The sequence below is a fragment of the Streptomyces sp. E-08 genome, assembly GCF_049913095.1.
Taxonomy (GTDB): domain Bacteria; phylum Actinomycetota; class Actinomycetes; order Streptomycetales; family Streptomycetaceae; genus Streptomyces.
Genome location: NZ_CP183971.1, coordinates 5,548,473 through 5,605,623, shown reverse-complemented (window position 1 = coordinate 5,605,623; position 57,151 = coordinate 5,548,473). Strand labels below are relative to the sequence as shown.

Annotated in this window: 48 protein-coding genes and 2 tRNA genes (2 of these 50 only partly in view); 13 read left to right on the top strand and 37 right to left on the bottom strand. The window is 73.1% G+C overall.

What is annotated here, in order from left to right; genetic code table 11:
- On the bottom strand, positions 1-1,448 hold the 5' portion of the coding sequence (locus ACN9MM_RS26010; RefSeq protein WP_426366025.1) for a catalase. 22 nt of this gene lie to the left of the window's left edge; the window shows 1,448 of its 1,470 coding nt (coding positions 1-1,448); it begins with the start codon at positions 1,446-1,448; its stop codon lies beyond the left edge, outside the window.
- 151 nt (positions 1,449-1,599) lie between these two features.
- Here ACN9MM_RS26010 and ACN9MM_RS26005 point away from each other — a divergent pair, with 151 nt between their 5' ends.
- The gene (locus tag ACN9MM_RS26005; RefSeq protein ID WP_382867180.1) at positions 1,600-2,019 is read left to right on the top strand and encodes a Fur family transcriptional regulator; all 420 of its coding nucleotides are present in this window, start codon (positions 1,600-1,602) and stop codon (positions 2,017-2,019) included.
- A 119-nt stretch (positions 2,020-2,138) separates the two neighbouring features.
- Here ACN9MM_RS26005 and ACN9MM_RS26000 read toward each other — a convergent pair.
- The 4 genes from ACN9MM_RS26000 to ACN9MM_RS25985 all read right to left on the bottom strand — a co-directional run bounded on the left by ACN9MM_RS26000 (position 2,139) and on the right by ACN9MM_RS25985 (position 7,472).
- A tRNA-Met gene (locus tag ACN9MM_RS26000) sits at positions 2,139-2,212 on the bottom strand.
- A gap of 65 nt (positions 2,213-2,277) precedes the next feature.
- A complete protein-coding gene (locus tag ACN9MM_RS25995; RefSeq protein WP_426366024.1) occupies positions 2,278-4,245 on the bottom strand; it encodes a tetratricopeptide repeat protein in 1,968 nt (655 codons plus the stop codon).
- Positions 4,246-4,449: 204 nt separating this feature from the next.
- Positions 4,450-4,523: transfer RNA gene (locus ACN9MM_RS25990), tRNA-Met, on the bottom strand.
- Positions 4,524-4,568: 45 nt separating this feature from the next.
- Entirely contained in the window at positions 4,569-7,472 is a 2,904-nt protein-coding gene (locus tag ACN9MM_RS25985; RefSeq protein WP_426366023.1) for a UPF0182 family protein, read from the bottom strand.
- Between the two features lie 135 nt (positions 7,473-7,607).
- Here ACN9MM_RS25985 and ACN9MM_RS25980 point away from each other — a divergent pair, with 135 nt between their 5' ends.
- A complete protein-coding gene (locus tag ACN9MM_RS25980) occupies positions 7,608-8,159 on the top strand; it encodes a PPA1309 family protein (RefSeq protein ID WP_426366022.1) in 552 nt (183 codons plus the stop codon).
- Between the two features lie 102 nt (positions 8,160-8,261).
- Here the strand turns inward: ACN9MM_RS25980 and ACN9MM_RS25975 are convergent, their stop codons facing one another.
- The 4 genes from ACN9MM_RS25975 to ACN9MM_RS25960 form a co-directional block, all read right to left on the bottom strand.
- Complete coding sequence (locus tag ACN9MM_RS25975) at positions 8,262-9,350, bottom strand: YlbL family protein (RefSeq protein ID WP_426366020.1); 1,089 nt, start codon at positions 9,348-9,350, stop codon at positions 8,262-8,264.
- Positions 9,351-9,415: 65 nt separating this feature from the next.
- A complete protein-coding gene (locus ACN9MM_RS25970) occupies positions 9,416-9,550 on the bottom strand; it encodes a hypothetical protein (protein ID WP_426368968.1) in 135 nt (44 codons plus the stop codon).
- Between the two features lie 294 nt (positions 9,551-9,844).
- Positions 9,845-10,306: a molybdenum cofactor biosynthesis protein MoaE gene (locus ACN9MM_RS25965; protein ID WP_361735710.1), complete on the bottom strand. Its 462-nt coding sequence runs from the start codon at positions 10,304-10,306 to the stop codon at positions 9,845-9,847.
- Positions 10,307-10,391: 85 nt separating this feature from the next.
- The gene (locus ACN9MM_RS25960; protein ID WP_426366019.1) at positions 10,392-11,501 is read right to left on the bottom strand and encodes an SDR family oxidoreductase; all 1,110 of its coding nucleotides are present in this window, start codon (positions 11,499-11,501) and stop codon (positions 10,392-10,394) included.
- A gap of 214 nt (positions 11,502-11,715) precedes the next feature.
- Here ACN9MM_RS25960 and ACN9MM_RS25955 point away from each other — a divergent pair, with 214 nt between their 5' ends.
- Together ACN9MM_RS25955 and ACN9MM_RS25950 are read left to right on the top strand one after the other, a co-directional pair.
- A complete protein-coding gene (locus ACN9MM_RS25955; protein WP_426366017.1) occupies positions 11,716-13,137 on the top strand; it encodes a zinc-dependent metalloprotease in 1,422 nt (473 codons plus the stop codon).
- Positions 13,134-13,661, top strand: a complete 528-nt coding sequence (locus ACN9MM_RS25950) for an NUDIX hydrolase (RefSeq protein WP_426366016.1) — start codon at positions 13,134-13,136, stop codon at positions 13,659-13,661. Before ACN9MM_RS25955 ends, ACN9MM_RS25950 begins: the two co-directional genes overlap by 4 nt.
- A 63-nt stretch (positions 13,662-13,724) precedes the next feature.
- Here the strand turns inward: ACN9MM_RS25950 and ACN9MM_RS25945 are convergent, their stop codons facing one another.
- From ACN9MM_RS25945 to ACN9MM_RS25930, 4 genes are all read right to left on the bottom strand, one after another.
- The gene (locus ACN9MM_RS25945; RefSeq protein ID WP_426366015.1) at positions 13,725-14,480 is read right to left on the bottom strand and encodes an AIM24 family protein; all 756 of its coding nucleotides are present in this window, start codon (positions 14,478-14,480) and stop codon (positions 13,725-13,727) included.
- A 19-nt stretch (positions 14,481-14,499) separates the two neighbouring features.
- Positions 14,500-15,180, bottom strand: a complete 681-nt coding sequence (locus tag ACN9MM_RS25940) for an AIM24 family protein (RefSeq protein WP_382867154.1) — start codon at positions 15,178-15,180, stop codon at positions 14,500-14,502.
- 11 nt (positions 15,181-15,191) lie between these two features.
- Positions 15,192-16,823 (bottom strand): TerD family protein, encoded by a 1,632-nt coding sequence (locus tag ACN9MM_RS25935; protein WP_426366013.1) that lies wholly within the window; start codon positions 16,821-16,823, stop codon positions 15,192-15,194.
- A gap of 132 nt (positions 16,824-16,955) precedes the next feature.
- Positions 16,956-17,531, bottom strand: coding sequence for a M48 family metallopeptidase (locus tag ACN9MM_RS25930; RefSeq protein ID WP_426366012.1), 576 nt, complete (start codon positions 17,529-17,531; stop codon positions 16,956-16,958).
- 216 nt (positions 17,532-17,747) lie between these two features.
- Here ACN9MM_RS25930 and ACN9MM_RS25925 point away from each other — a divergent pair, with 216 nt between their 5' ends.
- Positions 17,748-18,899 (top strand): ThiF family adenylyltransferase, encoded by a 1,152-nt coding sequence (locus ACN9MM_RS25925; RefSeq protein ID WP_426366011.1) that lies wholly within the window; start codon positions 17,748-17,750, stop codon positions 18,897-18,899.
- A gap of 41 nt (positions 18,900-18,940) precedes the next feature.
- Positions 18,941-20,290, top strand: a complete 1,350-nt coding sequence (locus ACN9MM_RS25920; RefSeq protein WP_426366010.1) for an ABC1 kinase family protein — start codon at positions 18,941-18,943, stop codon at positions 20,288-20,290.
- Here ACN9MM_RS25920 and ACN9MM_RS25915 read toward each other — a convergent pair.
- From ACN9MM_RS25915 to ACN9MM_RS25890, 6 genes are all read right to left on the bottom strand, one after another.
- Positions 20,287-20,955, bottom strand: coding sequence for a class I SAM-dependent methyltransferase (locus tag ACN9MM_RS25915; protein WP_426366009.1), 669 nt, complete (start codon positions 20,953-20,955; stop codon positions 20,287-20,289). The two genes, ACN9MM_RS25920 and ACN9MM_RS25915, sit on opposite strands and share 4 nt — an antisense overlap.
- A gap of 28 nt (positions 20,956-20,983) precedes the next feature.
- Positions 20,984-21,166, bottom strand: coding sequence for a hypothetical protein (locus ACN9MM_RS25910; RefSeq protein ID WP_382872891.1), 183 nt, complete (start codon positions 21,164-21,166; stop codon positions 20,984-20,986).
- A gap of 122 nt (positions 21,167-21,288) precedes the next feature.
- Positions 21,289-21,612, bottom strand: a complete 324-nt coding sequence (locus ACN9MM_RS25905; protein WP_426366008.1) for a hypothetical protein — start codon at positions 21,610-21,612, stop codon at positions 21,289-21,291.
- Positions 21,609-21,980, bottom strand: a complete 372-nt coding sequence (locus ACN9MM_RS25900; protein WP_383796975.1) for a WhiB family transcriptional regulator — start codon at positions 21,978-21,980, stop codon at positions 21,609-21,611. Before ACN9MM_RS25900 ends, ACN9MM_RS25905 begins: the two co-directional genes overlap by 4 nt.
- Positions 21,981-22,153: 173 nt before the next feature.
- Entirely contained in the window at positions 22,154-22,510 is a 357-nt protein-coding gene (locus tag ACN9MM_RS25895) for a hypothetical protein (protein ID WP_383796974.1), read from the bottom strand.
- A gap of 171 nt (positions 22,511-22,681) precedes the next feature.
- Entirely contained in the window at positions 22,682-24,859 is a 2,178-nt protein-coding gene (locus ACN9MM_RS25890) for an ATP-dependent DNA helicase UvrD2 (RefSeq protein ID WP_426366006.1), read from the bottom strand.
- A gap of 146 nt (positions 24,860-25,005) precedes the next feature.
- Between ACN9MM_RS25890 and ACN9MM_RS25885 the strand changes: the two genes are divergently transcribed.
- The gene (locus ACN9MM_RS25885) at positions 25,006-25,248 is read left to right on the top strand and encodes a mycoredoxin (RefSeq protein ID WP_382872906.1); all 243 of its coding nucleotides are present in this window, start codon (positions 25,006-25,008) and stop codon (positions 25,246-25,248) included.
- 64 nt (positions 25,249-25,312) lie between these two features.
- On the opposite strand, the gene nudC is transcribed toward ACN9MM_RS25885, so the two are convergent.
- From nudC to ACN9MM_RS25855, 6 genes are all read right to left on the bottom strand, one after another.
- Positions 25,313-26,260 (bottom strand): NAD(+) diphosphatase, encoded by a 948-nt coding sequence (gene nudC / locus ACN9MM_RS25880; protein WP_426366004.1) that lies wholly within the window; start codon positions 26,258-26,260, stop codon positions 25,313-25,315.
- A 35-nt stretch (positions 26,261-26,295) separates the two neighbouring features.
- On the bottom strand, positions 26,296-27,714 hold the full coding sequence (locus ACN9MM_RS25875) for a dipeptidase (RefSeq protein WP_426366003.1): 1,419 nt from the start codon (positions 27,712-27,714) through the stop codon (positions 26,296-26,298).
- Positions 27,715-27,723: 9 nt separating this feature from the next.
- Positions 27,724-31,128, bottom strand: coding sequence for a UvrD-helicase domain-containing protein (locus tag ACN9MM_RS25870; protein WP_426366002.1), 3,405 nt, complete (start codon positions 31,126-31,128; stop codon positions 27,724-27,726).
- 60 nt (positions 31,129-31,188) lie between these two features.
- Positions 31,189-32,004 (bottom strand): hypothetical protein, encoded by an 816-nt coding sequence (locus tag ACN9MM_RS25865; protein WP_426366001.1) that lies wholly within the window; start codon positions 32,002-32,004, stop codon positions 31,189-31,191.
- A 105-nt stretch (positions 32,005-32,109) separates the two neighbouring features.
- On the bottom strand, positions 32,110-35,559 hold the full coding sequence (locus ACN9MM_RS25860; protein ID WP_426366000.1) for an ATP-dependent helicase: 3,450 nt from the start codon (positions 35,557-35,559) through the stop codon (positions 32,110-32,112).
- A 176-nt stretch (positions 35,560-35,735) separates the two neighbouring features.
- A complete protein-coding gene (locus ACN9MM_RS25855; RefSeq protein ID WP_426365999.1) occupies positions 35,736-36,101 on the bottom strand; it encodes an MGMT family protein in 366 nt (121 codons plus the stop codon).
- Positions 36,102-36,284: 183 nt separating this feature from the next.
- Here ACN9MM_RS25855 and ACN9MM_RS25850 point away from each other — a divergent pair, with 183 nt between their 5' ends.
- Positions 36,285-38,930, top strand: a complete 2,646-nt coding sequence (locus ACN9MM_RS25850) for a lysylphosphatidylglycerol synthase domain-containing protein (protein ID WP_426365997.1) — start codon at positions 36,285-36,287, stop codon at positions 38,928-38,930.
- A 96-nt stretch (positions 38,931-39,026) separates the two neighbouring features.
- A complete protein-coding gene (locus ACN9MM_RS25845) occupies positions 39,027-40,604 on the top strand; it encodes an alpha/beta hydrolase (protein ID WP_426365996.1) in 1,578 nt (525 codons plus the stop codon).
- 60 nt (positions 40,605-40,664) lie between these two features.
- Here the strand turns inward: ACN9MM_RS25845 and moeZ are convergent, their stop codons facing one another.
- The 12 genes from moeZ to ACN9MM_RS25785 all read right to left on the bottom strand — a co-directional run bounded on the left by moeZ (position 40,665) and on the right by ACN9MM_RS25785 (position 55,328).
- A complete protein-coding gene (gene moeZ / locus ACN9MM_RS25840; RefSeq protein ID WP_015036014.1) occupies positions 40,665-41,843 on the bottom strand; it encodes an adenylyltransferase/sulfurtransferase MoeZ in 1,179 nt (392 codons plus the stop codon).
- A gap of 63 nt (positions 41,844-41,906) precedes the next feature.
- Entirely contained in the window at positions 41,907-42,653 is a 747-nt protein-coding gene (locus ACN9MM_RS25835; RefSeq protein ID WP_426365994.1) for a spherulation-specific family 4 protein, read from the bottom strand.
- Positions 42,641-43,612 carry an NAD-dependent epimerase/dehydratase family protein gene (locus ACN9MM_RS25830; protein ID WP_426365993.1) on the bottom strand — a complete coding sequence of 324 codons (972 nt, stop codon included), beginning with the start codon at positions 43,610-43,612 and terminating at the stop codon, positions 42,641-42,643. The genes ACN9MM_RS25835 and ACN9MM_RS25830 overlap by 13 nt, the downstream gene beginning before the upstream one ends.
- A gap of 177 nt (positions 43,613-43,789) precedes the next feature.
- Entirely contained in the window at positions 43,790-45,292 is a 1,503-nt protein-coding gene (locus ACN9MM_RS25825) for a hypothetical protein (RefSeq protein ID WP_426365991.1), read from the bottom strand.
- Positions 45,293-45,305: 13 nt separating this feature from the next.
- Positions 45,306-46,943 carry a glycosyltransferase gene (locus tag ACN9MM_RS25820; protein ID WP_426365990.1) on the bottom strand — a complete coding sequence of 546 codons (1,638 nt, stop codon included), beginning with the start codon at positions 46,941-46,943 and terminating at the stop codon, positions 45,306-45,308.
- A gap of 190 nt (positions 46,944-47,133) precedes the next feature.
- Positions 47,134-48,807: a dipeptide ABC transporter ATP-binding protein gene (locus ACN9MM_RS25815; protein WP_426365989.1), complete on the bottom strand. Its 1,674-nt coding sequence runs from the start codon at positions 48,805-48,807 to the stop codon at positions 47,134-47,136.
- Positions 48,804-49,793, bottom strand: a complete 990-nt coding sequence (locus ACN9MM_RS25810; protein ID WP_426365988.1) for an ABC transporter permease — start codon at positions 49,791-49,793, stop codon at positions 48,804-48,806. Before ACN9MM_RS25810 ends, ACN9MM_RS25815 begins: the two co-directional genes overlap by 4 nt.
- Complete coding sequence (locus tag ACN9MM_RS25805) at positions 49,790-50,767, bottom strand: ABC transporter permease (RefSeq protein WP_426365987.1); 978 nt, start codon at positions 50,765-50,767, stop codon at positions 49,790-49,792. The genes ACN9MM_RS25810 and ACN9MM_RS25805 overlap by 4 nt, the downstream gene beginning before the upstream one ends.
- Positions 50,764-52,506 carry an ABC transporter substrate-binding protein gene (locus tag ACN9MM_RS25800; RefSeq protein WP_426365986.1) on the bottom strand — a complete coding sequence of 581 codons (1,743 nt, stop codon included), beginning with the start codon at positions 52,504-52,506 and terminating at the stop codon, positions 50,764-50,766. The genes ACN9MM_RS25805 and ACN9MM_RS25800 overlap by 4 nt, the downstream gene beginning before the upstream one ends.
- Before the next feature lie 154 nt (positions 52,507-52,660).
- A complete protein-coding gene (locus tag ACN9MM_RS25795) occupies positions 52,661-52,756 on the bottom strand; it encodes an Ms4533A family Cys-rich leader peptide (RefSeq protein WP_312883206.1) in 96 nt (31 codons plus the stop codon).
- 101 nt (positions 52,757-52,857) lie between these two features.
- Positions 52,858-54,354: a DUF3152 domain-containing protein gene (locus tag ACN9MM_RS25790; protein ID WP_426365985.1), complete on the bottom strand. Its 1,497-nt coding sequence runs from the start codon at positions 54,352-54,354 to the stop codon at positions 52,858-52,860.
- Between the two features lie 8 nt (positions 54,355-54,362).
- Complete coding sequence (locus ACN9MM_RS25785; protein ID WP_426365984.1) at positions 54,363-55,328, bottom strand: alpha/beta fold hydrolase; 966 nt, start codon at positions 55,326-55,328, stop codon at positions 54,363-54,365.
- A 140-nt stretch (positions 55,329-55,468) separates the two neighbouring features.
- On the opposite strand from ACN9MM_RS25785, the gene ACN9MM_RS25780 reads away from it, so the two are divergent.
- From ACN9MM_RS25780 to ACN9MM_RS25765, 4 genes are all read left to right on the top strand, one after another.
- The gene (locus ACN9MM_RS25780; protein WP_426365983.1) at positions 55,469-55,684 is read left to right on the top strand and encodes a hypothetical protein; all 216 of its coding nucleotides are present in this window, start codon (positions 55,469-55,471) and stop codon (positions 55,682-55,684) included.
- A 164-nt stretch (positions 55,685-55,848) separates the two neighbouring features.
- Positions 55,849-56,508, top strand: a complete 660-nt coding sequence (locus tag ACN9MM_RS25775) for a TetR/AcrR family transcriptional regulator (RefSeq protein ID WP_041131117.1) — start codon at positions 55,849-55,851, stop codon at positions 56,506-56,508.
- A gap of 135 nt (positions 56,509-56,643) precedes the next feature.
- On the top strand, positions 56,644-56,871 hold the full coding sequence (locus ACN9MM_RS25770) for a DUF3107 domain-containing protein (RefSeq protein WP_015036001.1): 228 nt from the start codon (positions 56,644-56,646) through the stop codon (positions 56,869-56,871).
- 168 nt (positions 56,872-57,039) lie between these two features.
- On the top strand, positions 57,040-57,151 hold the 5' portion of the coding sequence (locus ACN9MM_RS25765) for a hypothetical protein (RefSeq protein ID WP_426365982.1). The gene runs 158 nt beyond the window's last position; the window shows 112 of its 270 coding nt (coding positions 1-112); it begins with the start codon at positions 57,040-57,042; its stop codon lies off the right edge, out of view.

Below are 57,151 nucleotides of genomic sequence, written 5' to 3'. Positions count from 1 at the left end.
GCGGCCTCCAGCCGCTTGCCGAAGTCGCCGTCCGCCTGGCGGAAGTTGTCGATCGCCCGCTCGGCGATGTCGTCGCGCGAGACCTTGGCGATGAAGCCGGCCAGGTTCTCGACGAGCCGGCCCTTCTCGGCCTCGGACATCAGTCGGTAGAGATCACCCGCCTGCGTGAAGTCGCTGTCCTCGGCGTGCGAGGGGGCGGCGTGGTCGCCGGTCGCGCCGGTGACCGCCGAGCCGACCCAGAGCGGCCGGTCCGTCTGGTGCGGGCCGCCGAAGCTGTTCGGCTCGTAGTTCTTCGCGCCCTTGTGGCGGCCGTCGTAGAGGAAGCCGTCCCGCGCGTGGGTGCGCGCCTCGGTGGCGTGCGGGCGGTTCACCGGCAGGTGGTCGGCGTTGATGCCGACGCGGTAGCGGTGGGCGTCGCCGTACGCGAAGAGGCGGCCCTGGAGCATCTTGTCCGGGGAGGGGCCGATGCCCGGCACGAAGTGCGCGGGGCTGAAGATCGACTGCTCGACCTCGGCGAAGATGTTCTCCGGGTTCCGGTTGAGCTCCAGCCGGCCGATCTCGATCGGCGGGTAGTCCTCGTGCGGCCACACCTTGGTGAGGTCGAACGGGTTGAAGCGGTAGGTCGCCGCGTCGGCCGCGGGCATGATCTGGACCTGCACGGTCCAGGTCGGGAAGTCGCCGCGCTCGATGGCCTCGCGCAGGTCGCGCTGATGCGAGTCCGGGTCCTCGCCGGCGAGGCGGTTGGCCTCGTCCTGGGTGAGGTTCTTGATGCCCTGGTCGGTCTTGAAGTGGTACTTGACCCAGAAGACCTCGCCGGCCTCGTTGTTCCACTGGAAGGTGTGCGAGCCGTAGCCGTTCATGTGGCGGTACGAGGCGGGGATGCCGCGGTCGCCGAAGAGCCACGTGACCTGGTGGGTCGACTCCGGAGAGAGGCCCCAGAAGTCCCAGACGTTGTCCGCCTCCTGCGAGCCCGTGTAGGGGTCGCGCTTCTGGGTGTGGATGAAGTCGGGGAACTTGATGGCGTCCTTGATGAAGAACACCGGGGTGTTGTTGCCGACGAGGTCGTAGTTGCCCTCTTCGGTGTAGAACTTCAGCGCCCAGCCGCGGGGGTCGCGCACCGCGTCCGCCGCGCCGAGGTTGCCCGCGACGGTGGAGAAGCGCAGGAAGGTCTCGGTCTCCTTGCCGACCTCGGAGAGGAACGCGGCGCGCGTCCACCGCGAGACGTCACGGGTCACCGTGAACGTGCCGTAGGCGCCCGCACCGCGCGCGTGGACGACGCGCTCCGGGATGCGCTCACGGTTGAAGTGGGCGAGCTTCTCCAGGAGGAGCTGGTCCTGGACGAGGACCGGACCGCCGACGCCCGCGGTCTCGCTGTTCTGGTTGTCGGCGACCGGAGCTCCGGCCTCCGTGGTGAGCGGTCCCTGCGTCACGTGCGCCTCCTGCGTCATGTCCTGCGTGTCCTGTCCCTCTGCCTAGGCCCTTCACGGAGCCTTGGCCAGTGCCGATTCCGATCCTACAATGGACAATGTCTAAGTCAAGTGAACATCTAAAGTCACACCGGTTCGGGAGCCCGCTCCCCCGACTGTTAGGCTGGCCCCCATGAGTGACCTGTTGGAACGACTGCGCGGACGCGGCTGGCGTATGACCGCACAGCGGCGCGTCGTGGCCGAGGTCCTCGACGGGGACCATGTGCACCTGACCGCCGACGAGGTCCACGCGCGCGCCGTGACGAGGCTGCCCGAGATCTCGCGCGCCACCGTGTACAACACGCTGGGCGAGATGGTCACCCTCGGCGAGGTCATCGAGGTCGCGACCGACGGCCGCGCCAAGCGGTACGACCCCAACGCCCATCGGCCCCACCAGCACCTGGTCTGCGGCCGCTGCGGCGCGATCCGCGACGTGCACCCGGCCGGCGACCCGCTGGCGGACCTGCCGGACGCCGAGCGCTTCGGCTTCACCATCTCGAACGTCGAGGTCACCTACCGGGGCATCTGCCCGAGCTGCGCCACGACGGCCTGACGACCACGAGAAAGCCCCCGCTCCGGCGGGGGCTTTCTCGTGCGGTGCACCCGCACACGCAAACACACGACGAAGGCCCGGATCCAGTGAATGGATCCGGGCCTTCGTTTGCTACTGAGTAGCGGGGACAGGATTTGAACCTGCGACCTCTGGGTTATGAGCCCAGCGAGCTACCGAGCTGCTCCACCCCGCGTCGGTAAACACGACTCTACGGGACGTCCGTCACCAGCGCAAATCCGTTAACGCGCCGCACCAGCGCTACGCCGTGAGCTCCTGGTGCAGCGCCTCGCTCAGGCGGGCCGCCCGCTCGGCGACCTCCGCCGGACCCAGCTCCACCGCGCGGTCGCACCAGCGGCGCCCCTCGGTGAGCTCGCCCCGGCGCGCCGCGAGCAGCGCGAGCCGGAGCGCGGCACGGCCGTGGCCGGCCCGGGCCGCCCGGGTCCACCAGAGCGCGGCCTCCCGCTCGCTGCCCTCACGCGCGAGGAGCAGCCCGAGGTTGAAGGCGCCGTTGCGGCTGCCCGCCTCGGCGGCCTCGCGGTACCAGCGGTCGGCCTCGGCGAGGTCGCCGCGCCCGGCGGCGAGCATCCCGACCCGCACCTGGGCGCGCCGGTGCCCCTGCTGGGCGGCCCGCTCGTACCACTCCTCGCACTCGGACTTCTCCTCGCGGGGCGCGCCGAGCACGGCGGGGCCGGGCTCGGGGCGGCGCGCGTCGAGCACCGAGGCGAGCCGGAAGGCGGCCTCGGCGCTGCCGCCGCCGGCCGCGCACCGCAGGTGCCGCTCGGCGGTCTGCTCGTCGCCGTCCCGCAGGGCGGCGATGCCGACCTGGAGGGCGGCCTCGGTGTGCCCGGCGGCCGCGGCCCGCTCGTACCAGACCAGGGCCGTGCGGTCGTCGTCGCGGCCTGCGTGCAGGATGCCCAGGTTGAAGGCGGCGTCGACGCTGCCGGCCTCGGCGGCCTTGGAGAACCAGGGCTCGGCGCCGTTGGCGTCGCCGGCCTGGAGGAGCAGTACGGCGAGCGCGTTGGCGGCCTCGCGGTGGCCCGCGTAGGCGGCCCGCCGGTACCACTGCTCGGCCTGCGGGATGCGGTCCTGGGCGGCGCAGAGCAGCCCGAGGTTGTAGGCGCCGTTCACGTCGCCGGCGTCCATGGCGGCCCGGTACCAGCGCTCGGCGGTCTGCTGCTCGCCCCGGGCGGCGTGCAGGGCGCCGAGGGCGTTGGCGGCGTTGCCGTCGCCGTCCTGGGCGGCTCGCAGCCACCACACGGCGGCGCTCTCCTCGTCGCCCGCGTCGCGGAGCAGGAAGCCGAGCGCGCAGGCGGCCTTCGCCTCGCCCTCCTTGGCGGAGCTGAGGTACCAGCGGCCGGCCTCCTTGAGCTCGCCCCGGTGCTCCAGGATCGCGCCCAGGTGGAGCGCGGCCCGCCGGTGGCCGCGCGCGGCGGCCTGCCGGAACCACTGCTCGGCCTCGGCGGTCTCGCCCGCGCACTCGCCGGCCGGCTGCCCGGGGACGGCGGCGCCGGTGCCGGTCGCGGGCGCGCCGGCGGGCACGGCCGCCCGGGCGCCCGGGGTCCGGAGCCGGGTGCCGGTCTCGTGCGGTCCGCGGGTGGTCTCGGTGGCTCGGCGCTCCAGGGCGAGGGCGAGGCGGTAGGCGGCCTCGCGGTGGCCCTGTTCGGCGGCGGCGCGCAGCCAGCGCTCGGCGCCGACGTCGCTACGGTGCTCCAGGAGGTCGGCGAGGGCGTAGGCGCCGAGGGCGTGGCCCTGCTCGGCGGCCTGGCGCAGCCAGTACTCGGCGGCCGGCTCGTCGCCGCGCTCGCGGTGGTGGCGGCCGAGGGCGTGTGCGGCGGGCGCGGAACCGGCGACGGCGGCGACCCGCCACCAGCCGGCGGCCTCTTCGGCGTATCCGCGCTGGTGGAGCAGGACGCCCAGGTTGTTGGCGGCGGCCCGGTCCCCCTCGGCCGTGGCGCCGCGCAGGTACGGCTCGGCGCCGTCGAGGTCACCGCGGCGCAGCAGCAGCGCGCCGAGGGCGCTCATCGAGGCGAGGTCGCCGTGCTCGGCGGCGCGCCGGTGACGGGCCTCGGTCTCGGTCTCGTTCTCGGCGTCGGTCTCGGCGGTGGTGTCGACGGCCGCATCGACGGCCCCTACTGCCTCGATGATCTCGTCTGCGGCGTTTCTGGCGTGCCGCTGCACAAACCGCCCTGTCTCCAACAGAGTTGCCCTGTCCCCCATAAATACCATCGTCGCACCACCCGCAACCCGAGCACACCTGGTATACCGCAGCCAGTGAGGTCACTCAGCGTTTTGTCGACATGCCCACAGAGAGACAAGTCAAACACGACTCACGCCAACTCGCCCCTTCCCTACCGCTCTTCGGCACCCCCCGGCACGCCGACACACGACAAGGGCCCGGATCCTTATGGATCCGGGCCCTTGTCCTCTGAGTAGCGGGGACAGGATTTGAACCTGCGACCTCTGGGTTATGAGCCCAGCGAGCTACCGAGCTGCTCCACCCCGCGTCGGTGAAACCACAGTATCACGACGCGGGGGTGGAAAACCTCAGGTCAGCCGCCTGACCCGGGGGTCTTCAGCTTCGCGCCGGCCTGGGCGGCCCGCTCGAGCGCCGCCTGGAGATCCTCCTGGGCCTTGCCGTACGCGGTCCAGTCGCCCTTCTGCAGCGCGGCCTCGCCCGCGTCGTACGCCTTCTGGGCGTCGGCGATCGCCTGCTGCAGCGCGGCGTCGTTCGACGCCGGCGGCTGGGTCGTGCCGGGCGGCTGCGTGGTCCCCGGCGGGGTCGTCGGCGCGGTGGGCGCCTCCACCCCGAAGACCGCGTTGAGCGCCTTGGTGAGGTTGTCCTCGAACACCGTGGTGTCCTTCGTCGTGTCACCGTCCGGCTGGTCCGCGTCCACGTACGACACCGCGACCTTCTTCAGGAGCGGGTAGAGCGCGTTGCGTCCCTGGGCGTACACCGGCTCCACGTACAGGAACCCGCCGTCGAGCGGCACGGTGAGCAGGTTGCCGTACTGGATGTCCGAGTCGGCGCCCTTCATGTCCCGGACGAAGGTGGCCACGGAGGGCAGGCCGTTGAGCTTGCTCTGCACCTGGGCCGGGCCCGGGACGTCCTCGGTGACCCGCAGCAGTCTCAGCCGGCCGTACTCCTTGCTGGTGGCGTCGGCGTCGACCGCCATGAAGGCGCCCAGGTTGGGCCGCCCGTTCGGCGTGAACGTCGTCGTCAGCGAGAAGCGCTGCGCCGTGTCCCCGGGCATCTTCATGCTCAGGTAGTACGGCGGGACCGCGTTGCCGTCCTTGTTGGTCGGGTCGTCCGGCACCTGCCAGGCGTCCGAGCCGCTGTAGAACTGCGCGGGGTCGGTGACGTGGTAGCGGGTCAGCAGCTCGCGCTGGACCTTGAACATGTCCTGCGGGTAGCGCAGGTGTGCGAGCAGGTCGCCCTTGATCTCGGACTTCGGCTGGACCGTGCCGGGGAAGGCCTTCATCCAGGTCTTGAGGACCGGGTCCTGGGTGTCCCACTCGTAGAGCTTCACCGTGCCGTCGTAGGCGTCGACGGTGGCCTTGACCGAGTTGCGGATGTAGTTGACCTGGTTCTGCTGGGCGACGACCGTGCGCTGCTGGTTGCCGACGGTCAGCGAGTCGGCCGTGGTGTCGCCGAGCGTGGTGCGCGAGGCGTACGGGTAGCCGTTGGTCGTCGTGTAGGCGTCGACGATCCACTGGATCCGGCCGTCGACGACCGCCGGGTAGGCGTCGCCGTCGATGGTCAGCCAGGGCGCGACGGCCTCGACGCGCTCCTTGGGCGTGCGGTTGTACAGGATCCGCGAGCCGTCGCCGATGGCTCCCGAGTAGAGGATCTGCGGCTCGCTGAAGGCCACCGCGTACGCGGCGCGGTTGAAGGTGTTGGAGAGGCTGACGCCGCTCTTCTCCTTGTAGCTGGTGGTCTTCTCGCCGTTCTCCTCGTAGTCCAGCTCCTTCTGCGGGCCGCCCACGATCGAGTACTGGTCGGTCTTCTCGCCGTAGTAGATCCGCTGCTGGTACGTGCCCAGCGAGCCGGTCGTCGGCAGTCCGGACTCGGTGAAGACCGGGGAGCCGTTGGCGTCCGTCGACGTGCCCGACGCCATGATCGCGCCGTAGCCGTGGGTGTAGGTGAAGTGGTCGTTGATCCAGTTCCGCTTCGGGATGCCCTTGATGTTGAGCTCACGCAGGCCGACGACGGTGTCCTTGCCGGCGTAGCGGTCCACGTCCAGGGTCGTCGGGAACTGGTAGTACTTCCGCTTCTGCTCCAGCTGCTGGAACGTCGGCGACACGATGTTCGGGTCGAGGACGCGGTAGCTGGCCGCCGTGTCGGCGTCCGCCCGCAGCTTGTCCTTGGACTTGACCGTCGACTTGCCCGAGTAGTTCTCCAGCTTCGTCCCGTCGATCGCGTACGCCTTGCGGGTCGCGTCGATGTTCTTCTGGATGTACTGCGCTTCCTTGGCCTGCTCGTTCGGCTGGACCTGGAACTTCTGCACGATGGCCGGGTACAGGCCGCCGATCAGGATCGCGGAGAGCACCATCAGACCGAAGCCGATCACCGGCAGCTGCCAGGTGCGGCGCCACAGCGTCGCGAAGAACAGCAGCGCGCAGATGATGGCGATGCAGAACAGGATGGTCTTCGCCGGCAGGTACGCGTTGGCGTCGACGTACCGCAGCCCCGTCCAGTTGCCGGTGGCCTTGAAGTCACTGGACTTCACCGCCAGGCCGTACCGGTCGAGCCAGTACGCGACGGCCTTGAGCGCGACGAAGAGGCCGAGCAGCACCGAGAGGTGCCCGGTGGCGGCGGCGGTGGCACGCGCGCCCGGACTGGTGATCCGCAGCCCGCCGTACAGGTAGTGCGTGAGCGCGGCGGCGATCAGCGACAGCACGGCGGCGGCGAAGCCGAACGCCAGCAGGAAGCGGTACCAGGGCAGGTCGAAGGCGTAGAACGACACGTCGAGGTCGAACTGCGGGTCCTTCTGGCCGAACTTCACCCCGTTGACCCACATGAGCCAGGTGCGCCACTGGCCCGACGCGGACGCGCCGGCGATCAGGGCCACCAGGGCGGTGACCGCGAGGAGCACCCACTTCTTGAACGGGGCCAGACCCATCCGGTACCGGTCGAGGCTCTGCTGCTCCAGCGACATCGCGCTGAGCGGCGGCCGCAGCCGGTACGCCAGCCAGATGTTGAAGCCGACGGCGATCCCCATCAGCAGGCCGAAGACCGCGAAGAGGCCGATCTTGGTCCACAGGGTGGTGGTGAACACGGACGAGTACTCGACCGAGCGGTACCACAGCCAGTCCGTCCAGAACCCGGCGAACATCACGAACGCCATGGCCAGGACGGCCAGCACCCCGAGTGTCATGAGCAGGGTGCGGGCCCGCCGGGACGGCCGGCCGACTCTCACCCTCGGCCCGGACGGGCCTTGGCCACGGTCCGGCATCTGGAAAGCCAACGTGCGCCCCTCGATGTTGATGCGTCTGAAAGCAGGCCCCGCGATCGTAGAGCCCACTGGTGCAACTTACTGAGGCTTTACCTAGTTCCCGTCTTCAGGGGAAGAGGAGGCAGGATATTGGTCATGTCCAACCTTTCCCCCTCCGGCCCGGCCATGGCCGCGAGCCCCCTCACCCGCGCCGTGCTCGAGATCGACGAGTACGCGTCGGGCCTCGGCTGGGACCAGCCCGCCCGCCTGTTCGCCCTGGTCGACACCGCACGGCTGCGCGCCCAGGAGCCCAAGCTCGCCTCCCAGCTCGGCCTGGGCGACGACGCCACCGCCTACACCCCGATCGAGCAGGACAAGCTGCCGCGCGGCAAGGCCCTCGACGAGTTCCTCGGCACCATCGCCTGGCCCGCCGGGGTGGCCGGCTGCGCCCTGACCGTGGAGCGGCTCATGCTGCCCCCGTCGGCCGAGGCCCAGGTCCCCCAGGGCCTGAACGAGAAGCAGCTCGCCAAGTGGGTCGCCGCGCACCCGGACCGCCAGGAGGTCCGGATGACCGTGGCGGTGCTGCGGAGCGGCGCCCGCGAGGCGGCGATCCGGCTCCGCGAGAAGGACTCCGCGACCGAGGTCCTCACCGGCCCCGACCTGGTGCCGGGCCTCGCCGAGGCGCTGGCGGCCACCTTCGAGAGCTGAGCCGCTCCCGTACGAGGAACACGCGGAACACGCGGAACACACGGAAGACGAGGAAGGGGCGCCCGGTCGGCCGACCGGGCGCCCCTTCGCGTACGTCCTGACTCAGCTCCTGGAGCAGCTCGGCAGCGACGCCGTGTCGCCCTTGCGGAGCTTCTCCAGGGACTTCGTGGCGTCGTCGATGGTGTCGACCCTGATCAGGGTCAGCCCGTCCGGGGTGTCCGCGGCAGCGGCCTCGCAGTTGTCGGCAGGGGTGAGGAAGTACTGGGCGCCCGCGTCGCGCGCGCCGACCAGCTTCATCTCGATGCCGCCGATCGGGCCGACCTCGCCCTTGTCGTCGATGGTGCCGGTGCCCGCGATGAACCGGCCGCCGGTGAGGCTCTCCGGGGTCAGCTTGTCGACGATGCCGAGGGCGAACATCAGACCGGCGCTGGGGCCGCCGACGTCGGCGAGGTTGATGTCGATCGTGAACGGGAAGACGTGGTCGGTGCCGGCCTGGATGCCGACGACGGCCCGGTCGCCCTCCTCCGACGTCGTGGTCCTGATGACCACCTTCTGCGTGACCTTGGGCTCCTTGCGGGCCTTCTCGGCCGCGGCGGCCTCCTTGGCGGGGACGATCGTGAACTCGACGTCCTGGCCGGGCTTCCGCTTCGTGACCTGCTTGGCGACGTCGCCCTGGTCCTTGACCGGCACGCCGTCGACGGCCTTGATCACGTCCCCGGCGTGCAGTTTGCCCTCGGCCGGGGCGCCCTTGACGACCGTCGCGACGACGACCCGGGCGACCACCGGGATGCCCAGCTCCCCGAGGGCCGCCACCTTGGCGCTCTCCTGGGACTGGCTGAACTCCTCGGCGTTCTCCTGGCTCGACTCCTCCTCGGTCTTGCCGTCCGGGTAGAGGGTGTCGTGCGGCACGACCACGTTGTCGTGGGCGAGCCATCCGTAGACGGCCTCGACGGCGTTCATCTTGTAGTCCGCGCTGGTGACGCGGACCGTCGTCATGTTGAGGTGACCGTCGGTCGGGTAGGTCTTGCGTCCCGAGATCTGCAGGACCGGTTCTCCCCTGGCATCGCCGAGGGTGTTGACCGTGGGGCCGGGGCTCATCTCCGCGTACGGCACCGGGATCAGAACGCCCGCGATGAGCAGACAGATCAGGACCAGGGTGGAGGCGAGCATCGTCGCGGTGCGGCGTGGCATGGAACGACAGTACGGGACTCGACTGTGGGTGCACCCCTGGGGCGGTCCGTACGGGGCGGCCCGCGTCAGCCCGAGGGCGAGGTGGTGACGGCGGAGGCCGTCGCGGCCGGTTCGCGCTCCTCACGAGCGGAATCGGCGGTCGTGGTGTGGGACCGCTCCATGGCGTCCCGGAAGCGTGCGTAGCCGGCGAGTTCCGCCACGTCACCTATGGTCTTGCTCCTCGAAGCCCAGCTTCCCCATATCGCCGCGCCGACGACTGCGAAAAGCGGAATCAGCAACCAGGCCAGCGCTGCCATCCCGACCTCCCATCCCCAGTGAGTTGATCAGCAGACTGTGTCATCTGTGGGATCAACGCTCGCGCCTGGGGGGCGGTTACGCAAATCGGGCGTTCGGCTACGCCCCGTCGGCGCGCCGCCTTGCCCCGCCCGGCAGGCCCCGACCCTCACCCCGGCCGTCGGCCGGGGCGCCCGTGGCCGGGGGCCCCGGGCGAAGGCTCAGCAGGAGCCGACCCACTCTTCCGTCCCGTCGGAGAACGTCTGGTGCTTCCAGATCGGGACCTCGTGCTTGAGGTCGTCGATCAGCTTCCGGCAGGCCTCGAAGGCCTCGGCGCGGTGCGGGCAGGAGACGGCGACGACGACCGCGATGTCCCCCACGCGCAGGTCGCCGACGCGGTGGACGGCCGCCAGGGCGCGGACCGGATAGTTCGCGACGACCTTCTCGGCGACCCGGCGGAGCTCCGCGTCGGCGGTCGGGTGGCAGGAGTAGCCCAGGGCGTCCACGTCCGCGCCGCCGTCGTGGTTGCGCACGGTGCCGACGAAGAGGGTGGTGCCGCCGGAGGCGTCGTCTCCGACGGCCCGGAAGACCTCGTCGACCGAGAGCGGGGTGTCACGGATCGCGAGCAGCTTGATCGGGTCGTCCGCTGCCTGCTCGCCGGGGTGGTCGTGCGTCTGCGCCATGCGCCCATGGTGCCGCACGGCTCCGACATCCGGTAAGGGACCTTTCGACCTGTGGACGGAACCCTCCGTAGGAGGGTCCTACAAACTACAGGCCCCGCCGCTTCCGCATCTGCCTGACCAGGGCCGCCGTGCCGAGCAGCGCCACCGTCGCACCGGCCGCGCCGGCCGCCGTCGCGTCCTTGCGGCCCAGGCGGCGGCCGGCGACGGTGTGGCGGCCCTCGGCCTCCTCCAGGAGCGCGGCGAGCACCTCCTCGTTCGTCCACTTCGGACGCCAGCCGGCGTCGTGCAGCCGTCCGACGCTCACCACCCAGGGGTGCATGGTGTAGGCGAGGTCGCCCGCCGGGGACGGGGTGAGCCCGATCCGGTGCAGGCGGGCCGCCGTGCCGAGGGCGACCGCGGAGGGCAGCTCCATGCGCCGGATCCCGGAGAGCTCCTCGACCTCCTCCTGTTCGAGCCAGCCCTCGCAGCCGACGGCGAACTCCCCGTCGACCTTCTCCAGGGCCGCGTACTCCAGGGCGCTGACCAGGTCCTCGACGTGGCAGAACTGCCAGGTGGGCCGGGATCCGGCGACGACGAGCAGCCGGGGCGACTCGAAGTAGCGGGTGAGCGCCGTGTCCGTACCGCCGACGAGGACGGCGGGGCGGACGACCGTGACGTGGAGGCCGGGGTGGGCGCGGGGGGCGCGGCGGCCGAGGCGCTCGATCTCCAGCATGTCGCCGACGCCGGTGGCCTCGGCCGTCGCCCTGAGCTCGGCGTCCTCGGAGAGCGGGATGTCGTTGTCGGGCAGGGCGCCGTAGACCATCGCGGAGGTGCAGAGCACCACCCGGTGCACCCCGGCCGCGGCGGCGGCGGTCAGGACGGTCTGGGTGCCCCGCACGTTGTAGGCCGTCCGGGCGGCGGGGTCGGTCTCCAGGTCGAGGTCGACGGCGAGGTGCACGACGACGTCCGCGCCGCGCAGCTTCTCGGCGATGGCCGGGTCGCGCACGTCGAGGATGTGCCACTGCGCCTCGGCGACCTCGCCCCGGCGCTCGTCGATGGCGACGACCCGCTTGATCTCGCCGGAGGCGGCGAGACGCCTGGTCAGCAGGTCACCGACGCCGGAAGCGGCGCCGGTGACCGCGACGACGGGGCCGCGCACGGCGGACCGGGTTGAGGGGTTTCGCGCTCCGCGAACCTGTGGATCTGGGGAACTCACCGGGCGTCTCCAGCGGTTGTCTTCAGTACGTACGCGCATGACGCGTGCGGACCAGGTGGCGTCCATCCTGCCGCAGGGCACGGCCCGGCGGAGCACCGAGCCCATTTCCGGCCCGGATGTCTACGCTGGTGGTGTGCGGGGCCTGTCTGGACAGGCCCTGGTCGGGCAGTCGCCGTCGGCAGGAGGCCGGCGGCCCTACGAGCCGAGGAAACCTGTGAGTGACACCCCATTCGGATTCGGCCTTCCGCCGGAGGAGCCGGAGAACGGCGACGAGGGCAAGAAGAAGGACCCCGCCGGAGGTGGCCAGGGGTCCGGCGGCAACCCGTTCGGTGCGAACCCGTTCGGCTTCGGCGGGCTGCCCGGCATGGGCGGTCCCGGGGGCGCGGACAATCCGTTCGCCGCGATGTTCGGCTCCCTGAACCCCAACGACCTGGGCTCGGCCTTCCAGCAGCTCGGGCAGATGCTGAGCTACGAGGGCGGCCCCGTCAACTGGGACATGGCCAAGCAGATCGCGCGCCAGGTGGTGGCCCAGGGCACCGCCGACGGCACCAAGGACGCGAGCGTGGGCCCGGCCGAGAAGTCGGCGGTCGAGGAGGCCGTGCGCCTGGCCGACCTGTGGCTGGACGGCGTGACCTCGCTGCCCTCGGGCGCGAGCACGGCCGTGGCGTGGAGCCGCGCGGAGTGGGTCGAGGCGACCCTGCCGGCGTGGCAGCAGCTCGTGGACCCGGTCGCCGAGCGGGTCGGCACGGCGATGGGCGACGTCCTGCCGCAGGAGATGCAGGCCATGGCCGGCCCGCTGATCGGCATGATGCGCTCCATGGGCGGCGCCATGTTCGGCCAGCAGATCGGGCAGGCCGTGGGCGCGCTCGCCGGTGAGGTCGTCGGCTCGACCGACGTCGGTCTGCCGCTGGGCCCGGCCGGGCGTGCCGCGCTGCTGCCGCTGAACATCGAGGCCTTCGGCAAGGACCTGGGCGTGCCCTCGGACGAGGTGCGGCTCTACCTGGCCCTGCGCGAGGCCGCGCACCAGCGCCTCTTCGCGCACGTGCCGTGGCTGCGGGCGCACCTGTTCGGTGCGGTCGAGGGGTACGCGCGCGGGATCAAGGTCGACACCTCGAAGCTGGAGGAGGCCGTCGGTCAGCTCGACCCGACGCATCCGGAGCAGCTCCAGGAGGCGCTCCAGCAGGGCATGTTCCAGCCGGAGGACACCCCGGAGCAGAAGGCCGCCCTGGCCCGTCTGGAGACGGCGCTCGCGCTGGTCGAGGGCTGGGTGGACGCGGTGGTCCACGAGGCCGCGAAGTCCCGGCTGACCTCGGCGGACGCGCTGCGCGAGACGCTGCGGCGGCGCCGGGCCTCGGGCGGTCCGGCCGAGCAGACCTTCGCGACGCTGATCGGTCTGGAGCTGCGTCCGCGCCGGCTGCGGGACGCGGCCCGCCTGTGGGCCTCGCTCACGGACGCGCGCGGGGTCGACGGCCGGGACGGGCTGTGGGAGCACCCGGACATGCTGCCGACGGCGACCGACCTGGACGACCCGGACGGCTTCGTGCACCGCGAGCACCTGGACTTCTCCGAGCTGGACAAGATGCTCGGCGAGGCGGCCAAGGGCGAGAACCCGGAGAGCGGGGACGGCGAGAAGTGAGCCTGTACGACGACGCGGTCCTCGTCCTGAAGGGGTACGAGGGCCAGCCGGAGCTGCGGGATGTCTACCTGGACCATCTCGCCGGGCATCCGGACGGCATGTACAAGCCCTGCGGGGCCGGTCATCTGACGTCCAGCGCGCTGGTGATCGACCCTTCCCGCGGGCGTGTGCTGCTGACCCTGCACAAGAAGCTGGGCATGTGGCTGCAGATGGGCGGTCACTGCGAGGAGGGTGACCCGACGCTGGAGGCGGCGGCGCTGCGCGAGGCGGCCGAGGAGTCCGGCATCACCACGGGTCTCACCCTGCTGCCGGGCGGTCCGGTGCGGCTGGACCGGCATCCGATCCCGGCGCCCTGCCACTGGCACCTGGACGTGCAGTACGCGGCGCTGGCCCCGGCGGACGCGGTGGCGGAGATCAGCGAGGAGTCGCTGGACCTGCGCTGGTTCGCGTACGAGGACGTGGCGGGCGTGGCCGACACGTCGGTGGTCGAACTGCTGAAGGGCACGCTGGCGCGGCTGGCGTGAGCACGGGCGAGGGCATGACCGAGGGGCGGCCTCCGGTGGAGGCCGCCCCTCGGTCGTGGCTGCTCAGTTCCAGGCGTTGTTCTGGTTCTGGGCGTGGGAGCCGTGCTGGCCGGCGCCGAACTGGGCGGCGATGCCCTGTCCGATGGCGGCGTTCTGCGGGGGCATGACCTCGCTCGGCTGGACGAGCGCGAAGCCCTGTCCGAGGAAGCTGAGCTCCCAGCCCTCGCCGGTGTTTCCCCGGCGGTGGCGGACGCTGGAGTTCGTCGTCTGCGCCTGCATCTGGACGCGGAGTCCGGTGGACCAGGCGACGATGGCGTCGGCGTCGACGCTGACGTACTTGTCGGGCGTGACCTGCATCATCAGCGGCTGACCGGAGGTCATCAGGGCGACCTTGCCGCGGCCGGAGATGTTGAGCTGGTACTTGCCGGTGCCGGAGACCCCGTACTGGCTGTCGACGGCGATGACCTCGGTGTGGAGGGTCGAGTCGAGCGCGAGGACGTAGGCGCTGTCGACCGTGAGGCCCTCCTGCTCGACCTCCACGATGTGGACGTGCTGGGCGAGGTTGGCGAAGTAGACCGTGCCCTGGCCGGAGCAGCGCATCAGGTCCAGGCCCTCACCGGTGCGGGCCTGGGCCCGCCGCTGGTTGGGGGTCTTGTACTCGCCGTCGAAGTCGACGAGTCCCTGGTAGGCGACCATGGCGCCCTTGCGGGCGAGGACGTCGTCCTGCCCGGTGAGGGAGACCCGCAGGAGCTGCGGGTTCTGGATGACGTACCGCTCCTGGCTCTGCTGTTCGGCGTGGTTGAAAAGCGGGCTCTGCATGGTGTGTTCTCGCTCCCCCTCAGCCCCGGACCCGCAGGCGGTCGGTGCTGTCCTCGCTCGGCTGTACGACGACGATGCCCTGGCCCGAGAAGGCCATCTGGTATGCCTCGCCGCTGCCCCGCCCGATGAGGGAGGACGCCTTGAAGCTGCGCTTGCCCTTGACCTTGAGCGCGGGCGACCAGGCGACGAGCGCGTCGGGGTCGACGTACGTCTCGTCCTCGCCGCGGCCGCAGTCGACGACGATCGGCGTGCCGCGCGAGGTGAGCGCGACCCAGCCGGTGCCGGCGATCTCCACGTTGAACAGGCCCTGGCCGGCGAACTTGGCGAGGCCCTTGACCCGCTCGACGCCCCACTGGAGGTGGGCGTCGAAGGCGAGCAGGTTGGTGCCGTTGACGGAGAGCGAGTCGTTCTGGAGGTTGATGACGACGACGTCGGCACCGTAGTCGGCGAGGTAGAGCAGTCCGTCGCCGGTGCACTTCATGACGGGCGCGCCCTCGCCGGTCATCCACTGCTGGGCGACCTGGCGAACGGCGGGCGGGTTGGGCTCGTAGCTGATGAAGCCCTCGTAGGCGACCATCGAGCCGCTCCGGGCGTACAGGTCCTGGCCGGAGGCCATGGCGACCTTGAGCATGGTCCGGCCGTGGTTCTCCATCCGGGCCGCGACGGGGGTCGGGGCGTAGCCCGCGAGTTGCTGGTTCATGACGGGCTCCCTCAGACCTCGTAGGGCTGGACGACGATGAAGTTGCCGGGGGCTCCCCGGAACTGGAGGTTCACGGTCTCCCCGCTGTGGCCCGGGTAGGCGTTGCGGCGGAGCCGCACCTGGCTGGAGAGGATGACCTGGGACGCGGACGACCAGGCGACGACGGCGTTGCAGTCGGCGAACGTCGTCGGCGTGACGGGCAGGACGACGGGGACGCCGTGGGTCTTCACGACGACGGTGCCGGTGCCCTGGAACTGCATGGTGAACAGGGCGCCGCCGGGGATGCCGTGGCCCTCGATGCGGCGGACCTCGTACTGCAGGGACTCGTCGAACGCGAGGACGTTCTCCGCAGAGACGCAGATGCCGTCGCCCTGGAGCTCGATCGGGTGCAGGTGGGCGCCCTGCTCGGCGAGGAAGACCTGGCCGCGGCCGGAGCAGCGCATCAGCTGCATCTCCTGGCCGGTGGCGTTGCCGACGATCCGGCCGGCGAAGCCCGCGCCCTTGTAGCCGAAGTCGACCTTGCCCTGGTACATGACCATGGAGCCCTGCCGGGCGAGGACGGGGACGCCGCCCATGGCGAGGTCGACCCGCATGAGCTGCTGGTTCTGCGGGGTCCAGCGGGCGCCGGTGGCGGTCTCCTTGTACGGCGCGAGCGCGGCGGCGAGCCCCGCTCCCGCGGCCGGGACGCCCTGCGGGACGCCGGGCTGCTGCCCGTACGGGGCGGGCTGCCCGTAGGGGGCCTGCGGCGGCTGTCCCTGACCGGGGTACGGAGTGGGTGCCTGGCCCGGGATCTGCCCCGGGTACTGGCCGGGAGGCTGTCCCGGGACCTGGCCGTACTGCGGCTGCTGCGGCGGCTGCCCGTACGGGGCGGGGGCCGGCGCGGGCGGCGGTACGGGGCCCGGCGGGGCCAGCGGGGCGACCATCGTGGGCGCCGTGTGGACCGGCTGAACGGGCGCGGGCGGGACCGGCGCGGGCGGGCCCGGAGGCGCGCCGAACGCGGGCGCGGGGGCCGGGGCGGGCGCTGCGGGCGCACCGAACGCCGGGGGTGCCGCCGCCTGCGGCGGAGGGGCGAAGCCGGGGGCCGCGGCCTGCTGCTGCGGGGCGGCGGGCTCCTCCTCGGCGACCTCGCCGCCGAAGTTCCGCAGGAGCGCCTCCAGGCCTCCGTCGAAGCCCTGGCCGACGGCGGCGAACCGCCAGACGTCCTTGAGGTAGAAGTCGCCGAGCATCACCGCGCGCTCGGTGGAGAACTCGGCGCCCGTGAACGCGTAGCGCGCGACCTCCTCGCCGCCCGCCACGATCCGCAGGTGGCCGGGACCGACCTGGGACATCTGGCCGGCGCCGTCGATGGTCGCGGTGAACGACAGCTTGTGGATGTTCGCGGGGATGCGGTCGAGGGTGATGCGGAAGGACTCGGTGTCGCCGGACTGCGCACCGAGCAGCTGGATGGACTCCTCGGGCGACTTCGGCTGGTTGAAGAAGACGAAGTAGCGGTCGTCGGAGAGCCGCTCCTCGGCGTCGAGTCCGAAGCAGCTGATGTCGAAAGTGAGTCCGGGCGCCGCGATCTGCACACCGACGTACAGATCGGTTCCCGCGGTCAGATCACTGATCTTGGCCTTGTGGCCGCGTTGGAATTCCCTGGCCATGCGTAACGACCGTCCCCCATCCCGAATGGCGAATGCTCGCGCCAGGCTAACCGGTGGGCACGACATTGAGACAGGCCAGGTCGTTTTCGGTACGGAATCGGGAAACCGGTACGCGCGCGCGGGGCGGCGCCGTCACTCCTCGGGGGCCGCCGGAAGGTGCGGCAGGCGCCCGGCGGCGACCACGCCCTCCAGGTAGCCGCGCGCCCGCTCGGTGCGGGGGTAGGCCTCCAGGAGCTGCCAGAACCGTGGGCCGTGCCCGGGGACGAGGAGGTGGGCCAGTTCGTGCAGGAGGACGTAGTCGACGACGTACTCGGGCATGCCCTGGAGCCGGTGGGAGAGGCGGATGCTGCCCTCGGAGGGGGTGCAGGAGCCCCAGCGGGTGTTCTGGTTGGTCACCCAGCGCACGGAGCCGGGGCGGGCCCGGCCGCCGAAGTACTGCTCCGAGAGGCGCAGCGCCCGCTCGGTGAGCTCCCGGTCGCCGAGGACGCTCCGGCTCTCCTGGGCGGCGAGCTTGTCGAGCATGACGCCGACCCAGCGGCGCTCCTCCGCCTCCGACATGCGGGCCGGGATGAGCACGATGGTCCGGTCGCCCTCGCGGTAGGCCGAGACGGTTCTCCTGCGCCGTGGGCTTCTGCGGACCTCGACCGCACTCGTTCCCGCCCCGCGGGGCGGTTCGCTGGTCACGCTGCGCTGTGGGTCGGCGGGCACGGCCCCGACGTTACCCGCTGCCGGCGCGGGAAGTCCCGCCTCCCGAGTGGTTTCGGGAACGATCCGACCCCACCGCGCACCATTTGAATGACTAATTCCCTGCCCTGTGGACAACTTTCGGCGGCCGTCGTGACGGCCGGGCATTCTCATCCCGGGGCGACGGAATGCCGTTGTCGATCATGAAATGCGGTGCGGAGGACGGACGGGGGCGGGGAAATGCATCCGATGGTGAAACCGGCGCTGCGGCGGGCCTGGCGGAGTCTGCGGTGCGTCCAGTTCGGCGTCGCCCCCGCGCACGCGGTGGTGCTCGGCCCGGTCGACCAGGCGACGGGGGCGGTGCTCGGACTGCTCGACGGCACGCGCGGGACCGCGCTGCTGCGGGCCGAAGCGCGGGCGCTCGGTCTTCCGGACGGACGGCTGGACGCGCTCCTCGGCAGGCTGGAGTCGGCCGGACTCCTCACGGACGCCGCGACAGGGCGGCCGGGGAAGGCGGGTCCGGCCGCGGGCGCGGTGGACGTGGCACTCGATCCGCTCCGCGCGGACCTGGCCTCCCTCTCCGTGGTCCACCCCGGGCCGGAGCGGGCGGCGCGGACCCTGGCGGCCCGGAGGGCCCTGCGCGTCCAGGTCCGGGGCGCGGGACGGGTCGGCTCGACGGTGGCGGCGCTGCTCGCGGCGGCCGGAGTGGGCTCGGTGGAGGTCCTCGACGCGGGCCGGGTCGAGCCCTGGGAGACGGCCCCGGGCGGACTCCCCGCCGAGTCCGTGGGCGAGCGCCGGGCGACGGCGGCCCGGCGCCTGGTCGGCCGCTGGGCCCGGGAGCCCGGCCGCGCCCGGCGCCCGGGCGGACCGGGTGAAGGTCCGGGCGGGGCAGGGCTGTCACTCGTCGTGGTGACACCGCGGGACGGTCTCGGCGCGTACGTCCCCGATCCGGTGCCCGCCGAGCCGTGGCTCTCCACGGGCACCCCCCATCTGTACGCGGGCGTCCTGGAGGCGACCGGGGTCGTCGGCCCGCTCGTGCTGCCCGGCGCCACGGCCTGCGCCCGGTGCCTCCAGGAGGAGCGGACGGACCGGGACCCGGTGACGCCCCGGATGCTGGCCCAGTGGCGGTCCGGTGCCCCGCATCCGCTGCCCGCCTGCGACGTGGGGCTGGCCACGGCGGTGGCCGGGCTGGCCGCCGCGCACGCGCTGGCCTTCCTGGACGGGGACCTCCCGGCGAGCGCGGGCACCCGGTGGGAGGCGTCCCTGCCGCTCCTCGAGTGGCGGGCGGAGCCGCTGAGACCGCACCTGGCCTGCCCTTGCGGCGCGGCGCGCGGCGAAGAAGGGGAGCGCACCTCGGCGGCCGGGGACGCACACGACACAATGGCGGGGTAACGGCCCTGCGCGGCAGTGCAGTCTGGGTTTTGGAGGGGCGCATGTCTGATCTTCCCCGGAAGGCGGTCACCCGGACCGCCAAGTTGGCCGCGTTGCCGTTGGGCTTCGCGGGCCGGGCCACCTGGGGCCTGGGCAAGCGGATCGGCGGCAGATCGGCGGAGCTCGTCGCCCGCGAGCTCCAGCAGCGCACGGCCGAGCAGCTGTTCAAGGTCCTCGGTGAGCTCAAGGGCGGGGCCATGAAGTTCGGACAGGCGCTGTCCGTCTTCGAGTCGGCCCTTCCGGAGGAGGTCGCCGGGCCCTATCGGGCGGCGCTGACGAAGCTTCAGGACGCGGCCCCGCCGATGCCGACGCGCACGGTCCACGCGGTCCTGGAGGAGGGGCTCGGCCCCGACTGGCGTGAGCTGTTCCTGGAGTTCGAGGAGAAGCCGGCGGCGGCCGCCTCGATCGGGCAGGTGCACCGGGCCGTGTGGCACGACGGGCGCGAGGTCGCGGTGAAGGTGCAGTACCCGGGCGCCGGGGAGGCACTGCTCTCGGACCTGACGCAGCTGAGCCGCTTCGCCCGGCTCCTCGGTCCGCTCATCCCGGGCATGGACATCAAGCCGCTGATCGCCGAGATGCGGGACCGGGTCTCGGAGGAGCTGGACTACGCCCTGGAGGCGGAGGCGCAGCGGATCCACGCGGAGGAGTTCGCGGACGATCCCGATGTGGTGGTGCCCGCGGTGGTGCACCAGTCGGAGCAGATCCTCGTGACCGAGTGGATGGACGGGGTCCCGCTCGCGGAGGTGATCGCGGACGGCACCGAGGCCCAGCGGGACCGGGCCGGACAGCTGCTCGCCCGCTTCCTCTTCTCCGGGCCGGCGCGCACGGGTCTGCTGCACGCCGATCCGCACCCGGGGAACTTCCGGCTGCTGCCCGGCGCGGACGAGGAGGAGGGTCCGGAGGGCTGGCGGCTCGGTGTCCTCGACTTCGGCACCGTGGACCGGCTGCCCGGCGGGCTGCCCGAGACGATCGGCACCTGTCTGCGGATGACCGTCGCCGGCGAGGCCGAGACGGTCTACGAACTGCTGTGCGCGGAGGGCTTCGTCAAGGACTCCGTCGCTCTGGACCCGGACGCGGTCCTGGAGTACCTGCTGCCGATCATCGAGCCGGCCGAGGCGGAGGAGTTCGTCTTCACGCGCGGCTGGATGCGCACCCAGGCGGCCCGGATCGCGGACCCCCGCTCCCCCGCCCACCAGCTGGGCAAGCAGTTGAACCTGCCGCCCTCGTACCTGCTGATACACCGTGTGACGCTGAGCACGATCGGGGTGCTGTGCCAGTTGAACGCGACGGTACGGCTGCGGGACGAGCTCGCCGAGTGGCTGCCCGGCTTCGAGGAGCCGGATCCCGTCTAGACCGTGGCCGGCTTGCGCCAGACGAGGGTGTAGCGCCAGAAGAGGCGGCGGCGGATCCGGGCACCGGGAAGGATCCGCCCGGCGACGAGGGCGATCTCGGCCAGGGTCTCCTCGGCGTCGCGGGTCGGGGCGGTCATCGCCACGGGCCGGGGCGCCGGGCGGCCCCGGTTCCTGAGCCAGCCGGTGGCGGCGTTGAGGGGGATCGAGAGCAGGCCGAGGAGGTGGTCGGCCGGGGTGTCGGGGCGGGACAGGCCGAGCACGACGAGGGTCCCGCCGGGCGCCAGCCGCTCCCGGAACCGTTCGAGGGCCGGGGCGAGCGGCAGATGGTGGAGCGTCGCGAGGCAGGTGACGGCGCTGTGGGCGCCGTCGTCCGCGGTGTCCGCGAGGGCGTCCTCGACGGCGAAGGTCACCCGGGCGGCCGGGGCGGTCAGTTCCCGGGCGCGGGCGACGATCGCCGGGTCGGCGTCGACGGCGCGGACGGCCGTGGCGCGGGTGGCGAGCAGCCGGGCGAGGTCGCCGCTGCCGCAGCCGACGTCCAGGGCCCGGTCGAGGCGGCGCGGGAGCTGCCGCAGGATCCACCGGTGGTAGTGGGCGTTGTGGTCCCAGGGGTGGGCGGTGTTGAACCGTTCGAGGGCGCGCAGGACGCGATCCGTGGGGGCTGCCATCGGGGCAGTCCATCACGGGCGGTGCGGCTCACCACCAGGAGGAGTCGAGGCGTCCTTCGATGGCCCGGATGTTGGCGCGGGCGCACTCCTCGCAGAAGTACTCCCGGCGGCCGTTCTCGACGGAGCAGGTCCAGGTCATCGGGAGCGGGTCGGCGGTCCTGCCGCAGCGGGCGCAGGAGACGGGCTCCTCGGGGGCGCGGGCTTCGTTCACCCTCGTGACGATAACCCGGCGCGGGGTCGCGGTGGGGGCAACGCACCGCGGGGGCCGGTCCGTTCCGACCGGCCCCCGCGAGGCCCTGTCCGGGGGACAGGGCCGGGGCATCACGAGGATGCTCAGTGCATGACGGCCATGGCGAGCGCGCGGCGGGCGCGCAGCGAGACGCGCTCGGCGCGGCGCTGCATGCGCCGGGCGGCGACCAGGCGCACGGCCTGGCGTTCCGCGTCGGCCTCACGGTGTCGCTCGTGCATATGGGCACGGGCCAGGGCTTCTGGGATGAGTTGCATTTCACGGGTCCTGTTCTGACGCGCGGTGTACGCGGCGGCGGGGGAGAAGACTGGGGTCGCGGAGCCTGCGGGCTCGCTGGCGGAAGAGGTCATCGGGGCCTGCTTCTGGGGATCGTGCGTGAGGGGGCGGTCGATGGTTCCGGTGGCGCTCATGCCGCGACGACCGGGTTCTTGCGCGGACGGCCACGGGGCCGCTTGCGGGCGACGACCACGCCCTGGACGAAGAGCTCGCCACCCCAGACGCCCCAGGGCTCGCGGCGCTCCTTGGCGCCGGCGAGGCAGGCGGCCATGAGCGGGCAGGTCCGGCAGAGGGACTTCGCGTACTCGACGTCGGCCGGGGACTCCGCGAAGAAGACCTCGGGGTCGTAGGCGCGACAGGGGACGGGGACGCCGAGGTTCTCGATGGCGTCGTCGAGCGCGGTGAGCGCGGTGAGGGGGGTCAAAGCGGGGTCCTCCGTGAGGCCGGGCAGGGGAAGCGATTCGGAATGCGGTACGGACGGGGCGTGCGCTTCGAGTTGCACGGTGGTCTTTCCTCGTCTGGTCGTTCCGGCCTGTTGGCCGGGGTTTCGGCTGGTACCGGGTGGTGTCTTTCCCGAGGCCCCTTCGCGCCGTCGTCCCCGTTCGGGGACAAACAGAAGGGCCGCGGATCCCGGGTGGGGTTCCGCGGCCCTGAAGGCGCCGGTCTGATCATGGATCAGACTGGATCACTCCAGGGTTCGAGCCCACGGAAGGCCCACATCATGTGGTCGTGCGTCGTCGTCTGCTGCTGGGTTCCGGCACCGGTCGCCGCAAAGTCATAGGCCTTGGCCTTGCCTGCTGCTCCTGCTTCCAGTGCCTTGGTCGGTCGCTCATTGCGCCGGACCACGGCGACCGCACCGAGACCGGAAAGACCGGTGACGGGCAGGCCGGCGACGGGCAGACCGGTGCCAATGAGGGCCGAGGCGGAGAGGCCGAGCGAGCAGGCGGAGACGGCCGAGCGATCGGTCATTTTGGCGCTGCTGACGAAGCTGGCGGTGCTGACGGTGCTGGTCTGGATGGTGTAGCTGATCACTGGAATCGCCTCCTCTCGGCGTCTCGGAGGGCTCGGGTGCGAGCCGGACCCTCATGTTTATTTGGACAAGTACAGCACGAAGACAGGGCTTCGAAGAAGCGCTGTTTCCGTGGTTAAGAACCTATGGGGCTTGACGGGGCAGGCGCAAACTATTTTTCCGACGAGTTTTTCTCAGGTCTCGTCGCCGCCCGTCCCGCCCTCCTCACCTGCGCAGATGGCCAGGACCTCGGCTCCGAAGCGGTCGAGCTTGCGGGCGCCGACACCGGCGATCGAGGAGAGCTCGCCGTCGGTGGCGGGGACACGCTCCGCGATCGCCATGAGCGTCTTGTCGGTGAACACGCAATACGCCGGCTGGCCGAGCTCCCTGGCCTGTTCCGATCGCCAGTCCCGGAGCCGCTCGTACAGGGCCTCGTCCATGTCCGAGGGGCAGTCCTCGCAGCGCATCAGCTTCATCGCGCCCGCCTCGGTGAGGGTGGCGCCGCAGACCCGGCACAGGATCGGGCCGCGCGGCCTGCGCCGGACGGGGCCGCTCCCCCGCTCGACGGAGCCGCCGCCGGAGGAGCCCGCGGTGCCGAGGGAGCCGGAGCCGGGCCGCAGCCCCTTGAGGAAGCGGCTGGGGCGCCGGTTGGCGCGGCCCCCCGGGGAGCGGGACAGCGCCCAGGAGAGCGTGAGGTGGAACCGGGCCCGGGTGACGCCCACGTACAGCAGGCGGCGCTCCTCCTCGACCTGTTCGTCGGTCTTGGCGTAGGTGATCGGCATCATGCCCTCGGTGAGGCCGACCAGGAAGACGGCGTCCCATTCGAGGCCCTTGGCCGCGTGCAGCGAGGCCAGGGTGACGCCCTGGACGGTCGGGGCGTGCTGGGCGGCGGCCCGCTCGTCGATCTCGGCGACCAGGTCGGAGAGGGTCGCTCCGGGCTTGGCGCGGGCGAAGTCCTCGGCGAGCCTGACGAGAGCGGCGAGGGACTCCCAGCGGTCGCGGACGGCGCCGGATCCGGCGGGGGCCTGGCTGGTCCAGCCCTTGGTGGAGAGGACGGCCCTGACCTGCGCGGGGAGGTCCTCGACGTCGTCGAGGAGCGAGTCGTTGCCCCCGGCGCGGGCGGCGCCGCGCAGGGCGATGCCCGCCTCCCGCACCTCCTGGCGCTCGAAGAAGCGCTCGGCGCCGCGGAGCTGGTAGGGCACTCCGGCGTCGGCGAGCGCCTGCTCGTAGACCTCGGACTGGGCGTTGATCCGGTAGAGGACGGCGATCTCCCCGGCCGGGACGCCGGCGGCGATGAGGTCGCGGATGCGGCGGGCGGTGCCCTCGGCCTCGGCGGGCTCGTCGGCGTACTCCGTGTAGACCGGCTCGGGGCCGGGGTCGCGCTGGGAGATCAGCTCCAGGCGGTGCTCGGCGGCCCGGCCGCGGGCCTGGCTGAGCAGCCCGTTCGCCAGGTGGACGACCTGCGGGGTGGAGCGGTAGTCGCGGACCAGCTTGACGACCGTGGCGCCCGGGTGCCGGGTGCGGAAGTTCAGGAGGTGGTCGGGGGTGGCGCCGGTGAACGAGTAGATCGTCTGGCTGGCGTCGCCGACGACGCAGAGGTTGTCCCGGTCGCCGAGCCACAGGTCGAGCAGCCGCTGCTGGAGCGGGGAGACGTCCTGGTACTCGTCCACGACGAAGTGCTGGTACTGGCGGCGGATCTGGTCGGCGATGTCGTGCCGGTCCTGGAGGATGCCGACCGTGAGCAGCAGCACGTCCTCGAAGTCGATCACCGAGCGGTCGCGCTTCAGCTGCTCGTACATGGCATAGATCTGGCCGATCTCGGCCGGGTCGCGGGGGGCGTCCCTGACGGACTTGGCGACGGCCGCCGGGTAGTCGGCGGGGACGGTCTGGGTGACCTTGGCCCACTCGATCTCGCTGGTCACGTCCCTGAGCTCGTTGCGGTCGAGCCGGATCCGGCAGCGGCCCGCGGCCTCGGCGACGAGCTGGATCTTCCGCTCCAGGAGCCGGGGCAGGTCGCCACCGACTGCTTTCGGCCAGAAGAACTGGAGCTGGCGGAGGGCCGCGGAGTGGAACGTACGGGCCTGGACGCCGCCCGCGCCGAGCTGCCGGAGCCGGCCGCGCATCTCGCCCGCGGCGCGGTTCGTGAACGTGACGGCCAGCACGCTCGCGGGCTGCAGGATGCTCGCCCGCACCCCGTACGCGATGCGGTGGGTGATGGCGCGCGTCTTGCCCGTCCCGGCTCCCGCGAGGACGCACACCGGACCGTTCAGGGCGAGGGCGACCTCGCGCTGCTCGGGGTCGAGCCCGTCGAGCACCGCGTCGGCCGTCTCCGGGACCTGCGGGAAGAGAGTGGAGTGCGTTGCTGCTGTCACCCCGCCATGCTGCCAGGTCGCCGGGACCGGTGCGGCGGCTCGTCCACAGGCGGGAGACGCCGGTCATACGAATTCCGGGAATGGGGCGGGGAAGGCGTACGTTCTTGCTCTCGGCACCCGTCCGCGAACAAGAGGAGCGCCTGGCCATGCAGGGCACTGTGACGATGTACAGCACCACGTGGTGCGGCTACTGCCGTCGGCTGAAGAGCCAGATGGAGCGCGAGGGCATCGCGTACACGGAGATCAACATCGAGCAGGACCCGGACTCGGCCGCGTTCGTCGAGAAGGCCAACGGCGGCAACCAGACGGTGCCGACCGTCCTCTTCCCGGACGGTTCGACCCTGACGAACCCGAGCCTCGCGCAGGTCAAGCAGAAGATCGGCGTCTGAGCCTTCGCCGCGTGAGACACGAGAGAAGCCCCCGACCACCGGTCGGGGGTTTCTCACATGTGGCTCACACCACGTCGCCCGGCTTCGGCAGCGGCTTGCCGTACCAGCGCTCGATCAGGCGGGACGCGATCGAGATGCCGTACGGGGGCAGCACCTCGCCCGACTCGAATCCGGCGGCCAGGTCCTCCCGGGAGAACCAGCGCGCCTCGTGTATCTCCTCGCCGTCGACGTGTATCTCCGAGGACGTGGCGCGGGCGAAGAAGCCCAGCATCAGGCTGGACGGGAACGGCCACGGCTGGCTCGCGACGTACTCGACCTCGCCGACCGTGACGCCGGCCTCCTCGAAGACCTCGCGGGCCACCGACGCCTCGATGGACTCGCCCGGCTCCACGAAGCCCGCGAGGGTCGAGAAGCGGCCCTCCGGCCAGTGCACCTGGCGGCCGAGCAGCGCCCGGTCCTGGTCGTCGGTGACCAGCATGATGACCGCGGGGTCGGTGCGCGGGTAGTGCTCGGCACCGCAGGCCTGGCAGCGACGGACGTGACCGGCGGCCGCGACGACCGTGCGCTCGCCGCAGCGCGAGCAGAACCGGTGGAGGCGCTGCCAGTTCTCCAGGGCCACCGCGTGCACCATGAGGCCCGCGTCGCGGTCGGAGAGCAGCAGACCGGCCTCGCGCAGCCCGGCGGGGCGGGCGGACTGGTCCATGCGGCCGGGCAGGGAGTCCTTCTGGAGCGCGAAGTACGAGACGCCGTCGGCGTCCGTGCCCAGGAAGTAGCGGTGGGTCTCGGTGACCGGGGCCTCGAAGGCCGGGGTCATCACGAGCCCGGTGGTGCCGTCGGGGAGGTCGTCGATGAGCACCTGGCCCCCGGAGACCACGAAGACCCGGGTGGTGGGGTGGCTCCAGGCCGCCGCCAGCCAGGCCTCGTCGAGGCGGTGGTGCGCGGCGCGGTCGATGCCGCTCGGGGCGGTGAGCGAGATCGGGCGGTCCGCTGACGCGTTCTTCAAGGTGCTCACAGGTGCTTCCAACTCCCCCGGTTCGGTGTGTGGGTTCAGCGGGCGCTGGTGTGGAGGGCGGCGGGCAGGTCGCCCCACAGGTGCGCGGTCGTCTCGACGCCCTTCATGAGGAGATCGAGCTCGATCTTCTCGTTGGGGGCGTGCCAGCCGTCGGACGGTACGGAGATGCCGAGGAACAGCACGGGTGCCTCCAGGACGTCCTGGAGGTCGGCGGCCGGTCCGGAGCCGCCCTCGCGGGTGTACCGGACCTTGGCGCCGTCGAAGGCCCGGCTCATGGCCCCGGCCACCGCCTTGAGGGCGGGGTGGTCGAGGGGGGTGAGGCAGGGGCGGGTCGGGGCGCCGAAGACGATCTCGTACCGGATGCCGGCGGGCACGAGTCCGGCCAGCCAGTCCCGTACCGCGAGCTCGATCTTGGCGGGGTCCTGGCCGGCGACCAGCCGGAACGACAGCTTGAGCTGCGCGGACGCGGGGACGATCGTCTTGCCGCCGGGGCCCTGGTAGCCGCCGCCGATGCCGTTGACCTCGGCGGTGGGCCGGGCCCAGACCCGCTCCAGGGTCGTGAAGCCGGCCTCGCCGAGGGTGCCGTGGGACTTGGCGGTCCGCAGCCAGGCGTCCTCGTCGAAGGGCAGCTCGGCGACGAGGGCGCGCTCGGCGTCGGTGAGTTCCGTCACCCCGTCGTAGAAGCCGGGGATCGCGACGTGCTCGTGCTCGTCGTGGAGGGCGGCGACGATGCGCCCCGCGACGGTGGCCGGGTTGGGCACGGCGCCGCCGAAGGAGCCGGAGTGGATGTCCTGGTCGGGGCCGTACAGCTCGATCTCGCAGTCGGCGACCCCGCGCATGCCGGTGCAGACGGTGGGGGTCGTCTCGGACCACATGCCCGTGTCGGAGACGATCACGGCGTCGGTGGCGAGCCGCCCGGCACGGTCCTCGACCAGCGCGCGGAAGTGCGGGGAGCCGGACTCCTCCTCGCCCTCGACGATCAGCTTGAGGTTCACGGCGGGCGCGGTGCGGCCCGTCGCGGCGAGGTGGGCGCGGACGCCGAGGGTGTGGAAGAACACCTGCCCCTTGTCGTCGGCCGCCCCGCGCGCGTACATCCGGCCGTCGACCACCGTCGGCTCGAACGGGTCCGTGTGCCAGCCGTCCTCGCGGGCCGCGGGCTGCACGTCGTGGTGACCGTAGACGAGGACGGTCGGGGCGTCCGGGTCCCCGGAGGGCCACTCGGCGAAGACGGCGGGGGCGCCGTCGGTCTCCCAGACCTCGACCGTGGGGAAGCCGGTCTCCGTGAGCTTGGCGGCGAGCCACTCGGCGCTGCGCCGTACGTCCCCGGCCCGGTCCGGCCGGGCCGACACGGAGGGGATGCGCAGCCACTCGGCCAGGTCGCCGAGGAAGGCGTCGCGGTGCTGCTCGACGTACGTGCGTACGGTGTGGACGGCGCTGTCCGGGGTCTCGCTCATGCCCCGAGCCTATCCGGCGCCCGGGGGTGCCCCGCCCAGCAGGATCGCCTCCAGACCGGCCCGGCCGGGCAGGCGGGAGGGCCGCGCGACCTCACCCGTCCGGACGTACACGAAGGCCGCGGCCACCTCCTCCGGTTCGAGGCCGTGCTGCTCGGCCCAGGCGAGCCGGTAGATCGCCAGCTGCAGCGGGTCCGCGGAGCGCTCGCGGCTGGTCTTCCAGTCGACGATCTCGTACGCGCCGGTCTCCGGGTCCCGGTAGACGGCGTCGATCCTGCCCCGGACGACCCGGCCCGCGAGGGAGAGGTGCACGGGGACCTCGACGCGGTACGGGGTGCGGTGGGCGTACGGGGTGCGGGCGAAGGCCTCCTTGAGCTCGTCGAGGTCCCGCTCGTCGAGGATCTCCGGCTCCCCCGCGAAGTCCTCGCCGCCGGGCAGCTCCTCCGGGCCGAGGAACGGCAGCGGGAGCTCCTCGAAACGGGACTCCACCCACGCGTGGAAGCGGGTGCCCCGGCGGGCGGCGGGCTGCGGCGCCTTGGGCATGGGCCGGGCCAGCTCCTGGGCGAAGCCGTCGGGGTCGGCGGCGAGGCGCAGGACCTGGGAGGCGGAGAGGTACGCGGGCAGCACGACGTCACGGGTGGTCGCGCGGGCGCGGCGGAGCTCGGTGGTGAGGGCGGTGAGGTCGCGGTCCCAGGAGGCGATGGTCCTCGTGTCCTCGGGGGTGAGTTCCCCGTACGGCTCCGGGGGCCGGGCCTCTTCCCGGGGGGCCGGGACCGCGTCCTTGTGGGTGTCCTCGGGGAGGGTCTCCTCGTCCCAGACCGGCTCCTCCTCGTCCGGCCAGAGGTCCTCGGGGGCGGGGTCCGGGAGGCCGGGCGCCGCACCGGCGGGGTGGGGCTCCTCCGTTCCGTCCTGCGGCGCGTGTGCCCACAACCGGTCCTTGACCAGTTGCGCCGCCTTCCTCCTGCGGGTCAGGGCCTCGTCGTCCAACGGGAGCGGCCACGCCCGGTCCGCGTCTCCGGGGGCGAGCGACGGGTTCTCCGCGTCCTTCTCCGGTTCGTCCGCCCAGGCCTCGATGTCGCCGTGGCCGGCGGCGCAGTGGTCGTACAGCGCGCGGAGGAAGTCCGAGGGGCCCCGGGGCTTCTTCTGCGCCGGGCCCCACCAGTGGGCGGAGCCCAGGAGGAGGGAGCGGGGGCGGGTGAAGGTCACGTAGCCGAGGCGGAGCTCCTCGGTGTGCTGGTGGTCCCGCATCTCGTTCTTGAAGGACGCGAGGGCCTTGGCGTCCCAGGCGTCGATGCCCGGCAGGGTGGCCGCGTCGCCGCGCAGGGCGTGCGGGAGCACCTGGGGCTGCGAGGTCCAGGACTCGCGGGCCCGGGCGCTCGGGAACTGCCCGGTGACCAGGCCGGGGACGGCGACGACGTCCCATTCGAGGCCCTTGGACTTGTGGGCGGTGAGGACCTTCACCGTGTTCTCGCCGCCGGGCAGTGCGCTGTCGAGGCCCTTCTCGAACTGGACGGCCGTCCGCAGGAAGCCGAGGAAGGCGAGGAGGCTGGCCTCGCCGTCGAGGGAGGCGAAGCCGGCGGCGATGTCGAGGAAGTGGCCGAGGGTCTCGCGGCGGCGGGCCGCGAGCGCGTGCGGGGAGGCGGAGAGCTCGACCTCCAGGCCGGTCGCGCCGAGGACCCGGTGCAGCACGTCCATGAGGGGGTCGGCGAGCGAGGTGCGCAGGGCGCGCAGCTCGGTGGCGAGGCGCGCGAAGCGGACGCGGGCCTCGGCGGAGAAGGCCAGGCCGTCGTCGGCGCCGCCGGAGTCGAGGAAGGTGTCGAGCGCGTCGGCGAGGGAGACGACCTCGGCCGGGTCGACGCCCTCGACGGCGGCGGCGAGCCGCTGGTCGGGGTCCGCCTCCTCGCCGCCCCGGTGGACCAGGAGGCGGGCGCGCCGGCCGAGGAGGGCGAGGTCGCGGGCGCCGATGCGCCAGCGGGGGCCGGTCAGGAGGCGGACGAGGGAGGCGTTGGCCCCCGGGTCCTGGAGGACCTCGCAGACGGCGACGAGGTCGGCGATCTCGGGCAGGTGGAGGAGGCCGGAGAGGCCGACGACCTCGACGGGCACGTCACGGGCGACGAGGGCCGCGTGGATGGCGGGGAAGTCGGTGGCGGTCCGGCACAGGACGGCGATCTCGCCGGGCTCCCGGCCGGTCCGTACGAGGTGGGCGAGGGAGTCGGCGAGCCAGTCGATCTCCTCCGCGTGGGTGGGCAGGAGCGCGATCCGTACGGTGCCGTCGGCCTCGGCCCCGGGCGCGGGGCGCAGCGCCTCCACGCCCGCGTGCATGGCGCGCAGGGGGGCGGCGAGGCCGTTGGCGAGGTCCAGGAGGCGGCCGCCGCTGCGCCGGTTCTCGGAGAGGGAGTAGCGGCTCGCGGGGCTGCCGTCGGCGTGCGGGAAGTGCTCGGGGAAGTCGTCCAGGTTCGCGACGGAGGCGCCGCGCCAGCCGTAGATGGCCTGGCAGGGGTCGCCGACGGCGGTCACGGCGTGTCCGGTGGCGCCGCCGGACGGGCCCTGGCCGAAGAGACCGGACAGCAGCAGCCGCTGGGCGACGGAGGTGTCCTGGTACTCGTCGAGGAGGACGACCCGGAACTCCTCGCGGAGGATCGCGCCGACCTCGGGGCGGGTGGTGGCGAGCTCGGCGGAGCGGGCGATCTGGTCGCCGAAGTCGAGCAGGTCGCGGGAGCGCTTGGCGGCGCGGTAGCGGACGACGAGGCCGAGGAGCTCGCGGCGGGCGGCGGCGGCCTCGGGGACCTTGCGCAGCTCGGCGTTGCTGAGCCGGGCGCCGGCGAGGGCGTCGAGGAGCTCGGAGTCGTACGCGTGGAGCCGCTCGGGCGGCACGAGGTGCTCGGCGAGCTCGGCGTCGAGGGCGAGCAGGTCGGTGATGAGCGTCGGGAACGACCGGGTGAGCGCGGGGTACGGGCCGGGGGCCTCGCGCAGCACGCGCGCGGCGAGCTGGTAGCGGGTGGCGTCGGCGAGGAGCCGTGAGGTGGGCTCCAGGCCGATGCGGAGGCCGTGGTCGGTCAGGAGCTGCCCGGCGAAGGCGTGGTACGTGGAGATGCGGGGCTCGCCGGGGGGATCGTCCGGGTCGATGACGTCGGGGTCGGTGACGCCGGCGCGGACGAGGGCGGTGCGGACGCGCTCGGCGAGCTCGCCGGCCGCCTTGTTGGTGAAGGTGAGACCGAGGACCTGCTCGGGGGCGACCTGGCCCGTGCCGACCAGCCACACCACCCGGGCGGCCATCACCGTCGTCTTGCCGGAGCCGGCTCCGGCCACGACGACCTGCGGGGCGAGCGGCGCGGTGATGCAGGCCGTCTGCTCCGGCGTGAACGGGATGCCGAGGAGCTCCTTGAGCTGCTCGGGGTCGGTGAGGTGTGCGGTCACCAGAAAGAGGCTAACGGGGCGGACCGACATTCCCACCCCGTACGCCTCTGACCTGCGACGTTACGCGGGGACTCCGCCGTCCAGCCTGGAGAGGTCCACCGTCTCGTCGGCCGGTGGGGCCTTCACCACGACCGGCTTGTCGTAGTCGCGGAAGAGCATCGTGCCGGGCTCGTCGCCACCGGCCTTCACCAGCTTCAGGATGTACGGCTTGCCCTGCTCGGAGACGGACACCGTGGTCGTCTCGCCGCCGGCCCTCTTCTTCACCAGCGTCGCGACGGGCGTGCCGGCCACCGTGCCGTCCGGGCCGCGGGTCAGTCCGCTGCGCTGCTCCTCGTCCTTGCCCAGGTCGGCGAGGAGCGACTTCAGGTCGCAGACGCCGCCGAGGGCCTCGCTGCCCGCCTGCCCCTGGGCGATCTTCAGCCAGCGGCCCTTGATCAGTTCGAGGGTGGCCGTGATCTGCGGCTCCGGTACGCCCTGGGAGGTCATGGAGACCCGCCAGAAGGCCTCGTCGCCCTTCATGTAGGTGACGTCGTCGACCCGGCGGAGTTCGGCGGTGCCGCCCTTGATCCTCATCAGGCCGGTGCACTCGTCGTGGTCGTTGACGGCGAAGTCGATGTCGAGCGGCTGTCCCTCGCTGACGACCCGGCCGGTCATGCGCAGGGACGTCGCGGACTGCGTGGCCGTCACGGCGCGCTCGCCGATCTCGTCGGCGGTGAGGTGGGCGAAGGGGTCCGGGGAGGGGGCGGGGGCCGCGGCGCCGGGTGGGGCGGCTGCCGGGCCGGCGGTCGCCGCCCAGGCGGCGACCGGCGCGGGCCCGGTGGCGACGACGGCGGCACAGACGACCGCCGCGGCGCGGAGCTTTCGGTGGGACGCCATGCGAGCCTCCTCGCGTTCCCGGACACCACCCCTGTCCACCAGGGTCGCCCCGCGCGCGCGTGCCCGCTACTCCGCGCGGGTGAGGCCAGGGAGCGGTGCTGCGGGTCAGTCGACGACCTGGCGGCCCTCCGGCCGGGCGCTGCAGGAGGCCCGGAAGGAGCAGGTCGTGCAGTGCTGGCCGGTGCTCGGGGTGAACCGCTCGTCGAGGACCCGGCCCGCCGCTGCGGCGAGCAGCTCGCCGACCCACTCCCCTGTCAGGGGCTCCTGCGCCTGGACCTTGGGCAGGGCGTCGCCGCCCTCCTTCTTCGGGGCGGCCTGCCGCAGCTGGACGAGCTCGGCGCCGCCGGGCTCGGGGCGGTCGCCGCCGAAGACCTCGTCGAGGGCGCCCTCCCGCACGGCGAGCTGGTAGACGGCGAGCTGGGGGTGGTGGGCCACCTCGTCCTTGGTGGGGGCGGACTTGCCGGTCTTGAAGTCGACGACGTACGCGCGCCCGTGCTCGTCGGTCTCGACCCGGTCCATGGAGCCCCGGATGCGGACCTCGTACGCGCCGGCCTCCAGGGTCACGTCGAATCCGTGCTCGGTCGCGGCGGGGGTGCGGCCGCCGCGGTCCATGACGTGCCAGCTCAGGAAGCGTTCGAGGGCCACGCGCGCGTGCTGCTTCTCCTGCGCCGACTTCCAGGGCGCGTCGAAGGCCAGGGCGTCCCAGACGGAGTCCAGCCGGGCCATGAGGACGTCGAGGTCGGCCGGGGTGCGCCCGGAGGCGACCTCGTCGGCGAGGACGTGCACGACGTTCCCGAAGCCCTGGGCGGCGGTGGCGGGGGCCGCCGCCTTGACCTCGCGGCCCAGGAACCACTGGAGGGAGCAGGTGCCGACGAGGTTCTCCAGGGAGCTCGGCGACAGGGCCACCGGCCGGTCGCGGTCGCGCAGCGGCTCCGGGCTCCGGGTCGGCTCGAACAGGCCCCACCAGCGGTCGGGGTGCGCGGCCGGGACGAGCGGCTGACCGTCCTCGTCGGTGAGCGCGGCCAGCCGGGCGAGCCGGTCGGCGGCGGCCTCACGGAGCTCGGGCGAGGCCTCCGGGTCGACGGTCGTGGCGCGGAGCTCGGCGACCAGGGCGGAGACCGCGAGCGGGCGGCGGGGGCGGCCGGGGACGTCCTTCGGCTCGGCGCCGAGCTCGGTGAGGAAGCGGGACGGCTGGTCCCCGTCCTCGGCGGCGGCCTTCACCGCGGTGACGACGAGCCGGTCACGCGCGCGGGTGGCGGCGACGTAGAAGAGGCGGCGCTCCTCGGCGAGGAGGGCGCCGGGGGTGAGGGGTTCGGCGAGGCCGTCGCGGCCGATGCGGTCGGCTTCGAGGAGGGAGCCGCGGCGGCGGAGGTCCGGCCAGAGGCCCTCCTGCATGCCGGCGACGACGACGAAGCTCCACTCCAGGCCCTTGGAGCGGTGGGCGGTCATCAGGCGGACGGCGTCGGGGCGGGTGTGCCGGCGGGTGAGGGTGTCGGCGGCGATGTCCTGGGCGTCGAGCTCTTCGAGGAAGTTGAGGACGCCCCGGCCGCCGACGCGTTCCTCGGCGCGGGCGGCGGTCTCGAAGAGCGCGCAGACGGCGTCGAGGTCGCGGTCGGCGTTGCGTCCGGCGGGGCCGCCACGCAGGGCGGCGCGCTCCAGGCGGCCGGGCCAGGGGGTGCCCTTCCAGAGCACCCAGAGGGCCTCCTCGGCGGTGCCGCCGGCGGCGAGGAGGGTGCGGGTCTCCTGGAGGAGCAGCCCGAGCCGCTGCGCGCCCTTGCTGTACGCGGGATCGTGCGCGACGAGGCGCTCGGGCTGCGCGAGGGCCCGCGCGAGGAGGACGTCGGAGGGCGGCGGGACCTTGTTGCCCGCGGTGCGCTCCTCGTCGCGGAGGGCGCGGCCGAGGCGGCGGAGGTCGGCGGGGTCGACGCCGGCGAGGGGGGAGGCGAGCAGTTCGAGGGCGGTCTCGACGGGGAGCCATCCGGCGGTGGGGTCCGGCTCCGCGGCGGCGGGCTCTGTGCCGGGCTCGGGCTCGGTCTCGGCGGGGGCCGGGGCGTCGGCGTCCGCCGGGTCGCTGTCCCGCGCGGGCGCGGCGTCCTGCGGCTCGCCGCCGGGGGCCGGTGCGGCGCCGTCACGGGTCGCGCCCGCCCGTTGCGCCGCGGAGGAACGCATGCCCACGACACCCGCCACCGCCCTCAGCGCCAGCAGGAGCGGTGTCACCGCCGGTTCGTGGCGGAGGGGGGTGTCCGCCGCGTCCGTCTCCACCGGGACTCCCGCCGACGTGAGGGCGCGGCGGAGGGACGGCAGGGAGGCGGCGGCGCGGGTGAGGACGGCCATGTCCTGCCAGGGCACGCCGTCCTCCAGGTGCGCGCGGCGCAGCAGGTCGGCGATGTTCTCGGCCTCCGCCGAGGCCGTGGGGTAGGTGTACGCCTCCGCCCGGCCGCCGTCCCGCGTCGGGGCGAGGGCGCGGTGGGCGCGGACCTTGTCGGCGGGGAGCCGGGGCATCGGCATCCGCTGGGCGAGCAGCCGGGTGGCCCCGAGCAGGCCGGCGCCGGAGCGGCGCGAGGCGCCGAGGACGCGGACGTCCGCGCCGCCGAAGGCGGAGGGGAAGTCGAGGATGCCGTTCACGTCGGCGCCGCGGAAGGCGTAGATGGACTGGTCGGGGTCGCCGAAGGCGACGACCGTGCCGCGGCCGCCGCCCGTGAGCGCGTGCAGGAGCCGGACCTGTGCGGGGTCGGTGTCCTGGTACTCGTCGACGTAGATCGCGTCGTAGGCGGGCAGGCGGGTGTCGCGGGCGAGCGGGACGGCCCGGTGGACGAGTTCCGCGTAGTCGAGGACGCCCTGGAGGTCGAGGACGTCGAGGTACTCGGCGAGGAAGCCCGCCGCCGCCTTCCAGTCCGGGCGGCCGACCCGGTCCGCGAAGCGGGCGAGCGCGTCGGGTCCGAGGCCCAGTTCGCGGGAGCGCGCGAGGACGGCGCGTACCTCGTCGGCGAAGCCCCGGGTGGTGAGGCAGGCGCGGAGCTCGTCGGGCCAGCGGACCCGTCCGAGGCCCGCCTTCTCCAGGTCGATCTGGCCGGCGAGCAGTTCGCGGACGGCGAGGTCCTGCTCGGGTCCGGACAGCAGCCGGAGCGGTTCGGCGAAGAGTTCGGCGTCCTGGTGGGCGCGGATCAGGGCGTAGCAGTACGAGTGGAAGGTCGTCGCCTGCGGCGGGCGGCGGCCGCCGAGCCGGGCGGCCATGCGGTCGCGGAGTTCGACGGCGGCCTTGCGGCTGAAGGTGAGGACGAGGAGGCGTTCGGGGTCGGCGCCGTTCTCCATGCGGGCGGCGACCGCCTCGACCAGCGTGGTCGTCTTGCCGGTGCCCGGTCCGGCGAGGACGAGGAGAGGTCCGCCGGTGTGGTCAACCACTTCCCGCTGGACTGCGTCCAGCTGAGGGGGATCCAGCGGGGCCGGCGTGGTGCGCACCAGTCGGTACGCGCCGGGGGTCCGCTGCCGTCCCGGACCCGGGTACGGCTGTCCCTGGTGCGGCGGCGTACGCCGGGTGGTGGAGGAGGAGCTCACGTGGATCGCCGGTCCTGGTGGGAGTGGTGGTGCGGGTGAGGCGGCCGTGTGCCGTGGCCGCCGCCTCGGGAGACGCGAACGTCGACGTTACGCGAAGCGGGCCGGCGCCGAGCCGTACTCCGGACCGCGTCCACCCCCGCGGGTCCCTCCCGCCCCGACCGGCCGGGGCGGAGCCGTCAGGTGTGAGTTCCGTCCCAGCGGGCCCGCCGCATGTCGATCCTCGGCACGTGTCCCTCGGCCGCCGGGCCGGCCGCGCGCAGCGGTGTGCCCTCCTCGCGGTAGTGGCCGAGGGCCCGCAGTTCGTGGCCCGGGAGCAGGGTGCCGTCGGCGCGGACCACCCGCCACCACGGTGCCGAACCGCCGTACAGTGCCATGACACGGCCGACCTGGCGCGGCCCGCCGTCGCCCAGCCACTCGGCCACGTCGCCGTACGTCATGACGCGGCCGGGAGGAATCGCGTCGGCCACGTCGAGCACCCGCTCCGCGTACTCGGGCAGGTCTCCGGTCTCCCCCACGGGTTCCTCCATGCTCATCCGCCCCATCCTGCCTCACCGCACCGACATGGCCCTGATGCCTCCGCCCGGCGGCTCTTCGTGCCACCATCGTCCGGGCGGTGACTGGTGATACGAGATCAAGAGCGACAAGTACAAGAACACGGACAAGATCGCGCACGTGATCGCGAGCATGATCACGGACGAGATCGACTGGCACAGGCAGAGACGGACATGGTGATGGGGCAGGACACGCGGCCTCCCGAGGGGGCCCAGCCCGACGTGCCCGAGCGGGTCTCCGGCGACGAGCCGCTGCTCGCCGCCCGCGTCCACCGGCCCTCCGACCTGATGCGGCTGCTCGTCGGCCTGCTCGCCATCGGGCTCGTCATCGCCATCGCCGCCTTCGCCCACGCCACGACCTCGGGTCTGGAGGAGGACATCAACAAGGGCGCGGTCGGCGCCCCGGACGTCTTCGTCAAGATCGCCGGTCTCGTCTCGTCCATCGCCGTCCTGCTCGTCCCGGTCGCCTTCGCCATCGAACGGCTGATCAAACGCGACGGGCTGCGCATCGCGGACGGCGTCCTCGCCGCCGTCCTGGCGCACGGCGTCACCCTCGCCACCGACCTCTGGGTCGCCCAGGCCGCGCCCGGCACGATCCAGGACGCGCTGACCCAGCCGCAGTCCGGCGGCGGCCTCACGGACCCGGTGCACAACTACCTCGCGCCGGTCATCGCGTACATGACCGCCGTCGGCATGGCCCGCAGGCCCCGCTGGCGGGTGTCGCTCTGGGTGGTGCTGCTGCTCGACGCGTTCACGATGCTCGTGGCCGGCTACACCACCGCCCTCTCGATCATCCTGACCGTCCTGATCGGCTGGACGGTCGCGTACGGCACGCTGTACGCCGTCGGCTCGCCGAACGTCCGGCCCACCGGGCAGACCCTCCTCGCCGGCCTGCGCCGGGTCGGCTTCCGGCCGGTGACCGCGCTGCGCGCCGAGGACGTGCCCGACGCCGCCGACAGCGGGGACCGGGGCCGCCGGTACATCGTGACCCTGGAGGACGGGCCGCCGCTCGACGTCACCGTCGTCGACCGGGAGCAGCAGGCGCACGGCTTCTTCTACCGCGCGTGGCGGCGGATCAGCCTCCGGACGATCACCACCCGCCGCTCCATCGTCTCGCTGCGCCAGGCCCTGGAGCAGGAGGCGCTCCTCGCGTACGCGGCGATCGCCGCCGGGGCGAACGCACCGAAGCTGATCGCCACCTCCGAACTCGGACCGGACGCCGTGATGCTCGTGTACGAGCACATCGGCGGCCGCACCCTGGACTCGCTCGACGACGAGGAGATCACCGACGAGCTGGTCCGCAGCTCCTGGCGGCAGGTCCGGGCGCTGCAGTCGCGCCGGATCGCGCACCGCCGGCTCTCCGGGGACGCGATCCTGGTGGATCGTTCCGGCAGGGTGATCCTCACGGATCTCCGGGGCGGCGAGATCGCGGCCGGCGACCTGATCCTGCGGATGGACATCGCCCAGCTGCTCACCACCCTGGGCCTGCGGGTCGGGGCGGAGCGCGCGGTCGCCGCGGCCGTCGAGGTGCTCGGCCCCGACACCGTCGCCGACTGTCTGCCGCTGCTCCAGCCGATCGCGCTGAGCCGCTCCACGCGCGCGACGCTGCGGAAGCTGGCCCGGGAGCGGTCCGCCCGGGAGCGGGAGGCCGTGCTCGCGGCCTCGGAGGCCGCCAAGCACGAGCGGGCGCTCGCCAAGGCCGAGGCCGCGGCGGACAAGGAGGCCGTCCCGGCGACGACGAAGGCCGAGAAGAAGGCGGACAAGAAGGCCGAGAAGCGGGCCCTGGACACCGCCCTCGACGAGGCCCGCGAGGAGGACCTGCTCGCGCAGATCCGGCAGCAGGTGCTGCTCATCCGTCCGCAGGCCCCGGTGGAGCCGGTCCGCCTGGAGCGGATCAAGCCGCGGACCCTGGTCAGCATGATCGCGGGCGCGGTCGCCGCGTACTTCCTGCTGTCGCAGATCGCCCGTACGCCGCTGTCGACGGTCAGCCAGGCGGACTGGCGCTGGGTGGCGGCCGCGGTGCTGTTCTCGGCGGTCAGCTACGTGGCGGCGGCGATGAGCCTGCTGGGCTTCGTGCCCGAGCGGGTCGGGTTCTGGCGGACGGTCGTCGCGCAGGTCGCCGGCTCGTTCGTGAAGATCGTCGCTCCGCCGGCGGTCGGCGGCGTCGCCCTGAACACCCGCTTCCTCCAGCGCGCGGGCGTGCGCCCGGGGCTCGCGGTCGCGAGCGTCGGTGCCTCACAGCTCTTCGGGCTCGGGGCGCACATCGTGCTCCTGCTCTCCTTCGGCTATCTGACGGGCACGGAGAAGTCGCAGTCCTTCACCCCGTCGAGGACGGTCATCGCCGGGCTCCTGACGGTCGCGGTGCTCGTCCTCGTGGTGACGGCGATCCCGTTCATGCGCAAGTTCGTGTCGACGCGACTGCGCTCGCTCTTCGCCGGAGTGGTGCCGCGCATGCTGGACGTGCTCCAGCGGCCCGTGAAGCTGGCGACGGGCATCGGCGGGATGCTGCTCCTGACCATCGTGTTCGTCCTCTGTCTGGACGCCTCGATCCGGGCGTTCAGCCAGGGGAACCAGACCATCAGCTACGCGACCGTGGCCGTCGTCTTCCTCGCGGGCAACGCGCTCGGCTCGGCGGCCCCCACCCCGGGCGGTGTCGGCGCGGTCGAGGGCGCGCTCGCCTTCGGCCTGGTCACCGTCGGCGGCCTGCCGATCGAAGTCGCGACCCCGGCGGTGCTCCTGTACCGCCTGCTCACGCTGTGGATCCCGGTGCTGCCGGGGTGGATCTGCTTCAACTGGCTGACCAAGCGGGAAGCCCTGTAGCCGGGCCCCGGTAGCCGGTCCGCGAGGCCGCCGCCCCGCCACCCGCTTGGACCCCCGTCCCGCGCGGGGCCGGGGGCCGCGGCACACGATGGGCCTATGCCGATCTCCGCCGCCCAGCGCGCCGCTCTGCTCACCGCCACCACCGTGCTGCTCGCCGCCGGCTGCTCCGACGGGGGAGACCAGGCGGCGGACCCGGTGACGCCGACCGGCAGCGCGACCGGGCTCTCGGCGCTGACGTCGCAGAAGCTGTCCTGGGCGCCGTGTCCGCCGCCGTCCGCCGCCGAGGGCGGCGGGCCCGCGCCCTCCCCACTGCCCGGGGGTGCCGCCTGGGAGTGCTCCTTCCTCCAGGTGCCGCTCGACTGGGCGGAGCCGGAGGGCGAGACCATCGAGCTGGCCCTCATCCGCGCCAAGGCGCGTGACAGCGCCCGGCGGATCGGCTCCCTCGTCTTCAACTTCGGCGGGCCCGGCGGCTCCGGCGTCACCGCCCTGCCCGGTTTCGCGACCGACTACGAGTCCCTGCGCTCCCGCTACGACCTGGTCTCCTTCGACCCCCGCGGGGTCGGCCGCAGCGACCCCGTCGAGTGCGCCACCGACAAGGAGCTCGACGCCTACTACGCCCTGGACTTCACGCCGGACGACACCGCCGAGGAGCGGACGCTGTCCGACGCGCAGAAGCGGTACGCGCAGGGCTGCGAGCGCGAAGCGGGCGCGGCCCTGCCGCATGTCGGCACCGAGAACGCGGCCCGGGACATGGATCTGATGCGCCAGGTCCTCGGCGACGAGAAGCTGCACTACTTCGGCATCTCGTACGGCACCGAACTCGGCGGCGTCTACGCCCACATGTTCCCGGAGAACGTGGGACGGGCCGTGTTCGACGCGGTCGTCGACCCGGAAGCGGGCGTCGAGGACGGCGCCCTCGGCCAGGCGAGGGGCTTCCAGCTCGCGCTGGACAACTTCGCCCAGGACTGCGTGGACCGCGGCGACGAGTGCGCGCTGCCCGGCAGCAGCGTCTCCGAGATCGAGGCGGGGATCACGGACCTCCTCGCGGAGCTCGACAAGAAGCCGATCCCCGGCATCGGGGACCGGAAGCTGACCCAGACGCAGGCCACCAACGGCATCGCGCAGGCGCTGTACTCGAAGGAGTTCTGGCCGTATCTGGAGCAGGGGCTCGACGCGGCCGACGGCGGCGACGGGGCGCTGCTCCTGTCCCTGTCGGACTCGATGAACGGGCGCAGCCAGGACGGCTCGTACAGCAACATCCAGGCGGCGAACGCCGCCATCAACTGCGTCGACTTCAAGGAGCGCTACACCCTGGGGCAGGCGAAGGAGCGGCTCGGCCGGTTCCGCGAGGCCTCCCCCGTCTTCGGCGACTTCATGGGCTGGTCGCTCGCGAGCTGCTCGCAGTGGCCGGTGCCCGGGCTCTGGGAGCACCCGGACGTCTCGGCGCCGGGCGCGGCGCCGATCCTCGTCGTCGGGAACACCGGCGACCCGGCGACGCCGTACGAGGGCGCCCGGTCGATGGTGAACGCGCTCGGCAAGGGCGTCGGGGTCGAGGTGACGTACGAGGGCGAGGGCCACGGCGCCTACAACAGCGGCAGCGCGTGTGTGAAGAAGACGGTGGACGACTACCTGCTCGCGGGCAAGGTCCCGGCCTCGGGCACGGTCTGCAGGTAGCGCGCCCCCGGACGCGCGGAAGGCCCCGGACCTCGGGTCCGGGGCCTTCCGCGTGCCGTTCTAGTAGACCGGCTTCTCGGGCTCGATCTGGTGGACCCAGCCGATCACGCCGCCGCCGACGTGGACCGCGTCCGCGAAGCCCGCGGACTTGAGCACCGCGAGGACCTCCGCACTGCGGACACCCGTCTTGCAGTGCAGGACGATCCGCTTGTCCTGCGGGAGGTCCTGGAGGGCGGTGCCCATCAGGAACTCGTTCTTCGGGATCAGACGCGCGCCCGGGATCGAGACGATCTCGTACTCGTTCGGCTCGCGGACGTCGATGATGTCGATGTTCTCGCCCTCGTCGATCCACTCCTTGAGCTGCTTGGGAGTGATCGTCGAGCCGAGCGCCGCCTCCTGGGCCTCCTCGGACACGACGCCGCAGAAGGCCTCGTAGTCGATGAGCTCGGTGACGGTCGGGTTCTCGCCGCAGACCGCGCAGTTCGGGTCCTTGCGGACCTTGACCTGGCGGTACTGCATCTCCAGGGCGTCGTAGATCATCAGGCGGCCGACCAGCGGGTCACCCACGCCGGCCAGGACCTTGATGGCCTCGGTGACCTGGATGGAGCCGATGGACGCGCAGAGCACGCCCAGGACGCCGCCCTCGGCGCAGGACGGGACCATGCCCGGCGGCGGGGGCTCCGGGTAGAGGCAGCGGTAGCAGGGGCCGTACTCGGACCAGAACACGGACGCCTGGCCGTCGAAGCGGTAGATCGAGCCCCAGACGTACGGCTTGTTCAGCAGCACGCAGGCGTCGTTCACCAGGTAGCGCGTGGCGAAGTTGTCGGTGCCGTCGACGATCAGGTCGTACTGGCTGAAGATGTCCATCACGTTGTCGGCCTCGAGCCGCTCCTCGTGAAGGATGACGTTCACGTACGGGTTGATGCCGAGCACGCTGTCGCGCGCCGAGGCGGCCTTGGAGCGGCCGATGTCGGCCTGACTGTGGATGATCTGGCGCTGGAGATTCGACTCGTCGACCTCGTCGAACTCCACGATGCCGAGCGTGCCCACGCCGGCGGCGGCCAGGTACATCAGCGCCGGGGAGCCGAGACCGCCGGCTCCGACACACAACACCTTGGCGTTCTTCAGCCGCTTCTGCCCGTCCATCCCGACGTCCGGGATGATCAGGTGGCGGGAGTACCTGCGGACCTCGTCTACGGTGAGCTCGGCAGCGGGCTCGACCAGGGGTGGCAGCGACACGGGGACTCCGGTTGTCGGTATGTCAGTACGGTTGTTCTCCCCGTAACACTGCCACGCCCCTCCTCATTCCGAGACACCCGGTCCGATCCGCGAGACGATTTCGTCCCAGTAGCCGGGCAGCGAGTGGAATGGCGCGGTTTGTCCCGAACCCCCCGCGCGGTCCGTGAAGAAGATCGTCCCCGCCCCCTGCCAGCGCGCGATCCGCAGGGCCTCGTCGAGGTGGGTGCGCGGGACGCCGTGGACGAGGTGGACGAACTTCGCCTCCGTGTACTCGGCGGTCCACTCCGCCACCTGCGACCAGCGGTAGTCCACCCAGGAACCGGCGAAGGTCACCAGCTGGTCGGCGACCTCGGCGTACCCCGGGTGGGGGTGCGTTCCGTGGCCGAGGACGAGGTGGGCCTCGCCGCCGAGCACGGCCTCCAGGGTCGCGGTGAGCCGCCGGGTCCCGGCCAGGTCCGCCCGGTCGGCGGGGGCCCGGTCCAGGTAGAAGCCGTCGACCCGGTACCAGTCGAGGAACCGGTGGGCGTCCGAGACGAGCTCCCCGAAGGGCCGGGAGCCGTACGCCAGGTCCAGGTGCCCGAGGACCCTGACCCCGGCGTTGCGGAGCTTCCCGGCGGCCTCCAGGCAGTGCGGGTCCGGACGGCTTCCCGGTCCCTCCGCCACATTGAGCACCGCCCAGTGCAGGGGGGTCCCCGGGCGGGTCAGCTCGGCCCACTCGACGGGGGCGAGCAGCGGATGGGCGTAGCCGGGGACGCCGAAGCCGAGCGCCTGGACGGCGCCGGTGGCCGTGGTCGTCGTCAGATGCGACACGCCGCCTCCATCCAGATGTCGGCGAGGGACTCCTCCAGGTTGATCCGGGGACGCCAGCCGAGCCGGTCGCGGGCGGTGCGGACGTCGGCCTGCTGCCAGGGCCCGCAGCCGTCGGGGTACGGGTACGGGGCGGAGGCCAGCTGGTCGGCGATGGTCCCCTCGGTGCGGGGGGCGCCGATCATCGGCCGCTGCGGGACGCCGTGGGGGGCATCCAGCTCGTGCAGGTTGCCGGAGTAGCCGGCGACCCGCGCGAGGACGGCGGCGGCGTCGCGGAGCTTCACGGCGCGGCCGGTGCCGATGTTGACGACACCCTGGGCGGCGGAGAGGGAGGCGGCGTGCACGGCCCGCGCCACGTCCCGTACGTCGACGAAGTCCCGCTGCACGCCGAGGCCGCTGAGCTTGAGCTCGCCGTCCCCGGCCTGCATGGCGCGGCGCATCGCCTCGGCGAGGCGGCCGAGCGGGGAGCCGGCGGGCGTCCCGGGCCCGACCGGGGAGAAGACGCGCAGGACGACGGCGTCGAGCCCGGAGCCGAGGACGAGTTCGGTCGCGGCGAGCTTGGACACGCCGTACGGGCCGCCGGGGCGCGGGACCGCGTCCTCGGCCGTCGAGGAACCGGGCTGGCTCGGCCCGTACTCCGAGGCGCAGCCGACCTGGACGAGCCGGGCCCCGCAGCCGCTGCGGCGCAGGGCCTCGCAGACGGTGGCGACGGCGACGGTGTTGTGCCGGGTCAGCTCGCGGGCACCGCCGCGGGTGGCTCCGGCGCAGTTGACGACGACCCCGGGGTGGACGGCGTCCAGGAAGCGGGTGAGCGCGCCGGGGCTGCCGGAGGCGAGGTCGAAGCGCACGTCGGCGTCGTCGCCCCGGCCGAGCGCGGTGAGGTGGACGGCCGGGTCGGCGAGCAGCCGGTCGGCGACGAAACGGCCGATGAAGCCGTTGGCTCCGAGCAGTAGCACCCTCATCGTGCGGCCCCTACGTGCCGACCGGCCGGTGCTTGGGGTTGAGGGGTCATGGTCTTCGGTCTCCTTGCGGGGTGTTGAGAGAGGTGACGGGGCGCGCCCGCGGCGTCGGCTCCGCGGGTGCGAGGGGGTCTCGGCTGGGTGGGTGGTCGCGGTGGTCGCCGGGCCTTCCGGGGGTCTTCATGGGGCGGCGTGGGCGGTGGCCCGCGTGAGGGTGCCGGTCGCGTGGGCCAGCAGGCCGAGCGCGGCGGCGCCGCAGACGAGAGTGGGGACGGCCCCGGGGCCCCAGGTCTCGACGAGCGCGCGCACCGGGGCGGCGAGCACGTCGAAGCCGGGGAGGGGGACGCGGGCGGCGAGGACGCTCGCGAGGGCGAGCGCCTCGGCGGCGGAGGCGGCGGCGAGGGCGGCGGCGGCCGTCTCGGGGAAGCCGTGGACGGTGAGGAGCCGGGCGAGCAGCAGGAGGGCGCCGAGGGCGAGGGCTCCGGGGCTGAACCGGGTGAGGACGAGCAGGGCGGCGAGGGCGAGGAGCTGGAGGGTCACGGTCCCGAGGAGCAGCGGCCGGGTGGCGGCGGCGAAGTCGGCGAGGCCGCGGCTGTCGGCGATCCGGCGGCGGGCCCGGCTCGCGAAGAGGTGGGCGCACCAGGCGGCGGGGGCGACGGCGAGGGCGAGGCCCAGGAGCGGCGTGGGGGCGAGCTCCCAAGGGCCGTCGGGGCCGCCGGTGAGGACCGCCTCCAGGAGTCCGTCGCCGCCGGCCGCGTACGCCAGGAGCCAGAGGGTCCAGAGCCGGGCGGCGGGGACGGACCCTCCCTCGGGGGCGCGGAGGGGGCCCCGGCGGACGGCGAGCAGCAGGGCCCCGGCGAGGGCGAGGGCCCCGGCGGCCCCGAGGGCGGTGCGCACCGGCCCGTACGCGAAGGTGAGCCCGAGTCCGGTGAGTCCGGCGACCCCGCCGGGGGCGAGGGCGGCGAGCGCCCAGGGGGCGCGGGGCCGCTGCGGCTCCGCGGCGGGCGCGGACCTCTCCTGTACGCGGGGCACGCGCGCGTACAGCTCCTCGGCGAGCGAGAACACGTCCCGGTGCCGGAACCGCGCGGCGGTCCGGTCGGTGAAGCCCTGCGCTTCGAGTCCGGCGGCGATCTCCAGCGGATCGACGGCCCGCTCGCAGAGCTCCCGGTGCCGGTGCATGAGCACCTTCACGGGATCGGCGTTCCCCCGCCGGGGCCGCGGGGCGGGGGCGGGGACGGGGACGGTCGCCGGGGCGGCCTCCGGCTTCGCCCGCCACGCGACACCCCGCACGGGCGAGTCACCGCGGTCGACGTCTCGCCGGTCGGGACCGGACCCCGGGGGCCGCGCCGCGGTCGCGTCCGACGCACCACCCTGACCGGGCCCGGCCGGCGGGAACGCCTCCGACGCACCGTCGGCGACCGGCCCGGCCGGTGTGGGCACCTCTGACGCACCGTCGACGACCGGCCCGGCCGGTGTGGGCACCTCCGGCGCACCGTCGGCGACCGGCGCCGTGGCCGTCTCCGGGGCCGGGGCTATCCCGGAGGGTGCGGCGTCGACGGGGTCCTCGGGGGTCGGGGCGCGCAGGTCGAGGGTGCCGGCGGGGGTGAGGGCGGGGGTGCCGAGGAGGGCTTCGGAGCGGGCGTCCCAGGCTCCGGGGCTCGTCGGGGCGGCGGAGCCGCGCATGGGGGTGCCTCCTTCAGGCATCGGGGGCTCCTGTCCCCGCGGTCACGGTCTTGTGCGCCCAGCTGCCCGGCACATGGGCCTCGGCCGGGTGGGCGAAGGGGACGCCGTCCCCGGGGCGGTGGCGCACCGGCGCGTGGGAGAGGAGTTCGAGGTAGATGCCGCGGAACGCGGCGAGGTTCTGTTCGACCGTGAAGAGTTCGAGCGCGCGGGCACGGGCGGCGGCGCCGAGCCGGTGGCGGCGCTCGGGGTCGCGGAGCAGCGCGAGGCAGGCGTCGGCGAGGGCCCGGGGGTTGCGCGGGGGGACGACGAGGCCGGTGCCGCCGATGATCTCGACGACGGCGCCGACGTCGGTGGAGACGGTGGCCCGGGCGCAGAACATCGCCTCGACCAGGCTGGCGGGGAAGCCCTCGACCAGGCTGGACATGACGACGAGCGCGCCGGAGGCGTAGGTGTCCTCCAGGGTGGGCGCCTCGGGGCCGCCGAGCTCCTCGAAGGTGACGGGGTTCTCGCCGACGGCGTGCGCCCCGGCGGCCTCGTCGGGGAAGAGCTGGGCGGCGAGCCCCTTGCAGTACGTCAGGTACGCGCAGGCGCCCGGTTCGCGCACGGGCACGGCGACGATCCGCAGGCGGGCGTCGGGCTGCCGGGCCCGGATCTCGGCGAAGGCGTGGAGGAGGCCGATGAGGTCCTTGGCGGGTTCGACGCGGCCGACCCAGACGAGGGTGGCGGGGTCGCCGGTCTCCTCGTCCTCGCCGACCTCGGCGAAGCGGTCGGCGGGCATGCCGGGGTGGACGGTGCGGATGCGGGCCCGGTCGGCGCCGCACTTCTCCTGCCAGCGGCGGGTGTGGGCGTTGCCGGGGGTGAGGAGGGCGGCCTGCCGGTAGGTCTCGCCGGCGAGACGGCCGTGGAGGGCGGCGAGCAGGGCGCGGAGGGGGGCGGAGCGGTCGGCGCCGGCCGCGGAGAGGTAGTGGGCGCGCAGCGGTACGCCGTACTCGGTGACGAGCAGCGGGGTTCCGAAGAAGCGTTTGGCCAGCAGCCCGGGCAGGGCGGTGGTCCCTCCGGCGGCGGCGTGGCAGAGGTCGGCCGCGCCGAGCGCGTCGTCCTCGTACCAGTCGAGGGAGAGCGGGCGCAGGGCCCGCTCCAGGTGCTCGGCGAAGGCGAGGTGGTCGGGGAGTCCGGCGGCGGCCGCGCCCCGGCGTGCGCCGGGCGCGCGGCAGGCGGCCTCCAGGGCGCGGACGGCGTCGTCGGAGCGGAGCGCCCCGGGCAGTCCGCCGCGCTCGCGGGCGAGTTCGGCGAGGGCGTACAGCCCGTCGGCGAAGGAGGTCTCGTCGTCCTCCGCGCAGAGTCCGGTGGCGAGCCGGTGGTAGGCCTCGGTGAACCGGCGCCGCTCGTGGCGTCCGTAGGCCCGGCGGGCGGCGCGGGGCTCGCGGAGTCCGGCGTGCCCGGCCTGGTGCGCCGGGTCCGCGTCGAGTCCGGGTCCGGCGGCGCGGGCGACACGGGCGTTCGGCGGCAGGGGCGGCGGGGTGCCGGTCCGGCCGAGGGCGTAGAGGTCGAACTGGTGCTGTCCGAGCCCGCGTACGAGCCGTTCGCACCAGCGTCCGGACTCACCGGTGGCGTACGGGTAGCCACCCTCCGTGAGCAGTCCGATCCGCACGCGTGCACCCCCGATCTTTCTTGACGGCGGCCACCGTCGGCCCGGTGACTCGCAGCGGGACGAACGTAAGCGGAGACACCGGTGGTGCGACGGACGGTTGTCCGTCGCACCACCGGAAGGGGTGAATGCACGTAACTTTCCCACCCCGGTCGCGTTCTGTCGCGCTACGCGTCAGAACGGTCACGGAGGGTCAGGCGACGGCCAGCTCCTGGCGCCGTTCCCTGCGCGCCGCCGCGAGGACCGGGTCGAGCGAGGGGACGGCGGCGAGCAGCTGCCGGGTGTACGGGTCCCGGGGTGCGCCGTACACCTCCGCGACCGTGCCCTGTTCGACGATCCGGCCCGCGCGCATGACGGCGACCCGGTCGCTGACCTGCCGGACGACCGCGAGGTCGTGGGCGATGAAGACGAGTCCGAGGCCGAGTTCCGCCTGGAGCTCGGCGAGCAGTGCGGTCACCTGGGCCTGGGTGGTGACGTCGAGCGCGGAGACGGGTTCGTCGCAGACGATGAGGCGGGGTTCGGCGGCGAGCGCGCGGGCGATGCCGACGCGCTGGCGCTGGCCGCCGCTGAACTCGTGCGGATAGGCCCCGTACCGGTCGGGGTCGAGTCCGACCCGGTCGAGCAGCTCGCGCACCCGGCCCCGGATCCGGGTCTCGTCCCGCTCCCCCGCGACGCGCAGCGGGTCGGCGATCGACTCGCCGACGGAGCGCCGGGGGTTGAGGGAGGCGACCGGGTCCTGGAAGACCATCTGGAGCTCGCGGCGGTACGGGCGGAGTTCACGCTCCGACAGGGCGCCGATCTCCGTGTCCCCGTACCGGAGTTCGCCGCCGGTCGGGTCGAGGAGCCGGACGAGCATCCGGCCGAGGGTGGTCTTGCCGCTGCCGGACTCCCCGACGACGCCGAGGGTCTCGCCGGCGCGGACGGTGAGGGAGGCCTCTTCGACGGCGGTCACGGCGCGCCTGCCGCGGCCGAACTCCCGCCGCAGGCCGACCGCTTCGAGGAGGACCTCGCCCTTCCCGGTGGCGGCCCTGACCGGCCCGTCGAGCCGGGGCACGGCCGAGAGCAGCGCGCGGGTGTACGGCGCCGAGGGCGCGCCGAGCACCCCGGCGACGGGTCCGCGCTCGACCTCGCGCCCGTCGCGCATGACGAGCACCTCGTCGACGCTCTCGGCGGCCACGCCCACGTCGTGGGTGACGAGGAGCAGCGCGGTGCCGGTCTCGCGCCGCAGCTCGTGCAGCAGGTCGAGGATCTGGGCCTGGACGGTGACATCGAGGGCGGTGGTCGGTTCGTCGGCGACGATGAGCCTCGGGTCGCAGGCGAGGGCCATGGCGAGGAGGGCGCGCTGCCGCATGCCGCCGCTGAACTCGTGCGGGCGCGAGCGGGAGCGGCGGGCCGCGTCGGGGATGCCGACCCGGTCGAGGACCTCGGTGGCGCGCGCCCGGGCGGCCTTGCGGGACACCGGATGGTGGATCCGGTGGACCTCCGCGATCTGGTCGCCGACGGCGTAGTACGGGTCCAGGGCGGACAGCGGGTCCTGGAAGACCATGGCGGCGATCCCGCCGCGCAGCCGCCGGAGTTCGGCGGGGCCCGCGTCGGCGACGTCGACGCCGTCGACGCGGACGGTGCCGCCGACCCGGGCGCCGGTGCCCCGGTGGAGGCCGAGGAGGGCGCCGGCGACGGTGGACTTGCCGCTGCCGGACTCGCCGACGAGGGCGAGCGCGCGGCCCTCGCCGAGGGTGAAGGAGAGCCCGTCGACGGCTCGTACGGCCCCGGCGTCCCGCTCGAACTCGACGGTCAGGTCGCTGACTTCCACCAGCGGGGACGCGGTCGCGTCGGGCGCGGGAGCGGCTTCGGCGGACGCGGTCACGTCAGGACCACCCTTCGGTCGGCGGCCGCGTACAGCAGGTCCGCGAGGACGTTGGCGAGGACGACGGCGGTGCCCATCACCAGGACGACGCCGACCACCACGGGCAGGTCGATCGTGCGGACCCCGTCGAGGAGGGTCTTGCCGAGCCCGGGGATGCCGAAGAGGGACTCGGTGAGCACGGCCCCGCCGAACATCGAGCCGAGGTCGACGGCGCTGACCGCGATGACCGGCGGGACGGCGCCGCGCAGCGCGTGGCGGGTGACGACGGACCGCTCCCCCACCCCGTACGCCCGGAAGGTGCGGATGTGGTCCTCGGCGAGCGTCTCCAGGGTGGAGCTCCTGGTCAGCCGGGCGTACTTGGCGGACTCGAAGAAGCCGAGGGTGAGCCAGGGCAGCAGCATGTTCCAGGCCCACTGCTCGGGGTCCTCGCCGAACGGCACGTACGAGGGGAAGGGCAGCCACTGGAGGTAGGCGCAGACGGCCATGAGGAGCAGCAGTCCGAGGATGAAGACGGGCGTGCCGGTCCCGGCGAGGGTGAGCACGGTCAGGACGCGCTCGGTGACCCCGCCCCGGCGGAGCGCCGAGAGGAGTCCGGTGCCGACGCCGACGCCGAGCCAGACGACCATGGCGCCGAGGGCGAGGGACGCGGTGGCCGGGAGGCGCTCCAGGACGAGCCGGGTGACCTGCTGGTCGTTCTGGTACGAGAGTCCGAGGCAGGGCGCGTCGCAGTGGGTGACGGCGGTGCCGGTGGAGTAGTCGCGGCCGGCGAGGACACCCTGGAGGAAGTGCAGGTACTGGCTGAACACGCTCTCGTTCAGGCCGAGTTGCTCGCGCACCTGGGCGATCTGCTGGGGGTTGCAGCGCTCCCCGCAGGCGAGCCGGGCGGGGTCGCCGGGCGCCAGGTAGAAGAGGGCGTACACGAGGACCGAGAGCGCCAGCAGGACGAGCACGGCACCCGCGAGCCGCTTGAGGACGAAGCGGGTCATCGGGAGGACTCCTTACGGGTGCCCACGCGCAGCCGGCTCGCCTCGCGGGGGTCGAGGGCCGTGCGGACGGCGTCGCCGAGGACGGTGAAGGCGAGCACGGTGACGAAGAGCAGTCCGGCGGGCAGCAGGACGTACGCGGGGTCGGCCCGGAACCAGGTCTGGGCCGTCGACAGCATCTGCCCCCAGGAGGGCGTGGGCGGGGTGACGCCCACGCCGAGGAAGGACAGGGAGGCCTCGACGACGATGTTGGTCGGGAAGGCGATCGCCGCGTAGGTGATGACGGGGGCGGCGAGCGAGGGCAGCAGCTCCCTGCGGGCGGTCCGCCACCGGCCTGAGCCGGCGAGACGGGAGGCGGCGACGAAGTCGAGGCTCCTGAGGGTGAGCGTCTGGGCGCGCACGATCCGTGAGGTGTAGGCCCACCCCAGCAGCCCGATGACGAGCACAAGGAGCAGCGGCCGGGGGAAGTCGCGCGGGACGACGGCGGTCAGCGCGAGCGCGAGGACCAGCATCGGGAGGGCGACGAGCACGTCGGTGACGCGGCTGAGGAGCCCGTCGAGCCACCGGCTGCCGAGCCCGGCGGCGAGGCCGACGAGGACGCCGATGAGGATCTGGACGGCGGTGGCGCCGACGGCGACGAGGAGCGAGATCCGGGCGCCGTGGAGGAGGCGGACGAACAGGTCGCGGCCGGTGCCGGGTTCGACGCCGAGCCAGTGGTCCGCGCTCGCCCCGCCGAAGGCGCCGTACGGGACGCCGCCGCGGGCCGAGTCGACGAGGTCGTCGTGGTACGTGTGCGGGTCCTGGCCCTCCAGGGCGGCGAGCAGCGGCGCGGCGAGGGCGAGGAGGACGAGCAGGAGGAGGACGGCGGCGGAGACGAGGGCGGCCGGGCGGGTGCGCAGCCGTCGCCACACCTGCCGGGCGGCGCCCGTGGCGGGGAGGCCCGCCACGGGCGCCGGAGCGTCGGTCAGCGCGGTCACTTGACCGCGACCTGCGAGATGTCGAGGACGCCGGTCCAGTCGCCGATGACGACGTTCTTGACGTCCTTGCCGACGAGCCGCTTGTAGACCGGGTGGAACAGCGGCACGTCGAGGGCCTGCTCGCCGATCTTCTTGTCGAGGGCGCCCCAGCGGGCCGCGGCGGCCTTGAGGTCGGTCAGCTTGTTGATCTCGTCGATCTCCTTGTTGACCGCCGGGTCGTTCAGCTGCGCGTGGTTGTAGTTGGAGCCGTTGGTGACGATCTGGCGGCCGTCGAAGATCGGTGCGAGGAACGGGCCGCCGGCGGGCCAGTCGGCACCCCAGCGGGAGAGGAAGAAGCCGGGGGCGTCCTTGACGCTCCAGCGCTTCTCGTTGAAGGAGTTGGGCTCCTGCCCGTCGAGCTTGACGGTGATGCCGGCCTTGCCGAGGGCCTCCTGGACGGCGGTGGCGATCTCGGGGCTGGTGGTGCGGTTCTGGGCGGTGGAGTGCAGCAGGGTGACGGTCAGGCCGTTCGGGTGGCCGGCCTCCTTGAGCAGTGCCTTCGCCTTCTCCGGGTCGCCCGTCTTCCCGGCCGGGAAGTGGTCGTACGCCGTGAAGCCGAAGGCCTTCTGCTCGGGCAGGAAGGTGGTGGCGGGCTCGGCGAGCGCGGAGCCTCCGGCGGCGTTGACGACGCTGGTGCGGTTGACGGCGTACGAGATCGCCTGGCGGACCTTCGGGTTGTCGAAGGGCTTCACCTTCGGGTTGAAGGCGATGTAGTTGGTGAAGCCGAAGCGGCCGGTGCCGACGCGGGCGGCGAGCGCCTTGTCGGAGCCGATCTGGGCGAGCTCGGCGGGGCCGAGGTTGGTGTCGGTGGTGACGGCGGCGGCGTCCGCGCCGGAGGAGGTGGCGAGGCGCTGGTTGATGACGGCCTCGTCGAGCCCGGACCTGACGTCGACCCGGTCCGGGTAGGCCTTGCGCTCCTCGTCGGTCTCGGGGTCCCAGTGCTCGTTGCGCTCCAGGACGAGGTGCTCGCCGTCGTTCTCGTTCTTGACGACCTTGTACGGGCCGGAGGAGACCGGGTGCTCCTCGTACTTCGCGCCGGTGTCCTTGGCCTTGGGGACGGGGGCGAACTGGGTCTGGGTGGCGACGAAGGGGAACTCGCCCTCGGGCTTCTTCAGCTTGAAGACGATCGTCCGGGCGTCGGGGGTGACGATCGACGCGAGGCCCTTCCCCTTCTTTCCGTCGGATGCAGCCTTGTAGGGGCCCTGGTAGGTGTCGCCGCCGACGAGCCAGTCCCGCAGGTAGGGGGCGCCGCCGGAGAGCTCGGCCGCGAAGGAGCGCTCGATGCCGTACTTGACGTCGGCGCTGGTGATGGGCGTGCCGTCCTCGAACTTCAGGCCCTCCTTCAGCGTGTACGTCCACTCCGTGGCGTCCTTGTTGGGACGGCCTGTGTCGGTGGCGAGGTCGGGGACGACCTGGGTGCCGGCGGCGCCCGCCTCGCGGTTGCGGGTGGTGAGGGTACGGAAGACGAGGGAGGGGACGTTGCCGCCGCCGGAGGTGTAGAGGCGGGCGGGGTCGAAGTCGCTCTGGGCCTCGTTGTTGAGGACGGTGAGCGTGCCGCCCTTCCGCGGGGCGCCCGCGGCCTTGCCGGAGGTACCGCCCTTGGCGCCGGCGTCCTCGGGGCCGCAGGCGGCGGCGCCCGAAGCCAGGACGACACTGACGGCGGCCGCTGCCACGCGGCGCGAGATGACGGATGAACGCATGGGAAGGAAACCTCTCGGGGTGAACTGCGGGAATGCGAAAGGGAATTCCGCAGGCACGGGGAAACAACCCGAAAGGGAGGACGGCGCGCGCCTGCGGGAGGGAAGAACCCGGGCGCGGCGAGAAAGAGAAAGGCCGACGAGCGCTCGGGCTGCGTCAGCTACAGAGAATGTCGGCGACCGTGTGTCCGGTCACGCCGAAGAGCGCCAGCTCAAGGGCGGCGCTATCGGAAACGGCGTGACGGTGCGACATGCCGAGAAATATGGACGAACGCGTGAGCGATGTCAACGCGCATACGCGCCATCCCGAGACGCCCGTCTCGACATGCGGACGGGCGCCTCTCGGGCCTTCCATCAACTCGTGGGATACACCCAGGGGTTGGGGCGGCACTTGATCCCGTCGATGTTCAGGGACTTCGTCTGCTGCTGCATCACGGGGGCGAGCGCACCCTTCGTCTTGCAGCTCACGTGCCCATGACCGAGCCGGTGCCCGACCTCGTGGTTGATCAGCATCTGGCGATAGGCGTACATCGCCTTCGGGCCGAAGGTCGACGAGCCCTGCGCCCAGCGGAAGGCGTTGATCATCACGCGCTGGGTCGAGGCCGAGTCGCAGGAGACGTTGTCGACGGTGGTGTCGAGTCCGGACTTCTCGCACCACGCGCCGGTGGTCCCCGGACTCGCGAGGGTGATCACGAACTTCGGATCGCCGCTGGAAATGCGCTCGAAGGTCATCTCGCCCTGACCGGCCCAGCTGCGCTTGTCGTTCAGCGTCTTCTGCACGGCGTCCGCGAAGAGCTTCGGATCGAGACCGAGCCCCTTCTCGACGTCGATCCGGTAGCGGATCAGCTGCCCCTTGCCGGGCGCCTTCGCCAGGCCCGGCACGGCCTCGAACTCCCCGGAACCCTTCAGCTTCGGGTCGATCGGGAACTGGCGGGTCATCAACTGCTCGTAGGTCGGCGGGGTGGCGGCGGGCGCCGGCTTCGACGGGACGGTCCGGTCGTCGGAGCGGGAGGCGGAGGTGTCGTCCGTGGGCCGCTCGGCCGGCCTGTCGGCCGCGCGGGCGGTGGGCTGGGCCTCGTCCCGGCCGGTGACCTGTCCGGCGACGACGACGGCGAGGACGGTGGCGACGGCTGCGGCCGCGACTCCGGTGAGGGTGCGGCCGAGGGTGCCCCGGCCGGCCGGGGTCTCCGCCCCCGTCTCCGGCCCCGTCTCCGTCTCCGGGTCGTCGGCGGCGCCCTCGCGGCGGGGCCCGGGGATGAACGGCGCCTGGACAACGGCCTGTTCGGGTGCGGCGGACCGGGGGGCGCCGTGCCGGGGCCCGGACGGCGCCGGACGCGGCGCGGAGGTCTCGTCGTGCTGCGGGTGACCACCCCGTACGGCCCCCCCGTGGAGGGGGACACCACGCGCGGGGGCGCCACCGGCGTAGGCCGGAGTGCCGTGGGCGGGCGTCCCGTGCCGCGGCGCGCCGGGCGCGGGGGCGCCGTACTGAGGAGTGCCGTGCGCTGGGGTTCCGTACATCGGGGTGCCGTGCGCCGGCGTGCCGTACTGAGGAGTCCCGTGTGCCGGGGTTCCGTACATCGGGGTGCCGTGCGCCGGCGTGCCGTACTGAGGAGTCCCGTGTGCCGGGGTTCCGTACATCGGGGTGCCGTGCGCCGGCGTCCCGTACCCCTGCGTGCTCGTGGTCTCCCCGTCGGCGCCGCCCGAGGTCCTGCGGCGGCGTCCCGTCCCCGGCGGCGGTCCCGCCGGGGCCGCCGTCTGCCCCGTCCCCGTCCCCGCCCGCGTCCCCGCTCCCGCCTGTTGCCCGGTGTCGGCCACCGAGGGCGCGGAGCCCTTGCGACTATGTCGTCCCACGCCCCGGATCAGCTCCCGCCGTCGTCGGCGATCAGTTCCCGGACGGCCTGGGCGACCGTCTCCGGGTACTCCATCATCGCCACGTGCCCCGCCTCGGGAAGGGTCAGCAGCCGCGAGCCGCGGAAGGCGGCCGCCGCCCTCCGGGCCATCCGGTACGAGACGAGCCGGTCGCGCCCGCCGTAGACGAGCAGCGTCGGGGCGAGGACCCGCTCGGCCTGCCGCCACAGCCCGTGCTGACCGCCGAGGGTGTACGCGTCGACGATGCCGCGCGAGGAGCGGGCCATGGCGTCCCAGAAGTAAGGGAGCTCCAGGCGCCGCTCCATCTCCTCGACGGCGTGCCGGAAGCCCTCCTCCGCGACTCGGCCGGGGTCCCCGTAACAGAGCGAGAGGACGCCCTTGACCCGCTGCTCGGCCGTCCAGTCCTTGGTGAGCTTCGCGAAGAAGGAGGCGACGCCGGGCACCGCGAGCAGCACGGTGGGCCAGGCGGTGCGCTGGGCGCGCAGCTCGGGCAGGGCCGGGGAGACCAGGGTGAGGGTGCGGACCAGGTCGGGCCGGACGGCGGCGACGCGGGTGGCGACGGCGCCGCCCATCGAGTTGCCGACGAGGTGTACCGGTCCGCGTCCGCCGGCGTCCAGGAGCCGGATGACGGCGCGGGCGTGTCCGGTGACCGAGTAGTCGCCGTCGTCGGGCGGCGGAGAGTCGCCGAAGCCCGGCAGGTCGACCGCCTCTCCGTCGACGAGGTCCGCGAGCAGCGGCATCAGGGCCGACCAGTTCTGCGAGGAGCCGCCGAGCCCGTGGACGTAGAGGGCGGGCGGCAGTCCGGGCCGGTTCCCCGGCCGGGCGCGCACGGTCAGGGTGAGTCCGGGCAGCGCGACGGAGTGGAGCTCCTCGCCGTCGGCGACCCGTACGGCGCGGGTCCGCGACGCGGTCGGTGCGGCGGCGGTCCGGGTTTCCGGCAGCTCGGTCGAGGACATGGCCGCAATATTACGAGACGATCACGCGCGGACGTGTGTGGGTGCGGTCACAGGTGCGTGTGCGGCGGGGCGCGTTCGCTCCTAGGCTCGAAGAGAGGGCCTACGGGAGCACCGCGACCCGCACCCCTGGAAGGAACCGCATGACTGTCGATCCGAGCGAGCCGGACACCTTCACCGAGGAAGAGGTCGTCGTGCTGGACCAGGAGATTCCGGAGGCCGACGCCGCCGAGCAGCACACCGAACTCCAGCAGCGCGAGGACGAGGAGCACACCCATCTCGAACGCGACTCGGCGAACGAGGCCGACGCGTCCGAACAGGCGCGTGTCGTCGCCCTCGACGAGGACGACTACCGCTGAGCGGACGACTCCCGCTGATTTGTTCGGTTTAATCTTGAATCGACTGTCGACCCGGGCGTCCGGTCCGTGAAATTCTGCGTTCGCACCGCGCACAGCCGGGTTACCCAAAAGTACGATGGCGGCGCGGCGCGACAGCGCGCATGGATCGATCTTTGGGAGGCCGCGTGAGCGCCATCGAGCAGACAGAGGCAGCACGCCCTCGGGGCACGCGCCTGCCGCGACGTGCCCGACGGAACCAGCTGCTCGGCGCGGCCCAGGAGGTCTTCGTCGCCCAGGGGTACCACTCCGCCGCCATGGACGACATCGCCGAGCGGGCCGGCGTCAGCAAGCCGGTGCTGTACCAGCACTTCCCCGGGAAGCTGGAGCTGTACCTCGCGCTGCTCGACCAGCACTGCGAGTCGCTCCTCCTCGCCGTGCGCACGGCGCTGGCCTCCACCACGGACAACAAGCTCCGGGTCGCGGCGACGATGGACGCGTACTTCGCGTACGTGGAGGACGAGGGCGGCGCGTTCCGTCTCGTCTTCGAGTCGGACCTGACGAACGAGCCGGCCGTGCGCGAGCGCGTGGACCGGGTCAGCCTGCAGTGCGCCGAGGCCATCTCCGACGTGATCGCCGAGGACACCGGCCTGTCGAAGGACGAGTCGATGCTGCTCGCCGTCGGCCTCGGCGGGGTCTCCCAGGTCGTCGCCCGCTACTGGCTGTCGAGCGGTTCCGGCATCCCCCGCGACAAGGCGGTCGGCCTGCTCACCTCGCTCGCCTGGCGCGGCATCGCGGGATTCCCGCTGCACCCGGTGGACGGCCAACTGAGCGCCGAGGGCCACTGACCGCTCCCGCATTCCCGGAGCCTGTTCGCTCCTGGCGTGCGGCGGCTGACCCGTGCGGGTCCCCTCTCCGGGCTAATGTGTGCAGCGTACGGCGCGGGTACTCGCGCAACGCTGACCGTTCGGAGGGACATAGCCGTGGAGGTCAAGATCGGCGTGCAGCACGCACCCCGGGAGATCGTTCTGGAGAGCGGGCAGTCCGCCGAGGAGGTCGAGCGCGCGGTGGCCGACGCGCTGGCCGGCAAGGCGCAGCTGCTCAGCCTCTCGGACGAGAAGGGCCGCAAGGTCCTCATTCCGGCCGAGAAGATCGCGTACGTGGAGCTCGGCGAGCCCGCCGTGCGCCGCGTGGGTTTCGGCGCGCTCTGAGCCCCGGATCTGACGGGAGAGGCCCGGTGGACCGCTTCGGTCCACCGGGCCTTTCGCATACCCGTTTGGCCACGTCAGGGGGCACGGGAGGATTGCGTTCCGGGCGCCGGGGGTAGGAACGGCTGTGACCGCACCACCCGCCCCGCACCCCTCGCGAGGTGATTCGCCGTGTTCCTGGAAGCCCTCGGCTCCGCTCTGCTCGGTTTCGCCCTGGCCTGGGCCGCCGTGCACCGGCTGCCCGACCGCCTCCCCGTCCGGGCGACCGTCCTCCTGACCGGGA

Coding starts and splice junctions, on each gene's coding strand:
- ACN9MM_RS26005 (WP_382867180.1), top strand. CDS start 1,600: ATGAGTGACCTGTTGGAACGACTGCGCGGACGCGGCTGGCGTATGACC.
- ACN9MM_RS25995 (WP_426366024.1), bottom strand. CDS start 4,245: ATGGTATTTATGGGGGACAGGGCAACTCTGTTGGAGACAGGGCGGTTT.
- ACN9MM_RS25985 (WP_426366023.1), bottom strand. CDS start 7,472: ATGCCGGACCGTGGCCAAGGCCCGTCCGGGCCGAGGGTGAGAGTCGGC.
- ACN9MM_RS25980 (WP_426366022.1), top strand. CDS start 7,608: ATGTCCAACCTTTCCCCCTCCGGCCCGGCCATGGCCGCGAGCCCCCTC.
- ACN9MM_RS25975 (WP_426366020.1), bottom strand. CDS start 9,350: ATGCCACGCCGCACCGCGACGATGCTCGCCTCCACCCTGGTCCTGATC.
- ACN9MM_RS25965 (WP_361735710.1), bottom strand. CDS start 10,306: ATGGCGCAGACGCACGACCACCCCGGCGAGCAGGCAGCGGACGACCCG.
- ACN9MM_RS25945 (WP_426366015.1), bottom strand. CDS start 14,480: ATGCAGAGCCCGCTTTTCAACCACGCCGAACAGCAGAGCCAGGAGCGG.
- ACN9MM_RS25940 (WP_382867154.1), bottom strand. CDS start 15,180: ATGAACCAGCAACTCGCGGGCTACGCCCCGACCCCCGTCGCGGCCCGG.
- ACN9MM_RS25935 (WP_426366013.1), bottom strand. CDS start 16,823: ATGGCCAGGGAATTCCAACGCGGCCACAAGGCCAAGATCAGTGATCTG.
- ACN9MM_RS25925 (WP_426366011.1), top strand. CDS start 17,748: ATGCATCCGATGGTGAAACCGGCGCTGCGGCGGGCCTGGCGGAGTCTG.
- ACN9MM_RS25920 (WP_426366010.1), top strand. CDS start 18,941: ATGTCTGATCTTCCCCGGAAGGCGGTCACCCGGACCGCCAAGTTGGCC.
- ACN9MM_RS25915 (WP_426366009.1), bottom strand. CDS start 20,955: ATGGCAGCCCCCACGGATCGCGTCCTGCGCGCCCTCGAACGGTTCAAC.
- ACN9MM_RS25905 (WP_426366008.1), bottom strand. CDS start 21,612: ATGAGCGCCACCGGAACCATCGACCGCCCCCTCACGCACGATCCCCAG.
- ACN9MM_RS25885 (WP_382872906.1), top strand. CDS start 25,006: ATGCAGGGCACTGTGACGATGTACAGCACCACGTGGTGCGGCTACTGC.
- ACN9MM_RS25875 (WP_426366003.1), bottom strand. CDS start 27,714: ATGAGCGAGACCCCGGACAGCGCCGTCCACACCGTACGCACGTACGTC.
- ACN9MM_RS25865 (WP_426366001.1), bottom strand. CDS start 32,004: ATGGCGTCCCACCGAAAGCTCCGCGCCGCGGCGGTCGTCTGTGCCGCC.
- ACN9MM_RS25855 (WP_426365999.1), bottom strand. CDS start 36,101: ATGGGGCGGATGAGCATGGAGGAACCCGTGGGGGAGACCGGAGACCTG.
- ACN9MM_RS25850 (WP_426365997.1), top strand. CDS start 36,285: ATGGTGATGGGGCAGGACACGCGGCCTCCCGAGGGGGCCCAGCCCGAC.
- ACN9MM_RS25845 (WP_426365996.1), top strand. CDS start 39,027: ATGCCGATCTCCGCCGCCCAGCGCGCCGCTCTGCTCACCGCCACCACC.
- ACN9MM_RS25830 (WP_426365993.1), bottom strand. CDS start 43,612: ATGAGGGTGCTACTGCTCGGAGCCAACGGCTTCATCGGCCGTTTCGTC.
- ACN9MM_RS25825 (WP_426365991.1), bottom strand. CDS start 45,292: ATGCGCGGCTCCGCCGCCCCGACGAGCCCCGGAGCCTGGGACGCCCGC.
- ACN9MM_RS25810 (WP_426365988.1), bottom strand. CDS start 49,793: ATGACCCGCTTCGTCCTCAAGCGGCTCGCGGGTGCCGTGCTCGTCCTG.
- ACN9MM_RS25800 (WP_426365986.1), bottom strand. CDS start 52,506: ATGCGTTCATCCGTCATCTCGCGCCGCGTGGCAGCGGCCGCCGTCAGT.
- ACN9MM_RS25795 (WP_312883206.1), bottom strand. CDS start 52,756: ATGTCGCACCGTCACGCCGTTTCCGATAGCGCCGCCCTTGAGCTGGCG.
- ACN9MM_RS25785 (WP_426365984.1), bottom strand. CDS start 55,328: ATGTCCTCGACCGAGCTGCCGGAAACCCGGACCGCCGCCGCACCGACC.
- ACN9MM_RS25780 (WP_426365983.1), top strand. CDS start 55,469: ATGACTGTCGATCCGAGCGAGCCGGACACCTTCACCGAGGAAGAGGTC.